Raw genomic sequence first — 55,250 nt, forward strand, 5'->3', positions numbered from 1 at the left:
CCCGGACCCATCCCGAACCCGGAAGCTAAGCCTGCCAGCGCCGATGATACTACCCAACACGGGTGGAAAAGTAGGACACCGCCGAACACAAATTAAAGCCCTCGGCCCTCCAATTTCGATTGGGGGGCCGAGGCATTTCCATTGCAGAATCAATCGAATAGAGCAGGCGCAGTTCGACTTTTCTCCAAAGCCAGCAACGCCCTTTTACGGTCGATTCCGCCGCCATATCCAGTTAGGCCGCCGTTCGATCCAATTACGCGATGGCACGGGACGATGATGCCGATTGGGTTGTGCCCATTCGCCAAGCCGACGGCGCGAAACGCTGCTGGCGTTCCGATCTGACGTGCGATCTCGCCGTACGACCGCGTTTCACCGTAGGGAATGGTCAGCAGCGCCTCCCACACCTTCCGTTGAAATGCTGTGCCGACGAGGTCCAGATCAACGTCGAATTCGGTCAACTCACCGGCGAAGTACGCCTCCAGTTGGTCGACTGCCTCAGAGAACGCGTCGTCGTCGGGTACCCAGCCGTCACGACTCGGCTCGTAGGTTTGGTCGACCATCCGTAGATGCATCAACCTGCCCTGTTTGCCCGCAAGCGTCAGCTTCCCAACCGGACTGTCCATCGACCGAAACAGCACTTGTCCCATTACTTCTCCTTCGGCGGCCACACGTTGACCGCGTGATCTAGGGCCGTCCAAAGATGCTGGGTGGCATACGACCGCCACGGCCGCCACGGCGCACTGCGTCGGTTCAGCAGGCGGACGTCGTCGGGCAGGCCAAGTTGCTTGGCCGCCAACCGGACACCGAGATCGCTCGCCGGGAATGCGTCGGGGTCTCCGAGGCCCCGCATCGCGATCACCTCGGCAGTCCACGGACCGACGCCCGGCAATTCGAGCAGTTGTTCGCGCGCCCGCTCCCAGTCGCAGCCGGCGTCGAGTACCACATCGCCGTTGGCCATTGCCGCGATCAGCGTCACCAGCGACCGTTGTCTGGACCTCGGAAACGCGAGGTGGGCTTGATCGATCTCAGCGAGGTGTTCGACAGCCGGAAAGACAAGTGACAGACCGCCGTTCGGGTCGGCGACCGGTTGCCCGTAGGACAACGCGATGCGACCGGCATGAGTACGCGCGGCTTTGAGCGACACCTGCTGTCCGAGTAGCACGCGGATGGCCAGTTCCTGCTCGTCGACGGTTCGCGGGATTCGCTGACCCGGCGCCTTCGCCACCAGGGCGGTGAGGTCGGGGTCGGCGCTCAATGCGTCGACGACGGCTTCCGGATCGGCGTCGAGGTCGAGCAGGCGGCGGCATCGCGCGATCGCCGTCGACAGATCGCGGAAATCGTCCAACACCAGCTGACATTGCACATGGTCGGGATGCGGTGTGAGACTGGCGATTCCGTTCCCGCTGGGCAGACGCATCGTGCGCCGATACGCGCCGTCGCGCACTTCTTCGACGCCGGGCACCGCGCTGGCGGCAAGGTGGCCGAACAGTCCTTCGTACGCGAACGGCGTGCGTACCGGCAGCCGCAACGACAATGCCCCCCTGGCGCCGGCGTCGTCAGGTCCGAAACGGGTCCGTTGGCGCAGGGTGGTCGGCGTGAGGTCGAACACCATCCGCACCGTGTCGTTGAACTGCCGGATGCTCGAAAAGCCCGCCGCGAAGGCGACATCGCTGAATGGCAGCTCTGTGGTCTCGATGAGCAGCCGAGCCGTCTGGCTGCGTTGTGCTCTTGCGAGCGCGAGCGGATTGGCACCGACCTCGGCCTGCAGCAGCCGCTCGAGTTGACGGGTGGTGTAGCCGACCCGCGCCGCCAGCCCGGTTACGCCCTCACGGTCGACGGTGCCGTCGGCGATCAGCCGCATCGCCCTCGCCACAACGTCTCCGCGAACATTCCACTCCGGCGAACCCGGCGACGCGTCGGGTCGACAACGCTTGCAGGCGCGAAAACCAGCGTGCTGCGCGGCGGCGGCCGTCGGGTAGAACCGCATGTTGCGCGCGAATGGAGGCCGCACGGGGCAACTGGGCCGGCAATAGATTTTCGTGGTCAGCACAGCGGTGACGAACCAACCGTCGAACCGCGCGTCCTTGGACTGGACGGCCCGATAGCAGCGGTCGAAATCATTGTGCATGCATCGACAATTACACGAGCCCACCGACATCACTGGCGGAAAAACGACATCGTCGTGACCTGCTTCCGTCAGCGGGCTATGGGCCAGCCTTTGTTCGGCCTAAAAGCCGGCGGGATCGCGCGCCGGCCTGCCCGCACGGCGCAAGTGCATGACCGCGGCCAGTTCACCGCAGGGTGTTGAGGAAGTTGCGGGTGAGGCTGGCGACCATATCGGGGGCTTCGTCGAGGGCGAAGTGGCCGGCATCAATCACGTGGACCTCGGCACCAGGTACGTCGCGCCGGTAGGCATGCGCCTCGGCTTCCTCAAACGACGGGTCGTAGCGGCCCCAAACGACCAGGAGCGGTGGTTGGGTCTCGCGTAGCCACTGCTGCCAAACCGGATAGCTCGCCACGTTGGTGCGGTAGTCGTAGAAGAGATCGGCCTGGATGTCTTGCTGACCGGGACGGCTGAGGAACGCGAGTTCGTCGGTCCAGAGGTCCGGGTCGTAGCGGTCCGGATGGGGGCTGTTGCCAACGTGTCGTTGCCGCGTCGCGGCAGGGGAGAAGAAGTTCTGCCGAAGCGCTTCTTCGTGGCTCGAGCGGTCGGACCAAAAGGCTCTGCGCGTTTGCCAGAGCGGGCCGAGGCCGTCCTCATGGCACACCGCGTTCTGTACGACGAGCGCCCTCAGTCGATCCGGCCGACGCACCGCAAGCCGCATGCCCACCGGGCCGCCGTAGTCCTGGACGACAAGTGAATAGGAGTCGAAATCCACTGCGTCAGTTAACCGTTCGATGTAGTCCGTGATTCGATCGAACGTGTAGCTGAAACGATGTGCCGGCGGTGCATCACTGTGACCGAATCCGGGATAGTCTGGGGCGACCATACGGTAGCGGTCGGCCAGCCGGTCGATCAGCGGTTGCCACATCCTCGACGATGACGGGAACCCGTGCAGCAGAAGGACGGCCGGCGCATCGGATGGCCCCGCCTCCCGGTAGAACACGTTCAGGCCGTCGATGTCGACAGTCTGGTACCGAGTCGTAGTCATCCCGCTAGAGGTTACCGCTGGACGCCGCCGTCGAGTTCGCAGAAGATTCCCAGCTGGCCCGCAGCACTTGGGGGTCCAAGCGATATCACAATCATTTGTCAGGCGTATTCAGTTTTAGGAGTTTGCAGATGGTTGATCGTCGACGGGTGACTGTGGCTGGCGGTGCCGTATTGATAGCGGTGGCCGCGTTGACCGCGGCCTGCGGCACGAGTGGTAACCAAGCGCCCACTACGACGACGACAACGACGACAACAACCACCACTTCCCCACCGCCGACCAGTGCCCCGGTGGCGCCGACGGAAAAGAGCATCAACCCGACTGGCGGGAACCTGTTCACTCCGCCGGTGGTGGCGCCCCCGGCGCCAACGGAACCTCCTGGTGTTCATCGCAACAAATAGCGGCGTCTGCGCCCGAAATTAGGAGCAATACATGACTTCTCGGCGGATCACGGTAGCGGGCGGCTCCGTGCTGATTGCGGTGGCCGCGTTGACCGCGGCCTGTGGCTCGAGCAGCAACCAGGCGCCCACATCGACCACCACAACGACAACGACCACCACCACGACCCCTGCGACACCGCCTGCTACCGCGCCGGCGGCGCCCACCGAGAAGAGCATCAATCCGACTGGCGGGAACCTCTTCACACCTCCGGTCGTCGCCCCCGGGGCCCCGACGGTTCAACCAGGTCAGCACCCAGGAATCAACGGAATCAGCTAAGACCGACGGGGGAACCTGAATAGCGTCAGGGCGAGAAGGAACGACGTCACGAGGTTATAGGCGCTAAGTGCGCCGTAGAGAAAGCTGTCGCGTGGATCGAAGCCGAGTACTCCCGGTGCGTGGTGCGCGACCTTGAACGCGCAAACCACGGTCAATACCGCCCACCCGAAAGCTGTGAGACCGCTGAACAGAAGAGCCGCCCGCGGACCGAGGCAGGCCAGCAACGCCAGCGTGCCCATCACCAGCAGGAGCGCGGCATGCGACGGCGTCACCTTGAGGCCAAGCATCGGCATGCCGTCGGCTCCAAAACGCGCGTATCCCATCGACGAGGCCAGCGCCACCCCGCCCAACACCCCGATCACCAGCCCCTCGACCGTCAACAAGCCTCGACCGACACCCGAGCGCCTGGCTACTCGCTCGGAGGCGTTCGGTGCTCCTGGCAGCTGTATGCCTAGGGCACGCTCGTGCCGATCGACAGCCGCGGTATGGCGAACAACGCCTCCAACATCGCCCACGGGTCCAAGCGTGCCCCTGCGCGACGAGTTATGGGTTCAACACAAGCGGATTCGCAGCGGATACGGTGCAAGTCCACAACTAGACATGCGGGGGCGGGGTTGCACCCCCGTAGAGCGCCCTAGGTAGGGTCAACGTCGATGCACGCCCGAATCAAGCAAACGGTAGCGGCCGCGATCCTGGCGGCCGTCGCCGCAACCGGCTGCAGCTCGCAGTCACATCCGGAGACGTCGATCACGGTGTTCGCGTCCTCGGCGATGATCAAGAGTTTGACGGCGATCGGCAAACAATTCGAGACCGAAAACCCCGGCACAGAGGTTGAGTTCATCTTCTCGGGTTCGTCGGATCTTTCCGCGGAATTGTCGGGCGGCAATGTGGCAGATGTCTTTGTCTCGGGTGACCACGAGAACATGGCCACCGTGGCAAACGCCGGCCTGATTGCTGCTCCTCCGGTTCCCATTGCGGCGAACAGCTTGGTGATCGCCACAGCGCCGGGCAACCGCTCGCATATCGCCTCCTTCGCGGACCTGCGCCGTCCGGACGTACGTGTGGCGGTGTGTGGCGTTCCAGGCGCCTGCGGAGCGGCCACACGTCAAATCGAAGAGCACAGTGGTGTTCAGCTTCACCCTCAGTACAGCGACACGACAGACATCGACGTACTCAGGGACGTTTCGACAGGGAAGGCCGATGCGGGCCTCGTGTTCCAGCCCGATGCGATGAGTAGCGGGGACAGCGTGTCATGGTTCGCATTTCCGGAGTCTGCGGGTGCGGAGGTCACGTCATGGATTGCGCCCGTCAAGGACTCGCAGCAGGAAACACTTGCCGGCAAGTTCATTCAGGACGTCACAGGGCCAGCTGGCCGAAAAGTCTTCGCAGAAGCGGGATTTACCGAACCCAAAGAGAAATTCGAAGGGTAGTGGATCAACCGCCTCGAGGCGGCCCACCGTAACCAGTGGCCGCCCCGAGTGTTTCTGAGGTTTACAGCGGGATCCACTGGCCGAGGAACCAGAATCCCCAACCGTGTCCGTCGCCTGCAGGCACCGGGTAAACCTGCTGCCCATTCCAGTTGAATGGCTGGTGGTCGAATCGGCCCTGATCGACACCGCGATTGTGCCAGTCGACAGGACCAGGACCGCCACGGTCGTCGCGGTGGTCTCCGCACGATGGTTGGCCTGGATGATCGCAACCCCACGGGTCTGCATTCGCGGTGCCCAGGCCGAGACCCAGCAGACCGGCAGCCCCAATTGCGGCCGCTACGGCCGATGCAGACAACGCTCGCTTGAAAGTCATTCCTCACTCCATTTCTCGTCGAAGTGGCCGAAGTTGCCACACGACATGACGTTAAAGAGCTCACGTTGTGTTGCTCTGTGCTAACCGTGTGTGCGCGCTGTGCAAGCGGTAACAGATCGACAACCGTTTGCTCTCAACGGGATTGAGTGCACAGACAGGCGTAGCCATCGAGGTACTCGACGTCATCGCGGATGAGTCGTGCCATCCAACGCGCGCTATCTGCGAGGCGAATGCTCGGTATGGCCGCAATGCCGACTTCGGCGAGGCGGCGACGAGAGGCGTCGACGATCTGCGGGCAGCGACAGTGTTTACGCCCACAGGCCCGCGAGTAGATCAGTGGGGGGTTCGTGGACACCGTCGAGTTATGTTCCGTCGCGAAGTCGATGCGCCGCAATGGACTCGGGACCAGACGGCGCGTGATCTGCGGCACACACCTTGCGCGGCGTGCACCAGCGACAAGTCGGTGCCCACGTGCGGGCGTGTGGCTGCATCGCCGCGAATGGAAGCGGATTGCCAGCTGTCGTACAACCGTTTTCAAGCACGCGCGCGTCCTGGGGCGGATTAGGGGTGTGTTGTGAATAACACCTTGGGGCGCTGCGTGTTTAGGGACATTGACCGTTGTTCACACACCCGGCCGCCGCCGATGCCTTCAACGTAGGTGAAGCGAACGACGTTGCCTCGGTCGTGGCCGGTGGGGCTGCCGTCGCCGTCGCTCCCATGCTCATCGCGGTCGGATCGAGCTTCATCGCTGGAACCACTGGGGATACGAAGGTTCCCCCAGTAGCTGAATCTCCTGACCCACCAGCGACATTGCTCGGTGTGGGATTGTCAGGGTGGGTGGCGACCAAGACGGTTGCTGTCAGGACCGCGGCCATGCCGAATCCTGCCGAGAACCGGGTAAGTCGTTGACTTTTCATCGATTACCTCCAGAATGAGCTCAAAACCGTTTGTACGTCGGCTCTTGGTGAACATCAATCGAACTGTGCATTTCCCATCCGACGGTCAGCCAACCTCATCCGTAGTCACAGCTGGTTTTAACCGTGCTTAACGTGTTGGGAGGCAGCATTGTTCTATGAGATCGTCAATTGTGATCGTGGCAGTCGTTGGCGCGATGTTCCTCGGAGGCGGTGTGGCTGAGGCGTCGTCGCAGCCCGACGTCGTGGGACAGAAGTACAGCGACGCCTCGTCGGCCCTGTCTTCAGCTGGTCTGTCGGTGGTGGTGTCGACAACGGTCGGGGACACCGTTGACCGGTCTGACTGTGTCGTCACACGGCAGCAAAGCAGGACAGAGCCCGCGCCGGAGAACACCAGCGCGTCACCGACAAACCAGGTGCTCCTTGCGCTGAACTGCGGGGCGCCGGTTGCGTCTGCGACGACGTCCGGCAATTCCCTGGCCAGTCCTGAGGGGAGGGCAGCGGCGGCGGCCGCCTCGAAGTCGTCTGGCGGCTAACCGCTAGACCGGTAGCGCAAGGCGCGTGGGCTCGTCGAGGCCCCGTAGGGTGACGGTTTCTCCGAAAGTCCAGTGCCGACACTCGGTTTCGCCGGCGTTCTGCACCGTATCCGAGGAGGCGAGCAGATGGTCCGGTGTGGACTTGGACAGTTCACAGAGCCTCGCGGCCTCGTTCACCGGCTCCCCGATGACCGTGTACTCGAAACGTTCTTGCGCTCCGACGTTTCCGGCCACCGCCACACCTGACGCGACACCGAGTCCGGCCTCACACTCCGGCACTTCTTGGCGGATCCGTCGGACGATCGCGCGACCGGCGGCGAGCGCTTCGTCTTCAGGGCTGTCGAGCCGGTTTGGAGCGCCGAAGACGGCCAATGCGCCGTCGCCCTCGAATTTGTTCACAAAGCCGTGATGGCGGTCGACTTCCTCGACGATGACCCCGAAGAACCGGTTCAGCAGGTTGACCACCTCGGTCGCGGGTCGGCCCGCGACCAACTCAGTCGAGCCGATGATATCGACGAAAATCACTGCGACATGGCGCTCTTCGCCGCCCAGCTCGAGTCGCTGCTGCTCCGCGGCAGCCGCGACCTCACGCCCAACGTGGCGGCCGAACAAGTCACGAATTCGTTCACGTTCTCTCAGCCCATGGACCATGGTGTTGAATCCGCGCTGCAACTCGCCGAGTTCGGTGCCGTCGAAAACCACCACGTTGCAGTCGAGATCGCCTCGCTCGACGTGTTTGAGTGCCGAGCGGACTACACGCACCGGGGTCGCCGTGAGCCACGACACGATCCACATCAAAGTGAAGCCGACGAGCAGCGCGACGATCGCCAGGATCCATACGGCGAGAGCGAATTGACGCTCGGTCAAATTCTGCAGCGCGACAGCGAAAACGGCGAGCAAGGCGATCCCTACGACTGGTAATGAGGCGAGAAACCACACCAGCATCAGTCGGCCCATGATGCCCGCTGTGAGCCGGCGCGGGGGTGGTCCTGCTTCGAGTGCCTGCGCCGAAACCGGTCGCAACGCGAACTCGGTGAGCAGATATGAGGCGGTGGCGACGACGACGCCCGCGAAACTGGTGGTGAAGAGGAAGCGCGGGATGAATGCCGTGTTCTGCAGTCCGTACAGCGTGGTGAAGAGCACTGTCCCGACACCCCACAGGAACAGGTGGGCCCGTGCCACTCGCCACGCTGCCAGGAAGGTGTTGAGCTGATCTTCGCGCGTCGGTGTGCGATCCTCGATCGCCCAGCGCAATGCGTTGACGGTCCTGTGGGTGATCCACAATGTGCCGATCAGCAGCGCCAGCACGATGTACGCCGGGCACACCACCCACGTGACCCAAAACGGTGCGTCGCCGAAGACGCTTGGCACTGGAAACGCAACGGTGACCAGCAGCAGCGCAGCGCCGATGCCGATGAAATTGGCCACCAGAATGAACACCGTCAGGATCACTTGGATTCGGACCCGTCGGCGCGCCTGGCTTTCACTCGACTTGCCGAGCAGCCAGGAGCCGTAATCGGGCGTATCGGGCAACCGGCCGCTCTGCCGCGTCAGCCTCTCCAGGACCCGACCCAGTCTGCGCGCAACGCTCATCGTGCCTCAGCCTAGATCGGCGGTACCTGTGCTTAAGGTATTCGGGTGCGTCTCGTGATCGCCCAGTGCACCGTTGACTACGTCGGGCGGCTCACCGCCCACCTGCCGTCCGCCCGGCGATTGCTGCTGTTCAAGGCCGACGGGTCGGTCAGCGTGCATGCCGATGACCGGGCCTATAAGCCGCTGAACTGGATGAGCCCGCCCTGCTGGCTGTCGGAGCAGCTCGACGGGCCTGCGCCGGTGTGGGTGGTCGAGAACAAGGCGGGCGAGCAATTGCGGATCACGGTCGAGGACATCGAGCACGACTCCACCCACGAGCTCGGTGTCGACCCGGGGTTGGTGAAGGACGGCGTCGAGGCGCACCTGCAGGCGCTGCTGGCCGAGCACGTCGAACTGCTCGGCAGCGGCTACACGCTGGTGCGCCGCGAGTACATGACCGCCATCGGTCCTGTCGACTTGCTCTGCCGCGACGAAGAGGGCCGCTCGGTCGCGGTGGAGATCAAGCGGCGCGGCGAGATCGACGGTGTCGAACAGCTCACCCGCTACCTCGAGCTGCTCAACCGTGACACGCTGCTGGCACCCGTCGCCGGGGTCTTCGCTGCCCAGCAGATCAAGCCGCAGGCTAGAACGCTCGCCGTTGATCGTGGGATCCGTTGTGTGACTTTAGATTACGACGCGATGCGCGGTATGGACAGCGACGAGTTCCGGCTGTTCTGACACACTGGTGGCATGCCCCGGCGCCGCCCCCTACCTCGCAGGCAACGGCCCTTGGCGCCGCTGCCGCAGAGTCGCCGAATCGAAATCGGGCCGGACGGCTACGAATACGAAGTCAGGCCGATCCCGGCCGCGCGGGCATCAAAGACCTATCGCTGCCCGGGATGCGATCACGAGATACGCTCGGGCACAGCACATTTGGTGGTGTGGCCAGCGGATGGCGGCGAGCACGCGGGCGATGCCCGGCGGCATTGGCATACGCCGTGCTGGACGAACCGGGCCACCCGCAGCCCGACGCGGAGACGGAGCTAGTCGGACGACGATCGAGCGGCCCACGGGGCCGCGTTGAGGAGTCCGACGATTGGAGTTAGTCGGACGACGATCGAGCGGCCCGCGGGGCCGCGTTGAGGAATCCGACGATAGGTGCTAGTCGGACGCGGCAGGCTCGACGAGTTCGACCAGCACGCCGCCGGCATCCTTGGGGTGGATGAAGTTGATCCGGGAATCAGCGGTGCCGCGACGGGGCGCGTCGTACAGCAAGCGGATACCCTGTTCGCGCAGTCGCTCGCTCAACGCATCGATGTCGCTGACGCGGTAGGCCAATTGCTGGATGCCCGGACCGCGCTTGTCGAGAAACTTCGCGATGGGGGACTGCTCGTTCAGCGGCGACATTAGCTGGATCTGCGCGCTGCCGACCGGAGCGCCCCGCACGGACAGCATCGCCTCGCGCACGCCCTGGTCTTCGTTGACCTCTTCGTGCAGGACAATCATGCCGAGGTGGTCGTGGTACCACTTGATCGCGACGTCGAGATCCGCGACCGCGATGCCGACGTGGTCGATTGCTGTGATTAAGGCCGTCGCGACGATCGGTCGCGCATCAACCTGCTCGGCAGTCATAACGTAAAGGTAACCTAACGACCTCGGTTTCGATACTGCGGTCCTGACGGATAGCCTTTTGGGAGCCGCTCGAAACTCGCTTGGAGGATTGATGACGACGTCGGTGATTGTTGCTGGAGCCCGTACGCCGGTTGGCAAGTTGATGGGTTCGCTGCGCGACCTCTCGGGCACCGACCTGGGCGCGATCGCCATCGCCGGCGCGTTGGAGAAGGCCAAGGTGCCTGCCTCGCTCGTCGAGTACGTGATCATGGGCCAGGTGCTGACCGCGGGGGCGGGACAGATGCCCGCGCGGCAGTCCGCCGTCGCCGCGGGCATCGGCTGGGACGTGCCTTCGCTGACCATCAACAAAATGTGCCTGTCCGGGATCGACGCGATCGCGTTGGCCGATCAGCTCATCCGGGCGGGTGAATTCGACGTCGTGGTGGCCGGTGGTCAGGAGTCGATGACCAAGGCTCCACACCTGCTGATGGACAGCCGCGCCGGCTACAAGTACGGCGATGTCACCGTGCTTGACCACATGGCATACGACGGTCTGCATGACGTCTTCACCGATCAGCCGATGGGCGCGCTGACCGAACAGCGTAACGACGTCGATCAGTTCAGCCGTGCCGAGCAGGACGAGTTCGCCGCCCAATCTCACCAAAAGGCCGCTGCCGCATGGAAAGACGGCGTGTTCGCCGACGAGGTGGTGCCGGTGAAGATTCCTCAGCGCAAGGGCGATCCGCTGGAGTTCAGTGACGACGAGGGCATCCGCGCCAACACCACCGCCGAATCGTTGGCTGGTCTCAAGCCTGCGTTCCGCAAGGACGGCACCATCACCGCGGGTTCGGCGTCACAGATCTCCGACGGCGCCGCCGCCGTGGTCGTGATGAACAAGGCCAAGGCGCAGGAACTGGGCCTGACCTGGCTGTGTGAGATCGGCGCGCACGGCGTCGTCGCTGGCCCCGACTCCACCCTGCAGTCGCAGCCCGCGAACGCCATCAAGAAGGCCATCGCCCGCGAAGGCATCTCCGTCGACCAGCTCGACGTCATCGAGATCAACGAGGCGTTCGCGGCGGTCGCGCTGGCGTCGACGAAGGAACTCGGTGTCGATCCGGCGAAGGTCAACGTCAACGGCGGGGCCATCGCGATCGGCCATCCGATCGGCATGTCTGGCGCCCGGATCACCCTGCACGCGGCCCTTGAACTGGCACGACGCGGTTCCGGCTACGCGGTGGCCGCACTGTGCGGTGCCGGCGGGCAGGGCGATGCTTTGATCCTGCGCGCCGGCTAGCTCTCTACGACGCGACGTAGTAGCTGGGGTGTTTCTCCGGCACAATGGCGTCATGACACCCGCATTCGACCTTCGATCCGCGGTCGGTTGGTTCCGGTTGATCGCTTTGGCGGAAGCCGTGAGCTGGGCTGGTCTGCTGGTCGGCATGTATTTCAAGTACCTGGGCACGCCCCGAACCGAAATCGGCGTCAAGGTGTTCGGGATGGCGCACGGGCTGGTCTTCATCGGCTTCGTGGTGGCAGGCTTGCTGGTCGGAATCGCCCACAAATGGGCGGCGCGGACATGGTTGCTGGCGTTGCTGGCGAGCATCGTGCCACTGGGTAGTGTGATCTTCCTCATATGGGCAGATCGGACCGGCCGAATCGGGGTCGCGGAGCCTGCCTCGGCGATCGTGCAACCGGGACGGCGCGCACCGGAAACGACGTGACAAACTTGGGAGCGTGAGTCGTCCACGTCCTCCTATCGCGGCCTCCATGGCCGGTGCAGTTGACCTATCAAGCCTCAAGCAACGACCGGCGCCATCTGGCGAAGGCGGTGCCGGCGCGGCTCAGCCTGCCGGCGTCGAGATCACCGAAGCCAACCTCGAAGCCCAGGTGCTGGTCCGGTCCAGTCAGGTGCCCGTCGTGGTGTTGCTGTGGTCGCCCCGCAGTGAGGCCAGCGCGCAACTCGGCGACATCCTCGGCCAGCTGGCGGCCGCCGACGGCGGCAAGTGGTCCCTGGCCACGGTGAACGTCGACACAGTGCCGCGGGTGGCGCAGATGTTCGGCGTGCAGGCTGTCCCGACTGTGGTGGCATTGGCCGCAGGACAGCCGATTTCGAGCTTCCAGGGCGTGCAGCCACCCGACCAACTGCGGCGGTGGGTCGACTCGCTGCTGAACGCGACGGCGGGCAAGCTCGGCGGCGGCGAGGGCGACGAACCCGAGCAGGTCGACCCCGAACTTGCCAAGGCCCGTGAGCATCTTGACAACGGCGACTTCGATGCGGCGTTGACGGCATATCAGGCCTTGCTCACGGCGAACCCGAACCACGCGGAGGCAAAAGGCGCGGTGCGTCAGATCGGCTTCCTGCAGCGGGCTACGTCACGCGCGCCCGGCGCGGTCGTTGCCGCCGACGCCAAACCCGACGACATCGAATTGGCGTTCGCGGCCGCTGATGTTGACATCCTCCAGCAGAACGTGGCGGCGGCGTTCGATCGCCTGATCGGTTTGGTCAAGCGGACAACCGGTGATGACCGCACCAAGGTCCGAACCCGGCTGATCGAGCTGTTCGACCTGTTCGACCCGGCCGACCCCGAGGTCATCGCGGGCCGGCGCAAGCTCGCGAACGCGCTCTACTAGTCGCGAGCAGACGCAAAACTGACCATTTTTCGCGGAAATAGGGCAGTTTTACGTCCGCTCGTGCTGGAGATCAGACGGGTTCGAACCACAGCGCGGCCAGCGGCGGCAGCACCATCACTGCCGACGCGGGCCGGCCGTGCCATGGCTCGTCGGTGGCCTCCACCGCGCCGTAGTTGCCGATGCCCGTGCCGTTGTAGATGTCGGCGTCGGTGTTGAGCACTTCGCGCCACATACCGGCATGCGGCAGGCCCAGACGGTAGCGGGTGTGCTCGGCGCCGGAGAAATTGAACACGCACGCCAGCATCGAGCCGTCGTCGCCGAAACGCAGGAAACTCAACACATTGTTGGCCGAGTCGTTGGCGTCGATCCACGAATAGCCCTCGGGGCGGGTGTCTTGCGACCACAGCGCACGACGGCTGCGGTAGATACCGTTCATGTCCTGCATCAGCCGCAAAATCCCGCTGGAGAAGCTGCTCTCGTCGAGCTGATACCAGTCGACGCCGCGTTCCTCCGACCACTCGGCACGCTGGCCGAACTCCTGACCCATGAACAGCAGCTGCTTACCCGGATGCGCCCACTGGTAAGCCAACAGGCCACGCAGTCCGGCCGCCTTCACGTGGTCGTTGCCCGGCATCCGGCCCCACAGCGTGCCCTTGCCGTGCACCACCTCGTCGTGGCTGATCGGCAGCACGAAGTTCTCGCTGTACGCATACAGCATCGAGAAGGTGATCTCGTGGTGGTGGTAGCTGCGGTGAATCGGGTCGCGCTTGATGAACTCCAGCGTGTCGTTCATCCAGCCCATGTTCCACTTCATCGAAAAACCAAGGCCGCCGAGGTTGGTCGCTCGAGTAACGCCGGGCCACGACGTTGACTCCTCGGCGACTGTCACGACGCCCGGCGCCACCTTGTGCACGGTGGCGTTCATCTCCTGGAGGAACTGCACGGCTTCAAGGTTCTCGCGTCCGCCGTACACATTCGGCGTCCAGCCGCCCTCCGGGCGCGAGTAGTCAAGGTAGAGCATCGACGCAACGGCATCGACGCGTAGTCCGTCGATGTGGAACTCCTGCAACCAGTACAGCGCGTTCGCGACGAGGAAGTTGCGTACCTCGGCCCTACCGAAGTCGAATACGTAGGTACCCCAGTCCAATTGCTCACCGCGGCGAGGATCGGAGTGTTCGTAGAGGGCGGTTCCGTCGAAGCGGCCGAGCGCCCACGCGTCCTTCGGGAAGTGCGCGGGCACCCAGTCCATGATCACGCCGATGCCTGCCTGATGAAGGCGATCCACCAGATAGCGAAAATCGTCCGGACTCCCAAGGCGCGAAGTCGGCGCGTAGTAGGACGTGACCTGATAGCCCCATGAACCGCCGAAGGGGTGTTCGGCCACAGGCATCATCTCGACATGGGTAAAACCGTGGGACACCACGTATTCGGTGAGCTCGTCGGCCAGCTGCCGGTAGCTCAGCCCCGGCCGCCACGACATCAGGTGCACCTCGTAGGTGCTCATCGGCTCGAACACCGGGTTCTGGCCCGCGCGTCGGGTCATCCAGTCGGAGTCGCTCCACGTGTAGCAACTCTGCGTCACTTTCGACGCCGTGTGCGGCGGCACCTCGGTGGCGAACGCCATCGGGTCGGCCCGCTCGGTCACCGCGCCGTCGGCGCCGTGGATCCGGAACTTGTACAGCCCGCCGACCTCGAAACCGGGCCAGAACACCTCCCACACACCTGTCGACCCGAGTGCCCGCAACTGCGCCTCGTTGCCGTCCCAGTGGTTGAACTCGCCGATCAGGCTGACGCCCTTGGCATTCGGCGCCCACACCGCGAACGATACGCCTTCCACCACACCATCTGGGGTGGTGAAACTGCGCGGGTGCGCTCCCAGAATTTCCCACAGTCGCTCATGACGGCCCTCGGCGAAAAGGTGCAGATCCATTTCCCCGAGCGTCGGCAGGAAGCGATATGCGTCGGCGACGGTGTGCGTGTGCGTCGCGCCGTCGGCGGCGGGGTAGCTGACCTCGAGGCGATAGTCCACCAGGTCGGTGAATGGCACAGCGACCGCGAACAGGCCGGACTCGATGTGTTGAAACACGTAGCGTTCGCCACCGATGAGTGCCACGACTTCCGCCGCATGCGGACGATATGCGCGAAGCACGGTGTGATCGCCGTATTCGTGAGCACCCAGAACTGAATGTGGATCGTGATGCTCACCGGCCAGCAGGCGGTTGAGATCCGCTGTATGGGGTCGAAGGTGCGGGCTCGTGAGTTGGTTGGTCTGTGTCATCTGTCACTCCCTACGCAGCAGATCGAGTCGTTGTTCGGTCGGTACCTGAGGCATGTTCAACACGTGGGCGACCGCGCGTGCCGGATCGATGCGAACGTAATTCGATTGGCCCCACTGATATTCGTCGCCGGTGATCTCGTCACGCACCCAGAACCGGTCGTAGGGCTCCATGCCCAGCGCGCCCATGTCCAGCCAGAGCGTGGCCTCCTCGGGGCCGAACGGGTTGAGCGTCACCACGACCAGCACCTGATCGCCGGTGACCGGGTCGAACTTGCTGTAGGCCAACAGTGCATCGTTGTCGGGGTGGTGGAACTTGATCGTCCGCAGCTCATGCAAGGCCGGATGCACACGACGAATCTCGTTGAGCCGCGTCAAGAATGGCTCCAGTGATTCACCGTCGGCCAGCGCGGCATCGAAGTCGCGTGGCCGAAGTTCGTACTTCTCTGAGTTGAGGTATTCCTCGCTGCCCTCGCGCACCGGCCGGTGTTCGAACAGTTCGTAACCCGAATACACACCCCATGACGAGCCCATGGTCGAGGCCAATACGGCACGGATCGCGAACATGCCCGGTCCGCCATGCTGCAGGCTCTCATGCAGGATGTCGGGTGTGTTGACGAACAAGTTGGGCCGCGCCTCGTCAGCGTGCTCGGCGATCTGCTGGCCGAATTCCGTCAGCTCCCACTTCGCGGTGCGCCACGTGAAATACGTGTAGGACTGCGTGAAACCCAGTTTGGCCAGCCCGTAGAGTCGCGCAGGCCGGGTGAACGCCTCCGAAAGGAACAGCACGTCGGGGTCGGAGTTCTTCACCTCGCCGATCAACCAGGTCCAGAAGTTCGGCGGCTTAGTGTGCGGGTTGTCGACGCGAAACACTTTGACGCCGTGCGAGATCCAGAACCGCATCACCCGAAGTACCTCCTGGTAGAGGCCCGCGGGATCGTTGTCGAAGTTCAGCGGGTAGATGTCTTGGTACTTCTTGGGCGGATTCTCCGCGTACGCGATCGTGCCGTCGGGCAGCACGGTGAACCACTCCGGATGGTCACGCGCCCACGGATGATCAGGTGCACACTGCAGGGCCAGATCGATCGCCACTTCCATGCCGTTGTCATGCGCGGCCGCGACGAAGTCGTCGAAATCCTCGATGGTGCCCAGTTTGGGATGGATCGCGTCGTGGCCGCCCTCATCGCTGCCGATCGCCCACGGTGACCCGACGTCGGTAGGTGCGGCGGTCACACTGTTGTTGCGGCCCTTGCGGTGCACCTTGCCAATCGGATGAATCGGGGGCAGGTAGACGACGTCGAAGCCCATTTTGGCCACGCGGGACAGTTCTTTCGTGGCGGTGGCAAAGGTGCCGTGGACCGGATTGCCCTGCGCGTCCCAGCCACCGGTCGACCGCGGAAAGAACTCGTACCACGAGCTGAACCGCGCCAGTGGGCGGTCCACCCACACGCCGTATTGCTGTCCGCGCGTGACCAATTCGCGCAAGGGATACAGCTCGAGCACCTCGGCCACCTCGGGCGACAGCGCAGCGCCCGCCCGGGTGAACGGATCTCCAGGTGTCTGTAACCGCGCCGCCGCATCGATCAGCGGGTAGCGATGCTGGCGCGGGGCGCCGGTGGCGGCGCGCTCGAGCAGCTTCGCGCCGACCAGCAGGTCGTTGTTCAGCTCGGTTTCGCTCTGACCCGCATCCAGCTTCGCCGTGACGTTCTTACGCCAGGTCGCGATCGGATCGCCCCAGCCGTCGACGCGGAACGTCCACAACCCGACACTGTCGGGACTGAACTGGCCGTGGAACACGTCCGGTGTCCGGCCCATCGTCATCGGCAGCAGCTGCGGCTTTATCCGCGGCGCGGGGCTGACCACCTTTTCGATCGGGACAGCCTCGGCCGGTTTGGCCAAGCCGGGCGGGTCCGCAATCAGCTTGGGATACGCGCTGCCGTGGTATCGCACCACCAGCGTGGCGGCCACCGCATCGTGGCCTTCGCGCCACACTGTCGCCTTGACGGGCACGATCTCGCCCACCACCGCCTTGGCCGGATACCGTCCGTCCGATACGACGGGTTCGACGTCGTCGATGCCGATACGACCGGCCACCCCATCACTCCTTACACTGGCGCGGCCGTGACGCCCATGCGGCCGCTGTGCGTGTCGTCTGGTTTCGAATCGGTGCCTCTTGGATCCTCAGCGCCCTATACCCACCGTAGTGGCCAGCCGAACCCAACGGAGGTGAAGCGATCGCCCGCCGCACTGCGGTCAGCGGATTAGTCAGTAAGGTTGAGTCGCGTGAAAGCACTCCGCCGGTTCACGGTCCGCGCTCATCTACCCGATCGTCTGACTGCGCTCGAACGCCTTTCGATCAACCTGCGTTGGTCCTGGGACAAGCCGGCCCAGGACCTGTTCGCCGCCATTGATCCGGAACTGTGGAAGCAGGTCGGCTGCGATCCGGTCGCGCTGCTGGGGCAGGTCGCCCCGAAGCGCCTCGACGAGCTCGCCGTCGATGAATCCTTCGTGCACCGCCTGGACGCGCTGGCTGCAGACCTGGACAATTACCTGACCAAACCGCTGTGGTACCAGCAGGAGCAGAACCAGGGGGCGCAGCTCCCCCACGGCATCGCGTACTTCTCCATGGAGTTCGGGGTCGCCGAAGTGCTGCCCAACTACTCGGGTGGGTTGGGCATTTTGGCCGGCGACCACCTCAAATCCGCGTCCGATCTCGGGCTGCCTTTGATCGCGGTCGGGTTGCTGTACCGCTCCGGATACTTCCGGCAGTCGCTGACCGCCGACGGCTGGCAGCATGAGAGCTACCCGTCACTGGACCCGCAGGGGTTGCCGCTGCGGCTGCTGACCGACCGCGCGGGCGACCCGGTGTTGGTCGAGCTGGCGATGCCGGACTCCAATCAGCTGCGGGCCCGCGTCTGGGTCGCGCAGGTGGGCCGAATTCCGTTGCTGCTGTTGGACTCCGACATCCCGGAGAACGACCACGAGCTGCGTGGAGTCACCGATCGGCTCTACGGCGGAGACCAGGAACACCGCATCAAGCAGGAGATCCTGGCCGGCATCGGCGGCGTGCGCGCGATCCGGGCCTACGCCGAGCTGGAGGGTCTGCCCGCGCCCGAGGTGTTCCACATGAACGAGGGTCACGCCGGTTTCCTCGGCGCGGAGCGCATCCGTGAACTGATCGACGCCGGCCTCGACTTCGACACCGCGCTGACGGTGGTGCGGTCGTCGACCGTGTTCACCACGCACACCCCGGTACCGGCGGGCATCGACCGGTTCCCGGTGGAAATGGTCAAGCGCTACTTCGGCGGCTCGGCGGACGGTCCGGCCGGGGAGATGTCGCGGTTGTTGCCCGGGGTTCCGCTGGACCGGATCATCGCGTTCGGCGCCGAGGAGGACCCGGCGATGTTCAACATGGCGCACATGGGCCTGCGGCTGGCGCAGCGCGCCAACGGGGTGTCGTCGTTGCATGGACGCGTCAGCCGGTCCATGTTCAACGAGTTGTGGCCGGGCTTCGACCCCGGCGAGGTGCCGATCGGCTCGATCACCAACGGGGTGCACGGTCCGACGTGGGCGGCGCCGCAGTGGCTCGAACTCGGCCGCGAGCTGCTCGGCAGCGAGGATCTGGGACCGCTGACCGAGCCGGACACCTGGCAGCGGCTGCAGCAGGTCGACACCGGTCACATGTGGTGGATCCGCTCACAGTTGCGGGAAGCCCTTGTCAACGACGTACGTGGCCGGCTCCGTCGGTCGTGGCTGGACCGCGGAGCATCAGAGGCCGAACTCGGCTGGATCGCAACGGCTTTCGATCCTGACGTGCTGACCATTGGGTTCGCCCGACGGGTGCCGACGTACAAGCGGCTGACCCTGATGCTTCGCGACCCGGTCCGGCTCGAGCGACTGCTCCTCGACGAAAAACATCCGATTCAGCTGATCGTTGCCGGCAAGTCGCACCCCGCCGACGACGGCGGCAAGGCGCTGATCCAGCAGGTGGTGAAGTTCGCCGATCGTCCGGAGGTGCGCCACCGCATCGCGTTCCTGCCCGACTACGACATGTCGATGGCCCGGCAGCTGTATTACGGCTGCGACGTCTGGCTGAACAATCCGCTGCGTCCGCTGGAGGCCTCGGGAACGTCGGGCATGAAGAGCGCTCTCAACGGTGGCCTCAACCTGTCCATCCGCGACGGCTGGTGGGACGAGTGGTACGACGGCGAGAACGGCTGGGCCATACCGACCGCGGACGGGTTGCTCGACGAAGGCCGTCGCGACGACATCGAGGCCGCGGCGTTGTACGACTTGATCGAGCAGTCGGTGGCGCCGAAGTTCTACGACCGCGACGAGCACGGTATCCCGACGCGCTGGGTGGAGATGGTGCGCCACACGCTGATGGTGCTGGGGCCCAAGGTGCTCGCGTCGCGCATGGTGCGCGACTACACGGAGAAGTACTACGCACCGGCGGCGCAGTCGTTGCGCAGGACCGTCGAACCCGGCGTCGACGGCGAGCCGTTCGGCGCTGCGCGCGAGTTGGCCGCCTATCGGCAGCGGGCACAGGAGGCGTGGCCGAAGATCCAGATCACCGACGTCGACAGTTACGGCCTTCCCGACACGCCGCTGCTGGGCTCGGAGTTGACGCTGACAGCGACGGTGCAGCTGGCCGGCCTGCGGCCCGACGAGGTGGTGGTTCAGGCGGTGCTCGGCCGGGTGGACGCCAGCGACGCGCTGGTGGACCCGGTCACGGTGCCGATGGCCCACACCGGCACGGCCGACGGCGGCAACGAGGTGTTTTCGACGACCACGCCACTGCCGGTGGCAGGTCCGGTCGGATACACGGTGCGGGTGCTGCCGCACCACCCGTTGTTGGCAGGCGACAACGAGCTCGGCCTCGTCACGCTGGCGTGAGTGCCCTCAAGGTCGCCGTGGACGGCGGCCCGTACGCGCTTGCCCTTGGCCCGGATAAGGCGATGTGGGTGACGTTGGTGCACGCGGGCGCGATAGCCCGGGTGGCCAACGACGGCGAGGTCACGGTGTATCCGATCGATCCGCAGTCGCGGCCGTCGCTCATCACTTCAGGACCCGATGGCGCGATGTGGTTCACCCGCACGGGCGACGACCGTATCGGCCGCATCACGATGGCAGGCGAGTCGACGGCGTTCGAGCTGGGGGAGGACACCGGGCCTTACGGCATCACGACGGGCGCGGACGGGGCGCTGTGGTTCACGGCCATGACATCGGGTGAGATCGGCAGGATTTCGGTCGACGGCGAGTTGTCGGGTCAGACGGCGGTCGGCGGCGCACCGGCGATGATCGTGGCCGGTCCCGACAACGCGCTCTGGTTCACGCTCAACCAGGGCAATGCGATCGGCCGGTTCTCGGTCGCGGACGGGCTGACGGTCCGCGAATTGCCAACGGCGGCGGCGGGTCCCGTCGGGATCGCCGCGACTCACGACGACGCGGTGTGGTTCACCGAGATACAAGCCTCCAAGCTCGGCCGTATCCCGATGGACGACGCGATCCAAGAGATGGAGCTCGCAGGCAAGCCGCATGCGGTCCTCGCCGATCCCGACGACGGGGTGTGGGTGAGTCTGTGGGGCGCCGACCAGATCGCGCGCGTCAGCGGCGACGGCTCAGAGGTCGTCACCATCGACCTTCCTGCCGGCAGCGAGCCGCACGGCTTGGCCATCGGCCCCGACGGCGCACCGTGGGTGGCACTCGAATCGGGCTTCGTGTTGCGAATGCCCACCTGAAACGGTCCGATCACGCTCGGATAAAGACTGGCCGACATGCGGCTTGCCTTCCGGGCACGCAATTCGGCAGCCAAGTAATGATCCAAGGCGGAATGTGCTTCGGCCGAGGAGGGCTGAGCTGTGCTGGTTCGTCCGGTGGCCGCGCTGGTCGTCTGTGCGTTGGTGTGCGCATCGGCCGCGCCACCCGCGTCTGCCGACCCCGCGACCGAAGCCGTCGCGGCAGACGCGGCTACGCCGGTCGATGACGGCAGGGTGGACTCGTCGCCGCCGGCGACCACCAACGCACCCGACGGGTGGACGCAGACGGTGTCGGCGAAGGATGAGACCCAACGGGTCATCGCGCCCCTGACAACGGCGGTCTCGTCGCGCGAATACCAGGTCGGTGGCATCTACAGCGGTTCGTTGTCAGGACCCGAGGAGGCCGACCCGCCGGAAGGCACTCTGGAGGTCGGCTACCAGATCGGTTGCGGCATCGACATGAGTACGTCGAACGGTGTCACCTTGACCGGATCTGCCGGCGTCACGCCTTCGCTCGGCCTCGGTGGCGTCGACGTGGCGTCCCTGCTGCCCGAAGGTTTGGTTCCTGTTGTGCTGACACCGGTTACGGGCGGTTTGGCGATCGCGTTGAAACCCGGCATCGTCAACGTTGTTCCGGTGACCAAGAAGCAGTTCCGCGGCTTCGACCCCTGGATACTGATCGACGGGTTCCGCATCAAGATCGACGGCTGCGTCGGCGAATCCTTTATCCGCTCGTACTCGTTCCTGACCCGGTCGACGGATGTGTCGGACGTCGTCACCGCGTGGTACGGCGTGACGAAGAAGGTCTAGTTCGTCGGCGAGATCGGCGTCCGGCGCAATCCGCGTCGCACTGTGCGCCTGAATGTGCGTTTCGGCGTTCAGGGGAAGCGCTTGAAGCAGCGGTCCTCGTCGCCGAGCACGCCGACCCGGAACGCGTCGATCCGCGAAAAGCCAGATGGCACCGACTCGCCGTTGACGTCGCTGGCGGCCAGGCCGTTGGTCAGGATGCCTGACACCGCCTCGTCGACGTCACCGGCGGTGAGCGCGATGGTGTTGCCGTCGGGCGTGGTGATGGTCTTCGACATCTTGACCGTCGCCACACCGGTGAGGCATGCGGTGCGCAGTGCGGCCTCGGCGTTGTCGAGAACGACGCCACCGCGCGCCCGCTGCAACGCCTGCATGTAGCGCGACACGAGCACCGAATAGGCGGTGTTGTCCCCGCTGGCCAAGCCGACGCCGTTCTCGCTGTCGGCTTGCGCGCCCATCGCCTCGAGTTCGTCGAGGTCGACGACGATCGTGTTGGTGGCGGGACAGTACGATGCAGGCGGGCTTGGCCTGGCGTTGGGGCACCCCTTCGCGTCGGCGGCCTTGAAGCTCAGTTTCGGCGGGTTGGCAGGCGCGAACACGATGCCCATAGCATCGACGATCGACCGCGCCGACTCCTCGGTGATCGGCAGTTCCCCGGTCTCATCCTCTGGTAGCAGCACAGGCAGATCGCCGCGGCGCTGGCCGATCTCCCGCATGTCGATCGCGGCGCACGCCGATGGTCCATCGGTGAAGCCGAACTGGAACGCCGAAAGCCTCTCGAACGCCGAACCATGTTCGTCGACACCGGCTTCCGGGTCACCCTCGGCGAAAAGTGGGTCGCGGAACGCGATCACCGCCGCCAGTACGGTGTTCAGTCCCTCGCCGGTGGACAGCGTGAACCGCGGTGACTTGTCCTCGGCCACCCACCGCATGTACCCACCGGCGAAGCAGTCGGCCTGCTGCTCTTTGACCAGGGTCGGGGTGCCCTTCTTGTTGACGGCGGCCTGATGCTGTACGGCGTGACCGTATTCGTGGGCCAGTACCATCGTGACGCCCATGTCTCCGTAAGCCTTTCGCAACGCGGGTAGCAATTCGCCCCGGTCCCAGCCGATCGTGTCGTCGTCATAGCAGAACGCGGCGTTGACAATTCCGTAGGTGTCCTCGCCGCAGAACGATGTACCGTCGAAACCGTTTGCGTCCCAAGAGATCAAGGCCTCGACAGGGGTGAATTCGCCCTTGAAGGTGTCGCCGTACATCTGGCCCCAGTAGTCCTCGATGTCGCTGACGGCGCTGGCGGCCAGCTTGTCGATCTTTCCGTTGTCGGTGCCTTCGACCTCCCGCACGTCGCCCTTCGGATCGGGTCGCAGCCCGGTGGGTCCGTCGGTGGCGGGCATGCCTGCGACGTGGAACGGGTCGTCGAATACCGAGACCGCTTTGCCCTGAAGGGTTGTGGTGCATGCGGGAAGCGCCAGCACGGTGCAGGCCGCGACCACGGCACCCGCGAACCGGCGTCGTCCCATGATCGCAGCTTAATGAAAGCTGTCAGCCTGCGCGCAGACGTTCGAGCGCTTCGCGTACCCGATTCGAGTCGGCCGTGGCCCAGAACGGCGGCAGCGACGCTCGCAAGTAACCGCCGTAGCGGGCGGTCGCCATCCGCGAATCCAGCACCGCGACCACGCCACGGTCGTCGATACGTCGCAGCAGGCGGCCTGCGCCCTGCGCCAGCAGCAACGCCGCGTGGCTGGCGGCGACGGCCATGAAGCCGTTGCCGCCGTGGGCCGCCACGGCGCGCTGGCGCGCTGTCAGCAGTGGGTCGTCAGGGCGGGGGAACGGGATCCGGTCGATGAGCACCAGCGACAGGGACGGGCCCGGCACGTCCACGCCCTGCCACAGCGACAGCGTGCCGAACAAAGACGTTTCGGCATCGTCGGCGAATCGCTGTACCAGTGCCGACGTGGTGTCGTCGCCTTGACACAACACGGGGGTGTCAAGTCGGTCGCGCATGATCTCTGCTGCGGCCTTCGCCGCGCGCATCGACGAGAACAATCCCAGCGTCCGCCCGCCCGCCGCGGTGATCAACGCCTGGATCTCGTCGAGTTGCTCGGCCGACCCGGTGCCGTCGCGACCAGGCGGCGGCAGATGCGCGGCGACGTAGAGGATGCCCGATTTCGCGTGTTCGAACGGGGACCCGACGTCGAGGCCGCGCCATTTGACCTCATCGTCGGCCAGCCCCCACGCCGAGGCCATCGAATCGAATGTGCCACCGATCGTCAGCGTCGCTGAGGTCAGCACAGCGGTGGTGTGCTCAAATAGCCTGCCGCGCAATAGGCCTGCTACCGACAGGGGCGCCACCCGCAGCACGGCGCGCACACTTCCGCGGATATCCTCGTGCTCCAGCCACACCACATCGGTGCGGTCGGCGATCGCGGGCACGAAGGACGACAGAATGCGGGTCGCGGTGTCGCTGATATCGTTCAGCGCGGTCACGGCCTCGGCACGCGCGGAGGCCGCCTTCGGGTCACTGGGCGCGGTGTCGACGGCCGAGCGCGCCTTGTTCGCGGCGTCGCGCAGCGCGGTCAGGTAGGTGGCCATCTCGTCGTCGAGCACGTCGATGCGGCCCGGGGTGGCGTCGTGGATCGCCGAGGACAGCGTCGCCGTCGCGGCCTCGAGTCGCTGAACGAGTTCGGGGTCGATGAGCCTGCTGACCCTGCGGTGCGCGGCCGCCAGTGAGGTGGCGGACAACTCGCCTGTGGCCACGCCGGTCACCCGGTCGACCAGTTCGTGAGCCTCGTCGACGACGAGCAGATGATGTTCGGGAAGCACGGCGGCGTCGGTCATCGCGTCGATTGCCAGCAACGCGTGGTTCGTGACCACGACATCGGCATGGCCGGCCTTGTCGCGGGCCCGCTCGGCGAAGCAGTCGGTGCCGAACGGGCAGCGGGCCACCCCGATGCACTCGCGCGCCGAGACCGAGACCTGCGACCACGACCGATCCGGAACCCCGGGGGTCAGCTCATCGCGGTCACCGGTGTCGGTGTTCGACGACCATGCGATCAATCGCTGCACGTCGCGGCCCAGCGCACTGGCGGCCATCGGCTCGAACAGTTCCTCCTGCGGCCGGTCCTCCGGCTCGCTGGCGGCGCCGTTGTGAATTTTGTTCAGGCACAAGTAGTTTCCGCGCCCCTTCAACAATGCGAACTCCGGCCTGCGGGGCAGCGCATCGGCCAGCGAGTCGGCCAACCGCGGCAGGTCGCGGTCGACGAGCTGACGCTGAAGGGCAATGGTCGCGGTCGACACCACCACCGGATCTTCGGTCTCTACGGCCTTGGCGATCGCAGGCACCAGGTAGGCCAGCGATTTGCCGGTGCCCGTGCCCGCCTGCACGGCGAGGTGCTCGCCGGTGTCGAAAGCGCGCGCGACGGCCTCCGCCATCTCTATCTGGCCGCCTCGCTCGCTGCCGCCTAACGCGGCGACCGCTGTGGCCAGCAGTTCCGTGACGTCCGTGGCTTCTCCTAGTTGGCTGGCGGGATCATCCGGGTCGTGACCGCGGGCTCGCCCTTGGACAACTTCAGGCCGTCCCATGGCAGGCTGTGCAGCCCTTCCTTGACGCGCTTGCGCGCCGAATCGATGCCTAGGTCGCCGACCGGTTCACCGTCACGCACCAAATCGACGGTCAGCGCGCGTCCCGAGTCGTCGCGGGGAGGGTGTGCGTACGGATAGACGATCTCCTCGAGGATGGTTCCGGTTGGCTTACATGTCCGCAGCGCCTGCTTGCGTCCGCCGTGGGATTCCTTGAGGCTGCTGCGTTTCTCGACAGGCATGCCGTCGACCTCCACCAGCTTGTAGACCATGCTGGCGGTCGGCGCCCCGGACCCGGTGACCACCGAAGTGCCGACACCGTAGATGTCGACGGGTTCGGCGCGCAGTGCGGCAATCGCGAACTCGTCCAGATCGCCGGACACCACGATCCGGGTCTTGGTCGCGCCGAGCGTGTCCAGCTGCTCACGCACCTGACGAGCCATCACGCCCAGATCTCCTGAGTCGATTCGCACCGCGCCCAGTGCAGTGCCGGCCACCTCGACGGCGTTGGCCACGCCCTGCGTGATGTCGTAGGTGTCGACCAGCAGCGTGGTGCCGACACCGAGGGCGTCGACCTGGGCTCTGAAAGCAGACTTCTCGTCGGGACCCTGCGCGGTGGTGTGGAGCAGCGTGAACGCGTGCGCGCTGGTGCCCAACGCGGGTACTCCGTAGCGGTGTTGCGCCTCGAGGTTCGACGACCCCGCGAATCCGGCGATGTAGGCCGCGCGTGCCGAGGCGACCGCGGCCTGCTCATGTGTGCGTCGTGAGCCCATTTCGATGAGTGGACGTTCGACGGCCGCGCTGACCATGCGGGCGGCGGCCGAGGCGATCGCGGTGTCGTGGTTGAAGATCGACAGCGCCAGTGTTTCCAGCAATACGCATTCGCCGAACGTCCCGTGCACCGACAACACGGGGGAGCCCGGGAAGTACAGCTCGCCCTCGGCGTAGCCGTCGACGTCACCGGAGAACCGGTAGTCGGCGAGGTACGTGAGCGTTTCACGGTCCAGCGAGCTCTCGAGCGAGGCCAGCGCGGTGTCGTCGAACGTGAACTGCGCCAATGCTTCCACGAACCGCGCGGTGCCCGCGACGACGCCGTAGCGCCTGCCCTCGGGTAGCCGGCGGGCGAAGATCTCGAAGCTGGCACGGCGGTGCGCGGTGCCGTCCCGCAGTGCGGCCGCAAGCATCGTCAACTCGTATTTGTCGGTCAGCAACGCCGAAGACGAGGTAGCCACACCGCAACGGTAACGGTTGAGCGGCCTCGGTATCCTGATCCACATGGTGACTCCGGCGAAGACCCGACCGGGAACTCGCGAGGAACGGGATGTCAAGACTATTGATGCGACGGACACCCCTTGGGTGACCGTCGTCTGGGACGATCCCGTGAACCTGATGACATACGTGACATACGTCTTCCAGAAGCTGTTCGGCTACAGCGAACCGCAGGCCACCAAGCTGATGCTGCAGGTGCACAACGAAGGCAAGGCAGTGGTGTCCGCGGGCAGCCGCGAATCCATGGAGGTCGACGTGTCCAAGCTCCATGCCGCGGGCTTGTGGGCGACCATGCAGCAGGACCGCTGATCCGGCTGTGCGTAAGTGGAAGCGGGTCGACACCGCCAACGGCCCGCGATTTCGATCCGCCCTCGCCGCGCACGAGGCAGGCCTGCTCAGCAGTTTGGTGACCTCGATGCTGGGCATGCTTGACGACCGTGAATCATCGGCTCCTGCAGACGAACTCGAACAGATCACCGGGATGAAGACCGGCAACTCGACGCCGCCGCAGGACGAGACGATGAAGCGCCTGCTACCTGACTTCCACCGACCGCAGAACGATCATCCCGCAGGCTCGGGCACCATGGAAAGCCTGAACAGTGCGCTGCGCAGTCTGCACGAACCGCAGATCATCGATGCGAAACGCCAAGCCGCGCAACGGTTACTGGACACCTGCCCGCGGGGCGGCGGGAAGTTCGAACTGACCGAAGACGACGCACACGCGTGGGCGGCCGCGGTCAACGATGTGCGACTGGCCCTCGGCACCATGCTGGACATCGGTCCGAACGGGCCCGATGCACTGCCGACGGATCACCCGATGGCAGGACACCTCGACGTATACCAGTGGTTGACGGTGTTGCAGGAGTACCTCGTCCTTGGCCTGATGGACAAGAAATGAGTTCGATAACCGATGTCGGCGGCATCCGCGTCGGCCAGCATCATCGCCTCGATCCGGATGTCACGCTCGGCAACGGCTGGGCCACTGGCACCACCGTCGTGCTGACACCGCCAGGCACCGTCGGTGCCGTTGACGGCCGCGGCGGCGCGCCGGGCACCCGGGAAACCGACCTGCTCGACCCGATCAACTCGGTGCAGCACGTCGACGCCGTCGTGTTGACCGGCGGCAGCGCCTACGGCCTGGCCGCCGCCGACGGCGTGATGACCTTCCTCGAGGAGCAAGGCCGCGGCGTGACGTTGGACGGCGGCGTGGTGCCGATCGTGCCCGCTGCAGTGGTGTTCGATCTGCCGGTCGGCGGTTGGCAGTGCAGGCCGACCGCCGAGTTCGGCTACGCGGCGGCCGAGAGGGCGGGCGCCGAAGTCGCCATCGGAACCGTCGGTGCAGGCACCGGCGCACGCGTTGGTGTGCTCAAGGGTGGAGTGGGGACGGCCTCCGTGACGCTGAACCTCGGGGTCACGGTCGGCGCGATCGTGGTGGTCAACGCCGCCGGTGATGCCGTCGACCCCGACACCGGGTTGCCGTGGCAGGCCGACCACATCGAGGAGTTCGGTCTGGTCGCGCCGCCGGCGGACCAGATCGCCGCCTACGCCGACCGCCACGCCGAGTTCAGTCCGCTGAACACCACGATCGCAGTGGTCGCCACCGACGCCGCCCTGAGCCCGGCGGGCTGCCGTCGGGTGGCCGTAGCGGCGCATGACGGCCTGGCCCGTACCATCCGGCCGTGTCACACCCCGCTGGACGGCGATACGGTGTTCGCGCTGGCCACCGGTGCCGTCGAGGTGCCGCCGGAGCCGACCACGCCCGCGTCGATGTCGCCGGAGGTGCCGCTGATCACGGCGGTCGGCGCCGCGGCGGCGGACTGCTTGGCCCGTGCCGTGCTGGTGGGCGTATTGGCCGCCGAGTCGGTCGCCGGAATACCGTCGTATCGGGACATGTTGCCCGGAGCGTTCGAATGAGGCCGCCGAAACTGGGGGTACCTCCCGCTTGCGGGGGAGATTCCGACAGGCTTGTACTCGACATTTTGCTGCTGGAATACAGTTTCACCGCAGGAAGGAAGCAGACGTGTTGGTGATCCGCGCCGACTTGGTCGACGCCATGGTCGCGCATGCCCGCGCCGACCATCCCGACGAGGCGTGCGGGGTGATCGCGGGGCCCGAAGGTTCCGATCGGCCCGAGCGGTTCATCGCGATGGTCAACGCTGAGCGCTCGCCCACGTTCTACCGGTTCGACTCCGGTGAGCAACTCAAGGTGTGGCGGGCGATGGACCAAGCCGACGAGGTGCCCGTTGTGATCTACCACTCGCATACCGCGACCGAGGCCTATCCGAGTCGCACCGACATCTCATATGCGTCCGAACCCGACGCGCACTACGTGCTGGTTTCCACACGCGATCCCGACGAACACGAGTTGCGCAGCTATCGCATTCTCGACGGTGTCGTCACCGAGGAACCCGTCAAAATCGTTGAGCAGTACTAGAAAGGCTTAGTCATGTCCGTTGAGGTTTCCATCCCGACCATCCTGCGTACCCACACGGGCGGCGAGAAGCGAGTGTCCGCATCCGGCGCCACGCTGCAGGACGTCATCAGCGACCTGGAGGCCAACTACTCCGGCATCTCCGATCGTCTCGTCGATAACGGCAAGCTGCACCGCTTCGTCAACATCTATGTCAACGACGAGGACGTGCGGTTCTCGGGCGGGCTGGACACCGCGATCTCCGACGGCGACTCGGTGACGATTCTGCCCGCCGTCGCAGGCGGCTAGCTTGACCCGCTACGACTCGCTGCTGCAGGCGCTCGGCGACACGCCTCTGGTTGCGCTGCACAGACTTTCGCCAAAGTGGGACAGCGACCCGCATGTGCGGCTGTGGGCCAAGCTCGAGGACCGCAATCCGACCGGATCCATCAAGGACCGGCCCGCGCTGCGGATGATCGAGGATGCCGAACGCAGAGGCATCCTGCAGCCCGGCGCGACGATCCTGGAGCCGACGAGCGGCAACACCGGCATCTCGCTGGCGGTGGCCGCGCTGCTCAAGGGCTACCGGATGATCTGTGTGATGCCCGAGAACACCTCGATCGAGCGCAGACAGTTGCTCGAACTGTATGGCGCGAAGATCATCTACTCGCCAGCCGAGGGCGGTTCCAACACCGCGGTGGCGCACGCGAAAGAGCTTGCCGCTCAGAACCCTTCGTGGGTGATGCTGTATCAGTACGGCAACGAGTCCAACACGCTGGCGCACTACGAGGGCACCGGACCCGAGTTGCTCGCCGACCTCCCCGAAATCACGCACTTCGTCGCGGGCCTCGGCACTACCGGCACGCTGATGGGAACCGGACGGTATCTGCGTGAGCAGGTGCCCGACGTGCAGATCGTCGCCGCCGAACCCCGTTACGGCGAAGGCGTTTACGCGTTGCGCAACATCGACGAGGGCTTCATCCCCGAGCTGTACGACCCGGATGTGCTGACCACGCGCTACTCCGTCGGGTCCTACGACGCGATCAAGCGCACCCGGGAGCTGGTTCAGGTCGAAGGCATCTTCGCGGGCATCTCGACCGGTGCTGTGCTGCACGCCGCACTGGGCATGGCGGCCAAGGCGGTGAAGGCGGGCGAGCGGGCCGATATCGCGTTCGTCGTTGCGGACGCCGGGTGGAAGTACCTGTCGACCGGTGCGTACGCCGGTAGCCTTGATGATGCTGAAGACGCATTGGAAGGACAGCTCTGGGCGTGAGCGCACCTGGCTATACCACCCCACCGCAGCCGAAGAAGCGGCCTGCGTGGGTGGTCGGCGGGGTCACCGTCGTCACATTCGTGGCGCTGCTCTGGATCGTCGAACTGTTCGACTCGCTGTCCAACCATCGCCTCGACGACAACGGCATCCGGCCGCTGGAGACCGACGGACTGCTTGGCATCCTGTTCGCGCCGCTGCTGCATGCGAACTGGGATCACCTCATCGCCAACACCATTCCCGCGCTCATCCTGGGCTTCCTGATGACCCTGGCGGGGATGTCGCGGTTCATCTTCGCCACTGTGCTCATCTGGCTGCTCGGAGGGTTCGGCACCTGGCTGATCGGCAATGTCGGAGCGCACTGCCCGTACGTCGGCGTCCGCTGCGAGGCCAACCACATCGGGGCCTCCGGCCTGATCTTCGGCTGGCTGGCGTTTCTGATCGTGTTCGGTTTCTTCACGCGCAAGATCTGGGAGATCGTCGTCGGCATCATCGTGTTGTTCGTCTACGGCAGCGTGCTGCTCGGGGTGCTGCCGGGCACTCCTGGAGTGTCGTGGCAAGGCCACCTGTGCGGCGCGGTTGCGGGAGTGTTCGCGGCGTACCTGTTGTCCGGTCCTGAACGCAAGGCACGCGAGCAACGCAATCGCAAAGCGGCCAACCCATATCTGACGACGTGAACTCCGCAATGGCACCCGTCGGGATCTTCGATTCCGGCGTCGGCGGGCTGACGGTGGCGCGGGCCATCATCGACCAGCTACCCGACGAGGACATCATCTACGTCGGCGATACCGGCAACGGCCCCTACGGCCCGCTGACCATCCCCGAGATCCGGGCCCATGCGCTGGCGATCGGCGACGACCTGGTGTCACGGGGAGTCAAGGCATTGGTGATCGCATGCAACACCGCATCCTCGGCGATGCTGCGCGATGCCCGTGAGCGATACGCGCCCGTCCCGGTCGTCGAAGTGATCCTGCCCGCGGTGCGGCGTGCGGTGGCCGCGACCAGAACCGGCCGCATCGGGGTGATCGGCACCGCGGCGACGATTGCGTCGGGTGCATACCAGGACGCGTTCGCGGCGGCCCGCGACACGGAGGTGATCGGCGTGGCATGCCCGCGGTTCGTCGACTTCGTCGAGCGCGGCGTGACCAGCGGCCGACAGGTGCTCGGCCTCGCGGAGGGGTACCTCGAGCCGCTGCAGCGCGCGGAGGTCGACACACTGGTGCTTGGCTGCACGCACTACCCGATGCTGTCCGGGCTGATTCAGTTGGCGATGGGCGATTCGGTGACGCTGGTGTCCAGTGCCGAGGAGACAGCTAAGGACTTGCTGAGAGTGCTGACCGAACTGGATTTGCTGAGGCCGCACGACGCACCGCAGGCGCGACGGCTGTTCGAATCGACGGGCGATCCGGAGGCCTTCACCACGCTCGCGGCCCGGTTTCTCGGCCCCACGCTGGACGGTGTTCGCCCTGTTCAGCGTCACGTTGCGGCCCAAAGGTGATTTCTGTCGTGCAAACGGGCGATGTTTTCGTCAACCGGACAACGGGCATGGCAAGCTAGTGAGCGTGCGAATCACCGTACTCGGTTGCTCCGGCAGTGTTGTCGGGCCGGATTCGCCAGCATCGGGCTACCTGCTCACCGCCCCCGACACCCCGCCGATGGTCATCGACTTCGGCGGCGGCGTGCTCGGCGCCTTGCAGCGGCACGCCGACCCCAACTCCGTGCACGTGCTGCTTTCGCATCTCCACGCCGACCACTGCCTGGACTTACCCGGCTTATTCGTGTGGCGTCGTTACCACCCGACGCCCGCCGCGCAGCGCGGGATGATGTACGGCCCGGCCAACACATGGGCGCGACTAGGCGCCGCGTCGTCACCAGAAGGCGGGGAGATCGACGATTTCTCCGACATCTTCGACATCCGGCACTGGGTGGACAACCAATCAGTGCAAATCGGCACGCTGTCCGTCGTGCCCAAGTTGGTGTGTCATCCGACGGAGTCCTATGGCCTGCGCATCACCGACCCGACGGGCGCGACGCTGGTGTACAGCGGCGACACCGGCTACTGCGATCAACTGATCGACCTGGCCCGCGATGCGGACGTGTTCCTGTGCGAGGCGTCGTGGACGCATTCGCACGAGCGGCCGCCGAAGTTGCATCTCTCCGGCACCGAGGCCGGCCGGGCCGCCGCGCTGGCGGGGGTGCGGGAACTGTTGTTGACTCACATTCCGCCGTGGACGTCACGCGAGGATGTGATCAGCGAGGCAAAGGCCGAATTCGACGGTCCGGTGCACGCGGTGGTGTGCAACGAGACGTTTGATATCGCGCGGGCCTGAGCGCAATTGAATTCAGCGCGGGCCTGAGCGCAATTAGGTCAGCGCGGGCCTGAGCGCAGTTAGGTCCAGCGGTTAGGGTTGGCTCGTGTCCAGACGAGAAGACGGCCGCCTCGACGACGAGCTTCGGCCGGTTCGTATCACCCGCGGCTTCACCTCCCATCCCGCTGGTTCGGTGTTGGTGGAGTTCGGCGAGACCAGGGTGATGTGCACGGCGAGTGTGACCGAGGGCGTGCCGCGCTGGCGTAAAGGTTCCGGACTGGGCTGGTTGACGGCCGAATACGCGATGCTGCCGGCCGCCACCCACGAGCGGTCGGACCGCGAGTCGGTCAAAGGCCGGATCGGCGGGCGCACGCAGGAGATCAGCCGACTGGTCGGCAGGTCGCTTCGCGCATGCATAGATCTTGCGGCGCTGGGCGAGAACACCATCGCGCTCGACTGCGATGTGCTGCAGGCCGACGGCGGCACCCGGACCGCGGCGATCACCGGCGCGTACGTCGCGTTGGCCGATGCGGTGACGTATCTCGGCGCGGCGGGCAAGCTGTCGGATCCGCGGCCGCTGTCGTGTGCGATCGCGGCCGTCAGCGTCGGTGTCGTCGACGGCCGAGTCCGCGTCGACTTGCCGTATTCGGAAGACTCGCGCGCCGAGGTGGACATGAACGTTGTCGCGACCGACACCGGCACGCTCGTCGAGATTCAGGGCACGGGTGAAGGCGCGACGTTCCCGCGCTCGACTCTGGACAAGATGCTCGATGCCGCGATGGCCGCGTGCGAGCAGTTGTTCGCCGTCCAGCTCGAAGCACTCGAACTGCCGTATCCCGGCACATTGCCCGAGACGACCGAGCCCACGAAGAAGGCGTTCGGCAGCTAGCCGGGTCGGCGCCAAGAATCTTCCAAGAGGGCTGCCGCATGGTGTTGCAATGTCTCGATCTCTTGTCGCTGCGGTTGCGGCCGCGGCTCTCGTGTCTGGTGGCCTGAGCGCCGCGGTATTTCCACTGGCCGTGGGTACTGCCCAGGCCGCACCCCTGTGTTCGCCGTCGAACGCAAATGTTGCACCGTGCGCCCCGCCTGAGGGCGCCCCGGCGTGCAACGCCTTTGGCGACTGTGGGCAGCTGTGGTGCCCGGGTTCCGGGATGAGCGCGGTACCCGGCTGGGACGTGAACGTCTGCCACACCTTCCATTTCGACCCGAACGCTCCGTTGACCAAGCCGATCATGATCTCGGGCAACCCTCCTGGTCCGCCGGCGCCTCCTCCGCCGCCGTGCATACTTTTCATCAATTGCCTGCCGGGATTGACGCATCCCTGACCGATCGGCGCCGCTGCCAGGCTGCTCCAGAATGGCGTCTTTAGTGTGGGAGCGAGGGACGACCACTTAGGAGCACTTCTTGACCGACTTGTTGGTGGCCAGCCGAAACCCGAAGAAGCTGGCCGAGTTGCGGCGGGTGCTCGACAGCGCAGGAGTGGCGTTGACGCTGCTGTCGTTGGACGACGTCGCGCCGTTCGAGGAGGCGCCAGAGACCGGTGCGACGTTCGAGGAGAACGCGCTGGCCAAGGCGCGCGATGCGTTTCGCGCCTCGGGCTTGCCGTCCGTGGCCGACGATTCAGGGTTGGAAGTCGATGCGCTGAACGGGATGCCGGGTGTGCTGTCGGCCAGGTGGTCGGGGCGGCACGGCGACGACTCGGCGAACACCCGACTGCTGTTGGCGCAACTGCTCGATGTGCCCGACGAGCGGCGGGGCGCGTCGTTCGTCTCGGCGTGTGCGCTGGTGTCCGCGACCCGCGAGGTCGTCGTGCGCGGGCGGTGGCCGGGCAGCATTGTCCACGAGCCGCGGGGCAGCGGCGGGTTCGGTTACGACCCGGTGTTCCTGCCGCAGGGTTGGTATCGCACCGCCGCCGAACTCAGCCCGGAGCAGAAGGACTCGGTCTCACATCGCGGCCGCGCACTGTCGGCGCTGCTGCCGGCGCTGCGGCAGTTGGCCTCCGGCTGACTGTGCGCCGGTGCAGCGCCCATGCGGCCGGGATCGTCAGCGCGACTGTCACCGCGATCAGTCCCGGCAGTGAGCCGGTGAACAACGGCCAGTGCAGCACGAGGCTCATCGTCACGGCCATGATCGGCACGTGCAGCAGGAAGATCTCGTAGGAGATCTCGCCAAGCCACACCAGCGGCCGAGTGCTCAGCAACCGGTCGTACCAACCCTTGGAGCCGAGTGCGATAGGCGCCACCACGAGCGTCGCGATCGCCGTGTACATCAGCGACTTGGTGACCGGACCGGACGTGGCGGCGACGGCGAGGTAGAGAACGGTCGCGAGGCCGATCGCCGCGGTGGCGTGGCACCTAGCACCGGTGGCTTCGAGGACGGCGAGCGCCATGCCGCCTGCGAACCATGCGAGGTGTGCGGGCAGCCACATCCCTGCCGAGTTCGGCAACATGTCCGTGGTCGAGACGACGGCGAGCCAGAGGGGCGAGATCGCGGCCAGCGCGGTGAGCGCCAACAGGGCACGTCGCGGCCGCCAACGGCCTCGCAGCACCAGGTAGGCGAGTGCGGGCAGCGCGGCGTAGAAGGACACCTCGACGGCCAGGCTCCACACCTGCGACAGGCCGGTGTGCAGCAGGGTGATCAGGTAGTCGTTGACGTAGATCTGCGTGAATGTGAGGTAGCGCAGCAGCCCGTACCATGTCTGCCCGGGGTTCGGGCCTGGGGTGAAGACGGTGTACAACGCGAAGACCGCCAACACCGTCACGACGTAACCGGGCAGAATCCGACGGGCCCGATGCCATGCATAGCGGCTCAGATCGGGGCGCGCGGAGCGTCCTGCGGTCGCGCCCACCCAGGGGCGGAACAGCAGGAAGCCGGTGAGGACAAAGAAGATCGCGACGCCGATTTCGAGGCGGGCGTAGATCTGGCCGACGTAGCCATGACTGAGCTTCCCGGTGGCGAAGGCGGCGTGAGTGCCGACGACGAGCAGGGCCGCGACGGCACGAAGGCCCGTCAGGGCGGAGGTACGTGATGGGTGTGATGGTGTAGTGGCCGTTGTCACACCGCTCGCCGGGGTGCGGCTACAGCACACCCCGAGGCTGGCTGACACTGCATCGAGTGTACCGAGCCTAGAAACCGAACTGCGTCTTGATGTTTCGGGTCTGAATATTCTCGACGATGATGCCGACGAGCGGGATGGTGCCCGCCAGCAGCACGCCGATGGTCTTGGCGATCGGCCAGCGCACCTTGACCGCGAGGTTCGCCGTGGCGATCAGGTAGATGAAGTACACCCAGCCGTGTACGACGCCGATCCAGGTCGGTGGGTTGTCGACTTTGACGACGTACCTGACCACGATCTCGTAGCACAGGGCGATCAACCAGACGCCGGTCGTCCACGCCATGACGCGATACGCCAGCAGCGCCTTGCGAATGGTCTCGACGGGAGTGGTCGGGGCTTCGGTCATGGCGTCTTGTGTTCCTTGTCTTGGTCGGCGAGCTCGGCAAGGTAGGCGTTGTATTCGCGGAGTGTGGGATCGTCGTCGGAAAGCGCTGCGGCCTTTGGCCGTTCGGGCAACAGGCCGGTGGGGATCTCGGTCGCGGAGTCGTGTCGTCGAGGTTCGGGCGGGGCGTCCTCGTAGCGCACGAACTTGTAGTAGCCGTAGACGCAGAACCCCGCGAACAGCGGCCACTGCAGGGCGTAGCCGAGGTTCTGGAATGTGCCGGACGCGGACTCGAAGCGGGTCCACTGCCACCAGGCCAGGGCCAGGCAACCGGCGGCGGCGACGATCACCAACGCGATCAGCGCTGGTCTCCTACGCCGTGTAGTGGACACCATTCAACGGTACCGCGCGGTCCTGGGCCCGACGAATTCGTCCAGGCGGGCCGTGGCGGCTTTGCGGTTCGCCCGAAATGCACGTTTTGTTCGGCGTCACTCGCACTTTCCCTACAAAACGTGCATTTCGGACGGAGACGATCTTCTTGCTCGACCGCGTCCAGGGAATTTCGAAGGCGTCGAGTGCGGCGGTGAACAGCCCCGTTCGCTGTCCTGGCATCAAGATTTCGATCGCCTGCCGACAGTACATGCCGACCGCATGGCCTCACGCTATGCAGCGCTGGTGACAATTTGCGACGCGTCCGGGCGGTACGATCGGCACTCACGCGCGAGTGGCGAAATGGCAGACGCGATGGCTTTAGGTGCCATTGTCCTATGGACGTGGGGGTTCGAGTCCCCCCTCGCGCACCAGATCGTGGTCCGACCCTCAGCCGCGTTTGGCGAAGTAGCGCTGGCCGCCGGCAGGCACCTGGCCGAGGCCGGCCTTCAGCAGCGGCGCAAGCACCTTCACGGGCAGCCGGAATCTGTCCTTGGGTTCGATTGCGACCACCCAGGTGAACAGGGTCTGGTCCCCGTCGGGTTCGACGATGTAATTCTCGGCGAAGCGCCGCAGAATCGGCAGCGTCGACTCGTATACATAGAACGCGTGGCTCGTGCCCCCGTCCCACCGGAAGTAGCGCTCGCGCATCGTCGATCCGCCAGGAGCCTCGACCTCGCGGGTGGTACCGACGCCGAACGGCCGTGGCGTCGTCCAGGTCACCTTCTTGATCGACGGTCCCCACGCGGCCAGCGACACGTCCGACGTCAGCTGCTCCCAGACCTCCGCGGGCGTCGCCGCGAACCGCTTCTGATAGCGGAACACATGCGGGGCCGAAGAGAAGAACTCGTCGTCAGCGGACTCGAGCGGATGCCAGCGCGTCATGCTGACCATCTTGGCGGTAGTTCACGCCCTCCGGACCGGAAACCCGTTGTGCTCCGCCAGCGACCTCAACTGCTTCAGCGCGAACCGACGCCCCCGCCCCGCATGCGGTATCAGCACGCCCGCCCACACGCCCTGCGCTCCCGGCGTCTCACAGGCTTCCTGAGCACACCGCCACCGCCGGGGGCACGCGCGGCACAGTTGCTTGGCACCTTCGTCGGCGACGGTCGTCCATCGATCTGGATCGCGCGTGCACACAAGGTCTTGCACCCAAGCTCGCCTTTCTTTCGCGACCGACAATATGACTGTATTGTATGAGCGATACGGACATATTGTCGAACGCGCCGAATCTGCGCGCATATCACATAGGTGTATGAATGAAGGCCGTGCTGCCCGAGCGGAACCGAGTCACCGTCGACGAAACCCCACCGACGGAGCGGATCCGCAGTGCGGCGCTGAAGAGCTTCGCGGCACATGGCACCGCGGCGACGTCTCTGCGGACCGTGGCCGACGCCGCTGGGGTGTCTGTCGGCCTGGTGCAGCACCACTTCACCAACAAGGCCGGCCTCATTCAGGCCGTCGACGACTACGTGATGGCGATCGTCGTCGCCACGATCTCTCAGCCGATTCCGCCGCCGCCCGCCGACTCAGTCGCCGAGATGAGCAGCCGCGTCACCACCATCATGGCCGAGTACCCCGAGATCGCCGACTACGTCGGCCGTGCCCTGCTCGACGGCAGCCCGTTGGGCACCGCGATCTTCGACACCTTGACCGCATTTGGCATCGCCAGGTGGAACCAGCGGAGCGAACGCGGTGAAATGCGTCCCGAAATCGACGTGACGTGGGGCGCGCTCAACTCGTTGGTGCTGGCCCTCGGCAGCCTCATCCTGCGTAAGCATGTCGAGCGTCAACTTCCGGAGCCGCTCACCGCGCCGAATCAACTGGCGCGGTGGGAGCGGTCGGTCAACATGTTGTTGCGCGACGGGCTTTTTCGGCGTCTCGGCTGAGCCCTAGCTTCCGACCTTTATCTCGCCCATCTCGCCCCAGCCCGTCGCCTCGATCTCTGAGCTGATGATCATCGGTGTCGATGACAGCAGGGCGGGCGCCTCGGCGACGAACTTCTTGAAGTGCTCGCTGGTGACGTGCTCCTTGCCCGCATCCCCGTCGCGAAAGCCCTCCACCAGAACGTATTCCGATGGATCCGCCACGCTGCGCGACCAGTCGAAGAACAGGTTGCCGGGTTCGTTGCGGGTGGCCGCGGTGAACTCCTCCACCTCATCGGTGAAGTTCTCGACATACTCCGCCTTCGGTCGCCACTTGACCACGATGAAGATCATTCTGACTGCTCCTTACGGGGTGAGGATGGCTCGGCCGCGGACGTTGCCGTTGTCGAGATCGGTGATCGCGGATTGGAAGTCGTCGAGCGCGTACTTCTGGGTGTGCAGGTTGACCGCGCCGCTCGCCGCGAGCGCCATCAAATCGCACAGGTCGTTGTACGACCCGACGAGGTTACCGACGAAGTTGATTTCCGTGGAGATGATGTCGATCGTCGGTACGTTGATGTTCTCGCCATAGCCGACGACGTGATAATCGCCCGCCCGCCGCAACATCGCCACCCCTTCTGCCGTCGCTCCGCCTTCGCCGACGAAGTCGACGACTACCTCCGCGCCATGGCCGCCCGTCAGTGACAGCACCTGGTCCACTTGACTGCCGTCGGCTACCACGCCGTGGTCGGCCCCGATCGCTTCGGCGAGTTTGAGAGCCTCCGAATTGCGATCCACGACGATCAACGTGGCCGGCGAAAGCGCCTTGAGCACCTGAATTCCGATGTGGCCCAGACCGCCTGCGCCGATGATGACGCACTTGTCGCGCGGGGTCAGTCGCTTCGAGGCCTTGGCCGCCGCGTGATATGCGGTCAGACCCGCATCGGCCAGCGCGGCGACGTCCGACGGCTCGAGCGAGTCGTCGATCTTCACGACGCTGCGCGCCGATGTCTTCAGGTAATCGGCGTAGCCGCCGTTGGTGTCGATTCCCGGGAAGGCGTTTGACTCGCAATGCACGTCGTCACCCGACCGACACGCGCGGCACAGCCCGCAGGTGATCAACGGGTGAACTATCACTTTGTCGCCTTCGCGGACATTGCTGACAGCCGAGCCAACTGCATGCACCCAACCGGCGTTCTCGTGGCCGATCGTGTACGGCAGCTGCACCTGTGACTTGTCCGCCCACTGGCCTTCCAGGATGTGCAGGTCGGTGCGGCACACCCCGGCGCCGCCGATTCTCACGATGACGTCGAACGGATCGGTAGGCGTCGGGATTGGAAGTTCCTTCATCTCCAAGTTCTGGTGATAGCCGACAACTTGTACGGCCCGCATGGTCTCGCTCATCGAAATGCTCCTTCTTTTGCGACGATCGGGAGTTCGTCTTGATATCGGGTGCGCAACAACGCGCGGCAGAAGTGCGCGTTGCCCTCGATCGAAATTCGTGTTGAGCGTGCGCGACGCAACGCCATCGGGACGTCATCTGCGGAGTAGGTGCGGCCCTCGTGGTTCACCACCACGAAGGCATCTGGTGCCGTCGATAATCCGAGCGCCTGGCGACGTCGCAACAAGGCCGCGGTGTTGTCGCCGTCCGGTAGATCGCGCAGCCGTACATCGCCCAATGACTGTTCGCGCCATTGTGGCTCGGCCCGCAACAGCGCCGTGACGCATCGCTCCATCGCCGCCGTGTGGGCTTTGCGCCGAAATGTTTCCCGCAGACCGTCGAGGCTGTGCTCTGCCTCGTGGCCGAAGGTGCCGCGGTATCCGGCGTCTGCAGCCAAGCCCGCGTTGATGATGTCCGAATCGTGGTGGTCGTCAAGCTCGACCACCACCCGTCGTGTCCAATCCAGGTTGCTCAGCACGTCTTTGGCGTCCGAGGCCATCAGATAGGCGAAGTTGGGCGAGCAGAACGACGTCGGCAGCCGCAGGTGCACCTTCACGTTTCCACTCGGCGACACCGTCAGTGAGCGGACGAAGCCCAGCGCGGTGATCGGTTCGTCGAGTTCAGGGTCCATCACCGCTGCCAGTGCGGCGCAGGCCATTTCGTGTCTGCCCATGTCAGGCACCCACGAGATTGTCGGCGCCGCGCGGGCCGACGGCGGGCTCACCGGCCGACGGCAACTGCAGTTCGGCGGGCACCGGGATGTCGTACATCTTCGCGGCGTTGAGCCCAAGGATCTTCTTCTTCTGGTCGGTGGTGATCGGCGCGTATTCACTGAGGTCGTCGGGAATCTGGAAGTCGACGAACGCCTCGATCAACCACCGCGGCGTCCACAGTGCGTAGTCCGATGAGAATTGGATGCGGTCCTCGCCGACCCAGTACAGCAGTTCCCCGATGATCTGAGCGAAATACCGCGGCCTGGTGTGGATGAACGGCATCGCCACCGCGAGGCCGGCGTGCACATTCGGTTCCTGCGTCGCGATCCAGCAGAAGTCCTCGAGTCGGGGCAGTCCGCAGTGTTCGACAACGAAGTTCAAGTCGGTGAAGTCGGAAGCCACGTGGTCGACGTCGGCCACGTCGAACGCGTCACGGTCGAGCGGGCGGATGGTGGGCCCCTTGTGGACGTGGATGTTGCGGATGCCGAGGTCGCGGCAGGCTTCGAAATAGCGGTAAGCCCACGGGTCGTCGAGTCGCCAACCGCGCGAGTCGCCATGCCACTCGGCGGTGTAGAGCTTGACGCCCTTGAGGCCGAACGTCGCCGCGTCCTCGCGCAGACGGTCGAGTCCCGCTTCGCCGTTGCGCGGGTCGAAGTTGTGGTTGTACGTCAGCTGGTCGGGGTGTGCGGCCGCGAGTTCCGATGCCTCGTCGGTCTGCCCGAAGCCTTTGTAGTAGAACTCGCCGAGGTAGGCGGGCTGGAAGATGGCGTGGTCGACGTAGCCGTCGGTGAACAGGTCCTTCATCAGCCGGTCGGCGCCCTGATAGAGGTACTCCTCGTAGCTCCACACCTCGGATTCCGGCGACAGGTTGCGGTGGTAGTCATAGAAGCAATCGATGAACTGCTTGCCGTGGATGTTGCGCTGGTTCTCCGGACGCGCATCCCACAGGGCGACGTGGGCGTCGACGATGAAGTAACTCGTGTCGTCTTTGCGGTACATGGGCGGGGTCCCCCTCCGAGAGGCAGATAAGCGGCGGGGTGTGACAGCTGTCACATCCTGTGGCCGACTTTATGGCCCCCGAGCGATTCGGCCGAGGCGTCCCGCGTCTCAATCTGAGACAACGGACCGCCGGTTCGTGCCCCGCCAGGTTGGCAGGGTTTGTAACGTGGACCACAGTGAGGTAGGTAGGTGTCCGAGGACTTCGTAGACCGCGTTCGACTGCATGAACTGGCACACCGCGAGGCCAGTGGTCTGTCGCAACGATTGCTGGCGTCCTGGCAGCGCAGCGAGGACTACGGCGTTCCTCTCGAAGCGATCGAGCCCGTCTTCACCGGCACGGAGAACCTCGGTTCGTTGTTCTTCCAATGCGGTAACGAGGTGCTTGCCGACCTGCACAGCACTCTGGCCAATGAACCGGTCAGCATGATGCTGACCGACGCCGACGGTGTGGTGTTGTCGCGACTGTCCGGTGACCGCAGCCTGCTCGAGGCACTCGACGATGTTCATCTCGCTCCGGGGTTCGGATACGCGGAACGCGACGTGGGCACCAACGGCCTTGGCTTGGCGCTCGCCGACCGCGTACCGACCCTTGTCCGCGCCGACCAGCACTACGCGTTGAGCCTGTGCACTTTCACGTGTGCCGCGGTTCCGGTGCTCGACCCGGTGTCGGGCCGTCTTGAGGGCAGCGTGAACCTCACGACGTGGTCGCAGGCATCCAACGACCTGTTGCTCGCGCTGGCCCGATCTGCGGCAAGCAACACCACGGCGCTCATGCTGGCCCGCGGCACAGGGCGGCAGGCGCGACGTATCCCCCGCGGTCAGGTATTTCGGGTCGAGGTTCCGCGTCCCGAACCGGGATCCGGTAGCCTGCAACGGCTTTCGGCCGCGTGGAACAGTGCGGTCGCCCGGGCAGAACAAGCGATGATCGCCGGCTCGATCGTGGCGGCGGTCGGTGAGGCCGGTTCTGGCCGCGCGACGCTGCTCGCGCAGGCGGCGCGGCACACCTATCCGCGGGACCGCATCCTGTCCGCGAGCGCTCCTGGCCCCTCCGACATCCAGACCTGGCTCGGATTGTGGGCGCCGGAGCTGGGCAAGGCCCATACGGCCGTGATCGTCCGCGACGTCGACATGCTGCCCGCATGGGTGGCCGAGCGTCTGCGAAGTCTGGTGCTGCGAGGGGGAGGAGCCACATCGGTGCCCTTCGCGGTCACGGCGGAGAAATTCGGCGACATCCCCGCGGCACTGGCTGAGCTGGTGGACAGGGTGGTCCCGGTGCCTGCGCTCCGTGACCGGCCCGATGACGTGGTGCCGTTGGCGCTGCACGTCGCGGCGCGTGTTCGGGGTCGCGAGATCGACATCAGCCCGTCGGCAGCGCGGGCGCTGACAAATTACGACTGGCCGGGAAACGTCGACGAGTTGACTCGGGTGGTGTCACAAGCCGCAGTCCATGCAGAGGTCATCGACCTCAATCAGCTGCCGTCTCAGATCTTGGCCGGCAAGACCCGCCGTTTGTCTCGTATCGAAGCGTTCGAGCGAGGCGAGATCGTCCGTGTTCTCAACGACGACGCCTTGACGATGGCCGAGGCCGCCGCCGAACTCGGCATGAGCCGCGCGACGCTTTACCGCAAGATGGCCCAGTACGACATCCACGTTCCACGCGAGTCCCGTTGATCAGCCGACGGGAACCTCGTGCTGGTCCGCTTCGTCAGCCTGGGCGCGGAAGCAGGCGATACTGCCCGCGAAGCTCAGGAGGGCAACTGCACCGGCCATGGCCGCCGTCGCAGCATGTGCCGCGCTCCAACTCGCCAGGCACACCGCGACCGCGATGACCGCAATGAAGTTCAGAAACAGTCCTGTCGTCGCGATGGCCTCGGCCGTCCCCTCGTCGCTCATGACGGGCAGATTGCCCACTACAGCCGTCGTTGAAACCCAAGCCTCTTGCGGTAAGTCGTAGGTGTCTCGCCGCTGAACTGTGTGAAGGCTCGCGTGAACGAACTCAGGCTGTCGAAGCCCACCGCCGACGAGGTCTCCTGCACCGACTGCCTCGGACCGGCGAGCAGGGCCATTGCGCGCAGCATGCGCGCATGCAAAAGATATGTCCGCCAAGATAATCCGAGCGTGTCTTGAAACAACCGTCGTAAAGTTCGTTCCGATACCGACACAGCGCGGCCCACCTCGGCCGCCGTCACCGAGGCCAGGTGCTCCTTGGTGTACGCCATCGCCGCCGCCACGATCGGATGGTCCGACGTCGGCAGGCTCAGCGGTGCCTCGTGGTCGAGCGCCTCGGCCACCAGATTGGCCAATGTGCGGAAGAACGCGTCGGAAACGGCGTCGCCCTCGGCTCGGTCGATCGGCCAGCGCAGCGCGTAGATCATCATTTCGCGGATCAACGGCGACACCGCGAGGATGCGAGCCCGGTCGCCGCCATCGGTGACGAGCTCGCGGTCGAACATCACCGCCACGGTTCTGACATCGGGGTTCATGGTGGCCTGGTGATCGAGTCCGGCGGGGATCCACGCCGCCTGCTGCGGCGGAAGCAGGTAATGCGCCGACGCCGTCTCGACCTCGACCACCCCGCCGATCGCGTACTCGATCTGATGAACTTCGTGCGAGTGCCATCCCGTGATCAGCGCGTCACCCTCATAGAGGTAACTACCACCGAGCGCGTGCCCGCCGCGGCGCAACTCAATGACCGGTTTGACCGTTGAAGCCAAATCTCTGTCCGAAAGCGCAGAGACGGTCACACCGCTACACGGTACTAGTTGGGGTATGCAGACGGACGACCTGATCCTGGTGAGCATCGACGACCACGTGGTCGAACCCCCCGACATGTTCCTGCGCCACGTGCCCGCGAAGTACAAGGCCGAGGCCCCGGTCGTGGTCACCGACGACAAGGGCGTCGACCAGTGGATGTATCAGGGCCGACCGCAGGGCGTCAGCGGGCTGAACGCGGTGGTGTCCTGGCCCGCCGAGGAGTGGGGTCGCGACCCGGCAGGCTTCGCCGAGATGCGCCCGGGCGTGTACGACGTACACGAACGCGTGCGCGACATGAACCGCAACGGCATCCTCGCCTCGATGTGCTTTCCGACGTTCACCGGGTTTTCCGCGCGGCATCTCAACATGCACCGCGAACACGTCACGCTGGTGATGGTGTCGGCCTACAACGACTGGCACATCGACGAATGGGCGGGCAGCTATCCGGACCGCTTCATTCCGATCGCGGTGCTGCCGACATGGAATCCCGAGGCGATGGTCGCCGAGATCCGCCGCGTCGCCGCCAAGGGCTGCCGCGCGGTCACGATGCCGGAACTGCCTCACCTGGAAGGTCTTCCGAGTTATCACGACGACGAGTACTGGGGCCCGGTGTTCCGCACGCTCTCGGAGGAGAACGTGGTGATGTGCCTGCACATCGGCACGGGTTTCGGGGCGATCAGCATGGCGCCCAACGCGCCGATCGACAACATGATCATTCTGGCGACCCAGGTTTCGGCGATGTGCGCGCAGGATCTGCTGTGGGGACCCGCGATGCGCAGCTATCCCGATCTGAAGTTCGCGTTCTCCGAAGGCGGCATCGGGTGGATCCCGTTCTATCTCGATCGCAGCGACCGCCACTACACCAACCAGAAGTGGCTGCGCCGCGACTTCGGCGACAAACTGCCCAGCGACGTGTTCCGTGAGCACTCGCTGGCCTGCTACGTCACCGACAAGACGTCGCTCAAACTGCGCCATGAGATCGGCATCGACAACATCGCGTGGGAGTGCGACTACCCGCACTCCGACTGCTTCTGGCCCGACGCCCCCGAACAGGTGCTGGCCGAACTGAATGCCGCGGGCGCCGACGACAGCGATATCAACAAGATCACCTGGCAGAACGCCTGCACGTTCTTCAACTGGGATCCGTTCGCGCGGACGCCGAGAGACCAGGCGAACGTGGGGGCGCTGCGCGCCAAGGGGGCCGACGTCGACGTGTCGATCCGGCCGCGCAAGGAGTGGGCGCGGCTGTACGCCGAGAAGCACCTCACCAAAGCCTAGGAGCCAGCGATCCGCATCTGCGGATGAAAACAGGGGATTTGCCCGCATCTGCGGCTAGACTGCTGCGGTGGCATCAATTCGGGTCCGTGAGGCGGCCGAACTGCTGGGCGTCAGCGACGACACCGTCCGGCGCTGGATCGACGACGGCAGCCTGCCCGCAAGCCAGGACGAAGCGGGCCGCAAGGTCATCGCGGGCGACGTGCTTGCGACCTTTGCGAGCGCGAACGCCGCTGCAGCGCCGAAAGATCCGCTGAGCATCGCCAGCTCGGCGCGCAATCGTTTCGCCGGGTTGGTCACCAAGGTGGTGACCGACAAGGTGATGGCGAAGGTCGAAATGCAGTGCGGCCCTTCCACCGTCGTCTCGTTGATGAGCGCGGACGCGGTCCGTGAGCTCGGGCTGGAGCCGGGCAGTGTCGCTGTCGCCGTCGTGAAGGCCACTACCGTGATCGTCGAGACCGCGACGGGGCAGTCGTGAAACGACTGGTGATTGCCGCGTTGACGCTGGTGTTGGTCAGCGCATGCGGCTCGAAGGAAGAGGCCGCGCAGGCCAATACGGAGATCATCGTCTTCGCCGCGGCCTCGCTGAAGCAGACCTTCACCGACATCGGCAATCGGTTCAAAGCCGAAAACCCGGGCGCCTCAGTGGAGTTCTCATTCGCGGGCTCCTCGGATCTGGTGACCCAGTTGACGCAGGGCGCGCCGGCCGACGTGTTCGCGTCGGCCGACACCAGGAACATGGACAAGGCTGCACAGGCCGGACTGCTGGCAGGCGACCCGGTGAACTTCGCGTCCAACACGCTCACGATCGTCGTCGGGCCAGGCAACCCGAAGAAGATCGCTTCGTTCAAAGACCTGACGCGGCAAGGGCTCAATGTGGTTGCCTGTGCCCGCCAGGTGCCGTGCGGGTCGGCCACGCAGAAGGTCGAGCAGAGCACGGGCGTGAAGTTGAACCCCGTCAGTGAAGAGTCCGCCGTCACCGACGTGCTCAACAAAGTGGAAACCGGTCAGGCCGACGCCGGTCTGGTCTATGTCACCGATGCGATCGGCGCGGGCGACAAGGTCACCTCGGTGCCGTTGCCCGAGTCAGCGCGCGTGGTGAACACCTACCCGATCGCGGTGCTGAAGGAATCCAAGAATCCCGATTCGGCCCGCAAGTTCGTCGACCTCGTCACGGGCGAGGCGGGCCACAAAGTGCTCACCGCAGCGGGTTTCGCGAAGCCCTAGATCATGTCCTTCTCGGTGAGCCAGCGCATGATCGGCCATCCGACGAACACCGGCAGCCAGCACGTCAGTACCCGGTAGAGCAGCACCGACGGGACCGCGATCGCCGTCGGCACCCCGAACGCGGCGAGCCCACCGATCAATGCGGCCTCCACCGCGCCGACACCGCCAGGCGTCGGGGCCGCCGCCGCGAGGGTTCCGCCGACCATCGTCACCACCGTCACCGTGACGAACGACGTGTTGCCGCCGAATGCCTCGATGCTGGCCCACAGCGCCAGTGCCATCCCGAGAGTTGTTGCCGCACAGCCAAGTACGATCACGAGTAGGCGTTTGGGTTCGCGGGCCAACTCTGCGAGGTCGCCGAGCACCTCCTTCAGGCGTGGCCGCACTGCCGTCGCAAGCCACCGCCGCAGCGTCGGCACGAACAGGAAGGCGCCGACGAGTCCGAGCAGCACTCCGCCGATCAGGTACAGCAGGGTCGCGGACGGGACGAAGTGTGTCAGGTCGGCGGAGGCGCCCGCAGCGGCACTGAAGAAGATCAGCAACGCAAGGTGTGTGATGACCTGCACGGTCTGTTGCAATGCGACGGCCGCGGTGGCGCGCAGTGCACCGAGACCACCCTTCTGCAGAAAACGCGTCGACAGGGCCAAGCCGCCCACACCGGCGGGAGTGGTGGTCGCCGCGAACGTGTTGGCCACCTGCATGATCGTCAGGTTCCCGAAGCTGACCAGCCCGTCGGCGCATGCCCACAACGCCGCTGCCGCACCGATGTATGTGAGCCCCGACACCGCGAGTCCCATCAGAGCCCACCACCAGTTCGCCGTCCGCAGCTCTGCGAAGAATGCGGGCACCGTGCTGATGAACGGGTAGGCGACGTAGACCAGAGCTACGAGCAGTACGAGCTGGATCACCTGCTTACGGGTGAACCGGGTGATGGTCTCCGTCTTGATTCGATCGGCGCCGGTGCACCGCTTCACTTCGTCGCGGGCCGAGGACATCGCGGCTGCGGGGTCGGTCACCGATTTGCGGATCCGTGACGGCATCGCCGACCTCGTCAATCGGCGGGATGCTTTCAACACCGCCTCTTTGCCGAAGACATCGATCGCTGCGCCGACTGCGGCCGCCGCACCGTACAGATCCGTCGTTGTCACGAGCAGTTGGGCGACGTCGGCCTCTAGTTGCTCGTCGGTGGCGCCGTACTCGGCACTGCCGAAGCCGCCGAAACACGCAGTGCCGTCGACGATCGTGATCTCGTCGGCGCGAAGGTCGCCGTGCGAGATCTGGCAATCATGCAGCGTGCCCAGCGATTCCCACACCCAGTCGACGCAGCCCTCCTCGGTGCAGTCCTTGATCGGCGTACCGGCTGGCGGCGTGTGCGCGTAGAGGGTCCATCCGCGGTCGAGTGGTGTCATCACCATCGTCGAGGAGTTGGCAACTCCTAGTTCGCCGACCGCGATCGCCATCAACGCGCGATGCTCGACGGCGCGCTGCATGGAGGCCTGCAGCGGTGACGTTTCGCTGTTGCGCAGTCGCAGCCACCGCCAGAACTGGCGCATGATGCCGCCGCTGCGTTGATTGGGGCCATACATCTCGACGACCGCAACCGCCTCAGGATCGGCGGACTTGGCCGACAGCACCAGCGGCCCCGCGCCGGCGGGCCGCACTACCGTCAACGTCGATGCCAGGAACCCACGGCGCGCAAGGGCACGGACGGCGCCGTCGAGCGGAACCTCCAGAGCCGGCGTGCCGACCGCGAGGACCACCAGCGCGCCGACGAACCATCCGACGGCGAGCCCGAGCAGCGACCGGGCGGGCACCACCGCACTGACGACGAGATGGATTGGCACGAAGGCGAGTAGCAACGCCCACCACCACCGCCGCCACCGTGCAGGCAGCCATGGCCCGGACACGGTCAGCACCGCGGCGAGCATGGCGATCCAGCGCGGGTCGTCGAGGAACTGCGACAGCAGCGTGTCGAGCCGATCGGACAAGTCGAGATGCCATCGCGGCGCCGCGATGCCGTTGCCGGTGATGGACAGGGAGATGAATGCCAGGACCGCCGCCGCGGCGTATGCGCCCAGCAGCTTCCACTGGCGCGCGACGATCAAACCGATCAGGATCGCGAACGGCAGCGCCAAGATTGCGAGGCCGTAGATGAGGTACACCAGGTTGGACTGGGTGGGCGTCAGCACCCCGACGATCTCGGAGATCGATTTCTCCAGTGCGACCCATTCGTTGCGGGTGATCAGCGAGCTCGTCACCACTGCCGCCAAGAACACCGTGGCCAGAGTGAGCCGCAGGATGTCGTTGGTCCGGCGGGTCAGTGGTTGCAGCAAGCTGCCCGAAACGGTGATGTCGCGCCCGTCGACTCGCATGTCCCTGAATCTTTGCACGCGTCCCACGCGTGGAGGCGTTAACGCGCGCCGACGGACACCAGCTGACGCAACGGCCGTCCTGCCGTTTCACGCATGGTGAGCAGTGTGAGGAGGGTGACGACCGCCGCGGCGATCACGTAAAACGCGGGGGCCACGTCATTGCCGGTGCGGGCCACCAGCCATGTCGCGACATACGGTGCCGTCCCTCCGAACACCGCGACCGAAAGGTTGTAGCCGACGGAGTAGCCGCTGGAGCGCACGCGCGTGGCGAACAGCTCCGCGCCGGCCGCCAGCGATGCGCTGACGAACACCGACTCGATCGCCGAGAGCGCCGCATGAGCAGTGATCGCCGCAGCCAGGTCGCCGGAGTTCAACAGCAGGAACAACGGATAGGTCAGCACCGCGAAGCCGATTGCTCCCGCGAAGAGCAGTGGCCTGCGGCCGATCCGGTCCGACAGCGCACCCAGCGGTGGGATGAGCACGATCGCGACGACGCTCGCGACGGCGATGGAGACGAACGCGTCGAGCTTCGTGAAGTGCAGCGTCTTCGTGAAGTAGCTTGGCAGGAAGGTGAATACGACGTAGAAGCCGACGTTGTGGATCACTACCAGGCCGGCGATCTGAAGGATCTGCCGCCAGGACGAACGGAACGCCTCCCTCAGCGGCGACGTGGCCACGTCGCCCTCCTCACGCAGCGCCTCGAATTCCGGTGTGTCCTGCAGACGCAGCCGGATGTACAGGCCGACAACGCCGATCACCCCGGCAATCAGGAAGGGGATGCGCCAGCCGTATTGGCTCATCGCGGTGTCACCCAGCACCGCTTCCAGACCGGTCACCGTGAGCGAGCCCAACAGAAAGCCGACGATCACCGACCAAACCAGGAACGACACCACGAAGCCGCGGTGCTTGTCGCGTGCATACTCGGCCAGGAAGCATGCACCACTGCCGTATTCGCCGCCCGCCGAGAAGCCTTGCACGCAACGCAGCAGCAGCAACAACAGCGGTGCGGCGATGCCGATGACGGCGTAGCTGGGCACCAGGCCGATGATGAATGTCGAACCCGACATGAGCAGGATGACAAGGGCGAGAACCCGCTGGCGACCGATCCGGTCAGCGAGTGGACCGAAGAAGAATCCACCCAGCGGGCGCATGAAGAACGCGGCGGCGAAGATGGCGAAGGTGTTGAGCAGCGCCGTCGTCTCGTTGCCGGTGGGGAAGAACTTCTCCGCGATGTACGTCGCAAGGAACCCGTAGACCGCGAAGTCATACCACTCGACAAGATTGCCGATGGACGCGCCGCGGACAGCCCTTCTGACCGCCCGTGGGTCCGCGTCTGTGCGGATGTCCGACGACATACCCCTGCATTCCCACTGCGCCGGACGCGTAACCACGCCACTACACGGGCGCGGAAACTTGTGTGAGTTTCGAACGCCCGCGCAGCATCTCCGAGCCTTGCACGGCCCAGCATCGGCGCTCGGCTTCACCGGCGCGATCGATTGCCGCGCTCGAACACAGCACCCGGCCCTGGAAATCCTTGGCCCGGTCGGCCAACCGGGCTGCTTCGTTGACGGCATCGCCGACGACCGTGTATTCGTAACGGTTTTCCGCGCCGATGTTGCCTGCGAAGACGGGTCCGGCGGACACTCCGATGCCGAAGTCCAGCATTAGTCGCCGCAACTCGTCGCCCAGCGCGCGTGCGGTGGCCAACGCGGCGGTCGCAGGATCATCGATGCGCAGCGGTGCGCCGAAGACGGCCAGCGCCGCGTCACCCTGGAACTTGTTGATCAGGCCGTCGCGCTTGTCGACTTCCGCGACAACGATTCGAAAGAAGTCGTTGAGCACCGCGGCGACCTCGTGCGGTTCGCGCGTCGCCGCCAACTGTGTCGAGCCCACCAAGTCGACGAACAGGATCGCGGCGTCGCGCTCATCGCCTGCCACCGATTCGTGTTCGTCGACAGCGCGCCGAACCACTTCTTCACCGACGTGTCGGCCGAATAGATCTCGCAACCGGTCGCGTTCGCGCAACCCGGCGACCATGCGATTGAATCCGCTTTGTAACTGCCCGATTTCGGATCGCTCGTAGACGTCGATCCGTTGGCCGAGTTGGCCGCGCTCAACCTCCGCCATACCGTTGACGACCTCGTGTATCGGAGTAGAGATCGACGACGACACCAGGATCATCGCACGTAGACCCAGCACCACCGCGACGAGTGCGAGCACCAGCACCGGCACCTCGATGGCAGCGTCGGGCTGGATGATCCAGCCGTTGGCCCGCAGCATCACCAGCACCACGATGCCCGCGCCCGGCAGGGCGGAACAGATGATCCACATCAGGACCATCCGCGCCCGCACCCCTGGCGCTCGTTCGGCGTGTTCGAGATCGACTGTGGTGGCGACCATCAGGGCGCGTAGCGCTCGCTGGGTGAACAGGAAGCCGGTGCACACGGTGGCGGCCGCACCGAACATGGCCGCGGACACGATCAGGATCCAGACGCGGGGGCCGCCGCCGATGTTCAACGGAATAGTGACAGCGGCAGCAGCGACCCACGGAGTGAGCAGGATCGCGGTTTGCCGCCTGCTGATGTTCGGCGTCTTGCGAGAGGTCCTGGCCCGACGAAGCGCGCGTGCGACCAATGCGACGCTGCCCAGCGCGACGCAGATCGTTGCGGCGATGACGATTGCGACGGACGCGATCAGATTCTCGACGCGTAGGACTGACTGCGCCTCCAACACCGTCTCTCGGCTGACCGAGATGACGATCGCGACCACCTCGACCGCCGTCAGCAGATAGGCGAACGCAAGGCCTGCCGCGTATCGAACGACCAGGCTGCGGGGCCTCATCGGCCCATAGTGTCAGTCGCTGGCAGGCAGCGGCTTGGCTTCCTTCAGATTCAGTGCGGTCGTACCGATGCTGAGCGTGCCTGCGCCCGCCTTGGTCACGAGCACCTCGGCGCCGTTCTCGTCGACATAACGCTTGCCCATCACGTTGCCCTCAGAGAACGCCGGATCGATCGTGGCGTCCGCGGACTTTTCGGCGTCCAGCGGCACCATCGGTACCCCGCCTGCCCGCAGGTCGTCGAGGCTGTCGGCGCTGCGCACGACGATCACCTGGGTATCGCAGACCTGGCTCTGTAGCCGGGTGCCGTTCTTGATCATGTTCGACTCCTTTGGAATTCGTCGACCAGTTCGCGGCGCAGCACCTTGCCGGTCGCGTTCGTCGGCAGCTCGTCACGGAACACCACGCGATCGGGCGTGCGTGACCCGCGCAGATGGGCCCGCACGTGCGCACGCAGCTCATCGGGATCGGGCTCTGCACCGTCGGTGGGCACCACCACCGCGACGATGATCTGCCCCCATTCGGGGTCCTCCGGGCCGACGACCGCACAATCGCGTACGGAGGGATGCTCGACCAGCACGTCCTCGATCTCGGCAGGGGCGATGTTCTCGCCGCCGCGGATGATGGTGTCGTCGGAGCGGCCGCCAATGAACAGGTAGCCGCCCTCGTCAAGCATCGCAATGTCTTTGGTGGGGAACCAGCCATCCGCGTCGAGCACCGAGCCGATGTCGGTGTAACGACCCGAAACCTGTTCGCCACGTACGAACAGCTCACCGGTCTGGCCAGGCCCGAGCACGGTGCCGTCCTCGGCGCGGACCTGCACTTCGATGCTCGGCACCGGCTGCCCGACGGACCCCAGTCGCCGGGCGACGGCTTCGTCGTCGGCTGCCAACGCCGCTCGGTGGTCGTCGGGCGTGAGCACCGCGATCGTCGAGCTGGTCTCGGTGAGGCCGTATGCGTTGACGAAGCCGACTTCGGGCAACAAGCCAAGAGCCTTGCGCACCAACGGAAGAGCGACTTTTGAACCGCCATACGCCAAGTTACGCAGGGTGGGCAGTTCGGTGGGCTGGGTCTGCAACGCGGATACGATGCGGTCCAGCATGGTCGGCACCACCGTGGCTGAGGTGACGCCTTCGTCGCGGACCAGACGAACCCACTCGGAAGCGTCGAACTGCGGCAGGTACACCATCTTTCGACCGGCGTACAGGTTCGACAGTGCGGCGCTGACCCCGGCGATGTGGTACGGCGGCACGCAGATCAGTGCGGCGTCGCCGGGTTCGGCCGAGCCGAATTCGACAGTCCCCGTGATGTAGCTGGTCAGGTTGTTGTGGGTCAGCTCAACGGCTTTGGGGCGCGATGTGGTGCCCGACGTGAACAACACCACGCCGACGGCATCGGGATCGGCGAACTCCGCGGCGGGCTCCGCCGTGCTCGCGGCCGCAATGAATTCGTCCGACGTGATCACCTGCTTGCCCGAGCCATCGACCACAGCGCGATATTCGGCGTCGGCGATCACCAGCGGGGTGGGCAAGCGGTCGATCAATTGCCGCAGGCCGTCCTCGCTGAGCCGGTAGTTCAGCGGCGTGAACGCCACCGCCGCGCGGGCGGACGAGAACAGCAGCAGCGGCAGCATCGCGCCGCCGGTCCCGACGTACGCAACATGCTGCGCACCGCATGCCGCGATGACGCCCGCCCCGCCGTCGGCGAGTTCGCTCAGTTGGGTTGTGGTGAGCCGGATCTCGCCGGACACCACCGCAGTGCGGTCCGGATTCGACGACGCCGCCATTTCCAGCAGCAACGAGACACTCATGGTTTGTCGACGAAGATATCAAGGATGGGATCGTCACCACCGCCGTAGCTGGAAAGGTCGGTGACACCGGCCTCGGTCAGCACGGCCGAGTCGATGAAGCATTTGCCGTTCACCGAGGCGGGAGGGCGGGACAGGATCTCGACCGCAGCGTCGGCCATGATGTCGGGGCTGCGCGAGGAGGACATCAGGGTGCCGTCGGCCAGGTTGGCCACCGCCGACGTCGCGATGTACGTCTCCGGCCACAGGCAGGAGAACCCGATGCCCGCACCGGAATACTCTTCGGCCCAGCCCAACGACAGCAGCGTCATGCCGTACTTCGACAGCGTGTACGCCGGATGGGCGCCCAGCCAGCGCGGGTTCATGTTCAGCGGCGGCGCCAGGGTGATCACATGAGCATTGGCCGACTTCTGGAGGAACGGCAGCGCCGTCTTCGTCAACAGGAACGTGCCCCGGACGTTGATGTCCATCATCAGATCGAACTTCTTGGCGGACAGTTCCACTGTCGGTTCGGTCGCGATCGCGCTGGCGTTGTTGATCACGACATCGACGCCGCCGGAGTGCTCGACCGCGGTGTCGATTGCGCGCTGCACGTCCTGTGCCTCACGCACGTCACCGACGACGGCCACGCCCTTGCCGCCCGCGGCCTCGACGTCGGCGACGGCGGTGTGGACGGTGCCCGGCAGCTTGGGGTGCGGTTCGGCGGTCTTGGCCAACAAGACGACATTGGCGCCCCGCTTGGCGGCACCCAGCGCGATCGCCAACCCGATGCCGCGACTGCCGCCCGAGACGACGAGCGTGCGGTCAGTGAACGTGGACATCGGCCTCCTCGGCGAGAGCTACCCGGATGCTACCCGATTGAAATTGGCATTCTCATTCTAGGGGAGTCTCATAATCGCTGTGTACCGGCCTATCCATCGCCGAGGAGTCTATCCGGCACGTCCGACTCGGTGCATGTTTCCGCGGAGCGGTATTGGCATTCTCATTTTCTGCAAGTACGTTATCCAGTGATGAGCGACCATGACGTTCCCAGGGTGGAGACCCCCTCCGGAATCCCCCTCGAGCCGGTCTACGGACCGGGTGATCGGGCCGGCGATCCGCCTGCGCCGGGCACCTACCCGTTCACCCGCGGCAACTTCGCCAGCGGGTACCGAGGGAAGACGTGGACGTTCCGCCAGTACTCGGGCTTCGGCACCGCCGAGGAGTCCAACCGCCGCTACCGCTACCTGCTGGACCAGGGCGGAACCGGCCTCTCCGTGGCGCTCGATCTGCCCACCCAGTGCGGGTACGACTCCGACGATCCCGAGTACGGCGAGGAAGTGGGCAGGGTTGGCGTTGCGGTCGACACGCTGGCCGACGCCGAGATCCTGTTCGACGGCATCCCGCTGGACACGATCAGCACCAGCTTCACGATCAACGGCACGGCCGCGATTCTGCTGGCGTTCTACGTGGCCGCCGCGGAGAAGAAGGGGGTACCGCGGTCC

59 protein-coding genes, 1 tRNA gene and 1 rRNA gene (1 of these 61 running past the window's edge) are annotated in these 55,250 nt (G+C 65.4%); 31 read left to right on the forward strand and 30 right to left on the reverse strand.

Annotated elements, in window-relative coordinates:
• Window positions 1-87 (forward strand): 5S ribosomal RNA (gene rrf, locus ACGFK1_RS16995); the annotation flags it as partial.
• A 62-nt stretch (window positions 88-149) separates the two neighbouring features.
• Here the strand turns inward: rrf and ACGFK1_RS17000 are convergent.
• The 3 genes from ACGFK1_RS17000 to ACGFK1_RS17010 all read right to left on the reverse strand — a co-directional run bounded on the left by ACGFK1_RS17000 (window position 150) and on the right by ACGFK1_RS17010 (window position 3,152).
• Complete coding sequence (locus tag ACGFK1_RS17000) at window positions 150-647, reverse strand: methylated-DNA--[protein]-cysteine S-methyltransferase (protein ID WP_393431285.1); 498 nt, start codon at window positions 645-647, stop codon at window positions 150-152.
• Complete coding sequence (locus ACGFK1_RS17005; protein WP_393431287.1) at window positions 647-2,128, reverse strand: AlkA N-terminal domain-containing protein; 1,482 nt, start codon at window positions 2,126-2,128, stop codon at window positions 647-649. The genes ACGFK1_RS17000 and ACGFK1_RS17005 overlap by 1 nt, the downstream gene beginning before the upstream one ends.
• Window positions 2,129-2,291: 163 nt before the next feature.
• Window positions 2,292-3,152 carry an alpha/beta fold hydrolase gene (locus tag ACGFK1_RS17010; protein ID WP_393431290.1) on the reverse strand — a complete coding sequence of 287 codons (861 nt, stop codon included), beginning with the start codon at window positions 3,150-3,152 and terminating at the stop codon, window positions 2,292-2,294.
• A gap of 128 nt (window positions 3,153-3,280) precedes the next feature.
• Between ACGFK1_RS17010 and ACGFK1_RS17015 the strand changes: the two genes are divergently transcribed.
• Window positions 3,281-3,550 carry a hypothetical protein gene (locus ACGFK1_RS17015; protein ID WP_393431293.1) on the forward strand — a complete coding sequence of 90 codons (270 nt, stop codon included), beginning with the start codon at window positions 3,281-3,283 and terminating at the stop codon, window positions 3,548-3,550.
• Between the two features lie 18 nt (window positions 3,551-3,568).
• Here ACGFK1_RS17015 and ACGFK1_RS17020 read toward each other — a convergent pair whose 3' ends face one another.
• Complete coding sequence (locus ACGFK1_RS17020) at window positions 3,569-3,793, reverse strand: hypothetical protein (protein WP_393431295.1); 225 nt, start codon at window positions 3,791-3,793, stop codon at window positions 3,569-3,571.
• 69 nt (window positions 3,794-3,862) lie between these two features.
• On the reverse strand, window positions 3,863-4,246 hold the full coding sequence (locus ACGFK1_RS17025) for a hypothetical protein (RefSeq protein WP_393431298.1): 384 nt from the start codon (window positions 4,244-4,246) through the stop codon (window positions 3,863-3,865).
• A gap of 273 nt (window positions 4,247-4,519) precedes the next feature.
• On the opposite strand from ACGFK1_RS17025, the gene modA (ACGFK1_RS17030) reads away from it, so the two are divergent.
• Window positions 4,520-5,296 carry a molybdate ABC transporter substrate-binding protein gene (gene modA, locus ACGFK1_RS17030; RefSeq protein ID WP_393431301.1) on the forward strand — a complete coding sequence of 259 codons (777 nt, stop codon included), beginning with the start codon at window positions 4,520-4,522 and terminating at the stop codon, window positions 5,294-5,296.
• 61 nt (window positions 5,297-5,357) lie between these two features.
• On the opposite strand, the gene ACGFK1_RS17035 is transcribed toward modA (ACGFK1_RS17030), so the two are convergent.
• Complete coding sequence (locus tag ACGFK1_RS17035) at window positions 5,358-5,669, reverse strand: hypothetical protein (protein WP_393431304.1); 312 nt, start codon at window positions 5,667-5,669, stop codon at window positions 5,358-5,360.
• Between the two features lie 1,072 nt (window positions 5,670-6,741).
• Here ACGFK1_RS17035 and ACGFK1_RS17040 point away from each other — a divergent pair.
• Entirely contained in the window at window positions 6,742-7,119 is a 378-nt protein-coding gene (locus ACGFK1_RS17040; protein ID WP_393431306.1) for a PASTA domain-containing protein, read from the forward strand.
• 3 nt (window positions 7,120-7,122) lie between these two features.
• Here the strand turns inward: ACGFK1_RS17040 and ACGFK1_RS17045 are convergent, their stop codons facing one another.
• The gene (locus ACGFK1_RS17045) at window positions 7,123-8,712 is read right to left on the reverse strand and encodes an adenylate/guanylate cyclase domain-containing protein (RefSeq protein WP_393431309.1); all 1,590 of its coding nucleotides are present in this window, start codon (window positions 8,710-8,712) and stop codon (window positions 7,123-7,125) included.
• A 45-nt stretch (window positions 8,713-8,757) separates the two neighbouring features.
• Between ACGFK1_RS17045 and nucS the strand changes: the two genes are divergently transcribed.
• Both nucS and ACGFK1_RS17055 read left to right on the forward strand, forming a co-directional pair.
• Window positions 8,758-9,429 carry an endonuclease NucS gene (gene nucS, locus ACGFK1_RS17050; protein ID WP_393431311.1) on the forward strand — a complete coding sequence of 224 codons (672 nt, stop codon included), beginning with the start codon at window positions 8,758-8,760 and terminating at the stop codon, window positions 9,427-9,429.
• 12 nt (window positions 9,430-9,441) lie between these two features.
• Entirely contained in the window at window positions 9,442-9,738 is a 297-nt protein-coding gene (locus tag ACGFK1_RS17055; RefSeq protein ID WP_393431314.1) for a hypothetical protein, read from the forward strand.
• Between the two features lie 114 nt (window positions 9,739-9,852).
• Here the strand turns inward: ACGFK1_RS17055 and mce are convergent, their stop codons facing one another.
• Window positions 9,853-10,323, reverse strand: a complete 471-nt coding sequence (gene mce, locus ACGFK1_RS17060) for a methylmalonyl-CoA epimerase (protein WP_393431316.1) — start codon at window positions 10,321-10,323, stop codon at window positions 9,853-9,855.
• 91 nt (window positions 10,324-10,414) lie between these two features.
• Between mce and ACGFK1_RS17065 the strand changes: the two genes are divergently transcribed.
• From ACGFK1_RS17065 to ACGFK1_RS17075, 3 genes are read left to right on the forward strand one after another with little or no spacing between them, the layout of a single operon-like run.
• Window positions 10,415-11,596, forward strand: coding sequence for an acetyl-CoA C-acetyltransferase (locus ACGFK1_RS17065; protein ID WP_393431318.1), 1,182 nt, complete (start codon window positions 10,415-10,417; stop codon window positions 11,594-11,596).
• Window positions 11,597-11,648: 52 nt separating this feature from the next.
• The gene (locus ACGFK1_RS17070) at window positions 11,649-12,023 is read left to right on the forward strand and encodes a DUF3817 domain-containing protein (protein ID WP_393431321.1); all 375 of its coding nucleotides are present in this window, start codon (window positions 11,649-11,651) and stop codon (window positions 12,021-12,023) included.
• 13 nt (window positions 12,024-12,036) lie between these two features.
• Window positions 12,037-12,933 carry a tetratricopeptide repeat protein gene (locus tag ACGFK1_RS17075; RefSeq protein WP_393431324.1) on the forward strand — a complete coding sequence of 299 codons (897 nt, stop codon included), beginning with the start codon at window positions 12,037-12,039 and terminating at the stop codon, window positions 12,931-12,933.
• A gap of 70 nt (window positions 12,934-13,003) precedes the next feature.
• On the opposite strand, the gene glgB is transcribed toward ACGFK1_RS17075, so the two are convergent.
• Window positions 13,004-15,211 (reverse strand): 1,4-alpha-glucan branching protein GlgB, encoded by a 2,208-nt coding sequence (gene glgB, locus ACGFK1_RS17080; protein ID WP_393431327.1) that lies wholly within the window; start codon window positions 15,209-15,211, stop codon window positions 13,004-13,006.
• 3 nt (window positions 15,212-15,214) lie between these two features.
• Complete coding sequence (locus ACGFK1_RS17085; protein WP_393431331.1) at window positions 15,215-17,302, reverse strand: alpha-1,4-glucan--maltose-1-phosphate maltosyltransferase; 2,088 nt, start codon at window positions 17,300-17,302, stop codon at window positions 15,215-15,217.
• A gap of 189 nt (window positions 17,303-17,491) precedes the next feature.
• On the opposite strand from ACGFK1_RS17085, the gene ACGFK1_RS17090 reads away from it, so the two are divergent.
• The 3 genes from ACGFK1_RS17090 to ACGFK1_RS17100 all read left to right on the forward strand — a co-directional run bounded on the left by ACGFK1_RS17090 (window position 17,492) and on the right by ACGFK1_RS17100 (window position 21,777).
• A complete protein-coding gene (locus ACGFK1_RS17090) occupies window positions 17,492-20,104 on the forward strand; it encodes a glycosyltransferase family 1 protein (protein WP_393431334.1) in 2,613 nt (870 codons plus the stop codon).
• A 62-nt stretch (window positions 20,105-20,166) separates the two neighbouring features.
• The gene (locus ACGFK1_RS17095; protein WP_393432327.1) at window positions 20,167-20,949 is read left to right on the forward strand and encodes a virginiamycin B lyase; all 783 of its coding nucleotides are present in this window, start codon (window positions 20,167-20,169) and stop codon (window positions 20,947-20,949) included.
• A gap of 120 nt (window positions 20,950-21,069) precedes the next feature.
• Entirely contained in the window at window positions 21,070-21,777 is a 708-nt protein-coding gene (locus ACGFK1_RS17100) for an MspA family porin (RefSeq protein WP_393431336.1), read from the forward strand.
• Window positions 21,778-21,845: 68 nt separating this feature from the next.
• Here the strand turns inward: ACGFK1_RS17100 and ACGFK1_RS17105 are convergent, their stop codons facing one another.
• The 3 genes from ACGFK1_RS17105 to ACGFK1_RS17115 are packed head-to-tail and all read right to left on the reverse strand — an operon-like array spanning window position 21,846 to window position 26,630.
• Window positions 21,846-23,294 (reverse strand): neutral zinc metallopeptidase, encoded by a 1,449-nt coding sequence (locus ACGFK1_RS17105; RefSeq protein WP_393431339.1) that lies wholly within the window; start codon window positions 23,292-23,294, stop codon window positions 21,846-21,848.
• Between the two features lie 22 nt (window positions 23,295-23,316).
• Complete coding sequence (locus tag ACGFK1_RS17110) at window positions 23,317-25,356, reverse strand: ATP-dependent DNA helicase (RefSeq protein ID WP_393431341.1); 2,040 nt, start codon at window positions 25,354-25,356, stop codon at window positions 23,317-23,319.
• Complete coding sequence (locus ACGFK1_RS17115; protein ID WP_393431344.1) at window positions 25,287-26,630, reverse strand: nicotinate phosphoribosyltransferase; 1,344 nt, start codon at window positions 26,628-26,630, stop codon at window positions 25,287-25,289. The genes ACGFK1_RS17110 and ACGFK1_RS17115 overlap by 70 nt, the downstream gene beginning before the upstream one ends.
• Between ACGFK1_RS17115 and clpS the strand changes: the two genes are divergently transcribed.
• The 12 genes from clpS to rdgB all read left to right on the forward strand — a co-directional run bounded on the left by clpS (window position 26,629) and on the right by rdgB (window position 34,618).
• Window positions 26,629-26,931, forward strand: a complete 303-nt coding sequence (gene clpS / locus ACGFK1_RS17120) for an ATP-dependent Clp protease adapter ClpS (RefSeq protein WP_393431347.1) — start codon at window positions 26,629-26,631, stop codon at window positions 26,929-26,931. The two genes, ACGFK1_RS17115 and clpS, sit on opposite strands and share 2 nt — an antisense overlap.
• 7 nt (window positions 26,932-26,938) lie before the next feature.
• Window positions 26,939-27,520, forward strand: coding sequence for a DUF2017 domain-containing protein (locus ACGFK1_RS17125; RefSeq protein WP_393431350.1), 582 nt, complete (start codon window positions 26,939-26,941; stop codon window positions 27,518-27,520).
• Window positions 27,517-28,536, forward strand: a complete 1,020-nt coding sequence (locus ACGFK1_RS17130) for a P1 family peptidase (RefSeq protein WP_393431353.1) — start codon at window positions 27,517-27,519, stop codon at window positions 28,534-28,536. Before ACGFK1_RS17125 ends, ACGFK1_RS17130 begins: the two co-directional genes overlap by 4 nt.
• A 76-nt stretch (window positions 28,537-28,612) precedes the next feature.
• Window positions 28,613-29,056, forward strand: a complete 444-nt coding sequence (locus tag ACGFK1_RS17135) for a Mov34/MPN/PAD-1 family protein (protein WP_393432330.1) — start codon at window positions 28,613-28,615, stop codon at window positions 29,054-29,056.
• Between the two features lie 12 nt (window positions 29,057-29,068).
• Entirely contained in the window at window positions 29,069-29,341 is a 273-nt protein-coding gene (locus tag ACGFK1_RS17140) for a MoaD/ThiS family protein (RefSeq protein WP_393431356.1), read from the forward strand.
• A 1-nt stretch (window position 29,342) separates the two neighbouring features.
• Window positions 29,343-30,305 (forward strand): cysteine synthase, encoded by a 963-nt coding sequence (locus ACGFK1_RS17145; protein ID WP_393431358.1) that lies wholly within the window; start codon window positions 29,343-29,345, stop codon window positions 30,303-30,305.
• Complete coding sequence (locus ACGFK1_RS17150) at window positions 30,296-30,979, forward strand: rhomboid family intramembrane serine protease (RefSeq protein ID WP_393432333.1); 684 nt, start codon at window positions 30,296-30,298, stop codon at window positions 30,977-30,979. Before ACGFK1_RS17145 ends, ACGFK1_RS17150 begins: the two co-directional genes overlap by 10 nt.
• Window positions 30,976-31,800, forward strand: coding sequence for a glutamate racemase (gene murI, locus ACGFK1_RS17155; RefSeq protein WP_393431361.1), 825 nt, complete (start codon window positions 30,976-30,978; stop codon window positions 31,798-31,800). Before ACGFK1_RS17150 ends, murI begins: the two co-directional genes overlap by 4 nt.
• Window positions 31,801-31,858: 58 nt before the next feature.
• Window positions 31,859-32,632, forward strand: a complete 774-nt coding sequence (locus ACGFK1_RS17160; RefSeq protein WP_393431363.1) for a cyclic nucleotide-degrading phosphodiesterase — start codon at window positions 31,859-31,861, stop codon at window positions 32,630-32,632.
• An 85-nt stretch (window positions 32,633-32,717) separates the two neighbouring features.
• Window positions 32,718-33,500 (forward strand): ribonuclease PH, encoded by a 783-nt coding sequence (gene rph / locus ACGFK1_RS17165; RefSeq protein WP_393431366.1) that lies wholly within the window; start codon window positions 32,718-32,720, stop codon window positions 33,498-33,500.
• Between the two features lie 262 nt (window positions 33,501-33,762).
• On the forward strand, window positions 33,763-33,936 hold the full coding sequence (locus tag ACGFK1_RS17170) for a hypothetical protein (protein ID WP_393431369.1): 174 nt from the start codon (window positions 33,763-33,765) through the stop codon (window positions 33,934-33,936).
• A gap of 79 nt (window positions 33,937-34,015) precedes the next feature.
• Window positions 34,016-34,618 carry an RdgB/HAM1 family non-canonical purine NTP pyrophosphatase gene (rdgB, locus tag ACGFK1_RS17175; protein ID WP_393431372.1) on the forward strand — a complete coding sequence of 201 codons (603 nt, stop codon included), beginning with the start codon at window positions 34,016-34,018 and terminating at the stop codon, window positions 34,616-34,618.
• Here the strand turns inward: rdgB and ACGFK1_RS17180 are convergent.
• From ACGFK1_RS17180 to ACGFK1_RS17190, 3 genes are all read right to left on the reverse strand, one after another.
• Window positions 34,530-35,669, reverse strand: coding sequence for an acyltransferase family protein (locus ACGFK1_RS17180; RefSeq protein ID WP_393432336.1), 1,140 nt, complete (start codon window positions 35,667-35,669; stop codon window positions 34,530-34,532). The two genes, rdgB and ACGFK1_RS17180, sit on opposite strands and share 89 nt — an antisense overlap.
• Window positions 35,670-35,736: 67 nt before the next feature.
• Complete coding sequence (locus ACGFK1_RS17185) at window positions 35,737-36,072, reverse strand: DUF3817 domain-containing protein (protein WP_393431375.1); 336 nt, start codon at window positions 36,070-36,072, stop codon at window positions 35,737-35,739.
• Window positions 36,069-36,440 carry a hypothetical protein gene (locus ACGFK1_RS17190; RefSeq protein WP_393431378.1) on the reverse strand — a complete coding sequence of 124 codons (372 nt, stop codon included), beginning with the start codon at window positions 36,438-36,440 and terminating at the stop codon, window positions 36,069-36,071. The genes ACGFK1_RS17185 and ACGFK1_RS17190 overlap by 4 nt, the downstream gene beginning before the upstream one ends.
• 326 nt (window positions 36,441-36,766) lie before the next feature.
• Here ACGFK1_RS17190 and ACGFK1_RS17195 point away from each other — a divergent pair.
• A tRNA-Leu gene (locus ACGFK1_RS17195) sits at window positions 36,767-36,851 on the forward strand.
• Between the two features lie 16 nt (window positions 36,852-36,867).
• On the opposite strand, the gene ACGFK1_RS17200 is transcribed toward ACGFK1_RS17195, so the two are convergent.
• Both ACGFK1_RS17200 and ACGFK1_RS17205 read right to left on the reverse strand, forming a co-directional pair.
• Window positions 36,868-37,362, reverse strand: a complete 495-nt coding sequence (locus tag ACGFK1_RS17200) for an SRPBCC family protein (protein ID WP_393431381.1) — start codon at window positions 37,360-37,362, stop codon at window positions 36,868-36,870.
• Between the two features lie 21 nt (window positions 37,363-37,383).
• On the reverse strand, window positions 37,384-37,629 hold the full coding sequence (locus tag ACGFK1_RS17205; RefSeq protein WP_393431383.1) for a WhiB family transcriptional regulator: 246 nt from the start codon (window positions 37,627-37,629) through the stop codon (window positions 37,384-37,386).
• 107 nt (window positions 37,630-37,736) lie between these two features.
• Between ACGFK1_RS17205 and ACGFK1_RS17210 the strand changes: the two genes are divergently transcribed.
• Entirely contained in the window at window positions 37,737-38,366 is a 630-nt protein-coding gene (locus ACGFK1_RS17210; protein ID WP_393431386.1) for a TetR/AcrR family transcriptional regulator, read from the forward strand.
• A 3-nt stretch (window positions 38,367-38,369) separates the two neighbouring features.
• On the opposite strand, the gene ACGFK1_RS17215 is transcribed toward ACGFK1_RS17210, so the two are convergent.
• The 4 genes from ACGFK1_RS17215 to ACGFK1_RS17230 are packed head-to-tail and all read right to left on the reverse strand — an operon-like array spanning window position 38,370 to window position 41,495.
• Window positions 38,370-38,696, reverse strand: coding sequence for a putative quinol monooxygenase (locus ACGFK1_RS17215; protein ID WP_393431388.1), 327 nt, complete (start codon window positions 38,694-38,696; stop codon window positions 38,370-38,372).
• Window positions 38,697-38,708: 12 nt separating this feature from the next.
• On the reverse strand, window positions 38,709-39,734 hold the full coding sequence (locus tag ACGFK1_RS17220) for an NAD(P)-dependent alcohol dehydrogenase (protein ID WP_393432339.1): 1,026 nt from the start codon (window positions 39,732-39,734) through the stop codon (window positions 38,709-38,711).
• Window positions 39,735-39,742: 8 nt separating this feature from the next.
• A complete protein-coding gene (locus tag ACGFK1_RS17225; RefSeq protein WP_393431391.1) occupies window positions 39,743-40,456 on the reverse strand; it encodes an iron-sulfur cluster assembly protein in 714 nt (237 codons plus the stop codon).
• Window position 40,457: 1 nt separating this feature from the next.
• On the reverse strand, window positions 40,458-41,495 hold the full coding sequence (locus tag ACGFK1_RS17230) for an amidohydrolase family protein (protein WP_393431393.1): 1,038 nt from the start codon (window positions 41,493-41,495) through the stop codon (window positions 40,458-40,460).
• A 189-nt stretch (window positions 41,496-41,684) separates the two neighbouring features.
• Here ACGFK1_RS17230 and ACGFK1_RS17235 point away from each other — a divergent pair, with 189 nt between their 5' ends.
• Window positions 41,685-43,166 carry a helix-turn-helix domain-containing protein gene (locus tag ACGFK1_RS17235; RefSeq protein ID WP_393431395.1) on the forward strand — a complete coding sequence of 494 codons (1,482 nt, stop codon included), beginning with the start codon at window positions 41,685-41,687 and terminating at the stop codon, window positions 43,164-43,166.
• Here the strand turns inward: ACGFK1_RS17235 and ACGFK1_RS17240 are convergent, their stop codons facing one another.
• The gene (locus tag ACGFK1_RS17240; RefSeq protein ID WP_393431398.1) at window positions 43,167-43,388 is read right to left on the reverse strand and encodes a hypothetical protein; all 222 of its coding nucleotides are present in this window, start codon (window positions 43,386-43,388) and stop codon (window positions 43,167-43,169) included. It abuts the gene before it with no gap.
• Between the two features lie 17 nt (window positions 43,389-43,405).
• A complete protein-coding gene (locus ACGFK1_RS17245) occupies window positions 43,406-44,239 on the reverse strand; it encodes an AraC family transcriptional regulator (RefSeq protein WP_393431400.1) in 834 nt (277 codons plus the stop codon).
• A 25-nt stretch (window positions 44,240-44,264) separates the two neighbouring features.
• On the opposite strand from ACGFK1_RS17245, the gene ACGFK1_RS17250 reads away from it, so the two are divergent.
• The 3 genes from ACGFK1_RS17250 (at window position 44,265) to modA (ACGFK1_RS17260) (ending at window position 46,751) form a co-directional block, all read left to right on the forward strand.
• Entirely contained in the window at window positions 44,265-45,527 is a 1,263-nt protein-coding gene (locus tag ACGFK1_RS17250; protein ID WP_393431403.1) for an amidohydrolase family protein, read from the forward strand.
• Window positions 45,528-45,594: 67 nt separating this feature from the next.
• Window positions 45,595-46,002 (forward strand): molybdopterin-binding protein, encoded by a 408-nt coding sequence (locus ACGFK1_RS17255; protein ID WP_393431405.1) that lies wholly within the window; start codon window positions 45,595-45,597, stop codon window positions 46,000-46,002.
• Window positions 45,999-46,751 (forward strand): molybdate ABC transporter substrate-binding protein, encoded by a 753-nt coding sequence (gene modA / locus ACGFK1_RS17260; RefSeq protein WP_393431408.1) that lies wholly within the window; start codon window positions 45,999-46,001, stop codon window positions 46,749-46,751. Before ACGFK1_RS17255 ends, modA (ACGFK1_RS17260) begins: the two co-directional genes overlap by 4 nt.
• On the opposite strand, the gene ACGFK1_RS17265 is transcribed toward modA (ACGFK1_RS17260), so the two are convergent.
• From ACGFK1_RS17265 to ACGFK1_RS17290, 6 genes are read right to left on the reverse strand one after another with little or no spacing between them, the layout of a single operon-like run.
• Entirely contained in the window at window positions 46,748-49,123 is a 2,376-nt protein-coding gene (locus ACGFK1_RS17265) for a lysylphosphatidylglycerol synthase domain-containing protein (RefSeq protein ID WP_393431410.1), read from the reverse strand. The two genes, modA (ACGFK1_RS17260) and ACGFK1_RS17265, sit on opposite strands and share 4 nt — an antisense overlap.
• A 38-nt stretch (window positions 49,124-49,161) precedes the next feature.
• Entirely contained in the window at window positions 49,162-50,478 is a 1,317-nt protein-coding gene (locus tag ACGFK1_RS17270) for an MFS transporter (RefSeq protein WP_393431413.1), read from the reverse strand.
• Window positions 50,479-50,518: 40 nt separating this feature from the next.
• Window positions 50,519-51,964 carry an adenylate/guanylate cyclase domain-containing protein gene (locus tag ACGFK1_RS17275; protein ID WP_393431416.1) on the reverse strand — a complete coding sequence of 482 codons (1,446 nt, stop codon included), beginning with the start codon at window positions 51,962-51,964 and terminating at the stop codon, window positions 50,519-50,521.
• Window positions 51,965-51,976: 12 nt separating this feature from the next.
• On the reverse strand, window positions 51,977-52,279 hold the full coding sequence (locus ACGFK1_RS17280) for a hypothetical protein (protein ID WP_393431419.1): 303 nt from the start codon (window positions 52,277-52,279) through the stop codon (window positions 51,977-51,979).
• A complete protein-coding gene (locus tag ACGFK1_RS17285; protein ID WP_393431422.1) occupies window positions 52,276-53,769 on the reverse strand; it encodes a class I adenylate-forming enzyme family protein in 1,494 nt (497 codons plus the stop codon). Before ACGFK1_RS17285 ends, ACGFK1_RS17280 begins: the two co-directional genes overlap by 4 nt.
• Window positions 53,766-54,587, reverse strand: coding sequence for an SDR family oxidoreductase (locus ACGFK1_RS17290; protein WP_393431425.1), 822 nt, complete (start codon window positions 54,585-54,587; stop codon window positions 53,766-53,768). Before ACGFK1_RS17290 ends, ACGFK1_RS17285 begins: the two co-directional genes overlap by 4 nt.
• Window positions 54,588-54,776: 189 nt before the next feature.
• Between ACGFK1_RS17290 and ACGFK1_RS17295 the strand changes: the two genes are divergently transcribed.
• On the forward strand, window positions 54,777-55,250 hold the 5' end (the start) of the coding sequence (locus ACGFK1_RS17295; protein WP_393431428.1) for a methylmalonyl-CoA mutase family protein. It continues 1,116 nt past the right edge of the window; 474 of the gene's 1,590 nt are visible here — the first part of the coding sequence; its start codon is at window positions 54,777-54,779; its stop codon lies beyond the right edge, outside the window.

This window comes from Mycobacterium sp. NPDC048908, assembly GCF_043197955.1.
GTDB lineage: Bacteria > Actinomycetota > Actinomycetes > Mycobacteriales > Mycobacteriaceae > Mycobacterium.

Coding starts and splice junctions, on each gene's coding strand:
- ACGFK1_RS17000 (WP_393431285.1), bottom strand. CDS start 647: ATGGGACAAGTGCTGTTTCGGTCGATGGACAGTCCGGTTGGGAAGCTG.
- ACGFK1_RS17005 (WP_393431287.1), bottom strand. CDS start 2,128: ATGCACAATGATTTCGACCGCTGCTATCGGGCCGTCCAGTCCAAGGAC.
- ACGFK1_RS17010 (WP_393431290.1), bottom strand. CDS start 3,152: ATGACTACGACTCGGTACCAGACTGTCGACATCGACGGCCTGAACGTG.
- ACGFK1_RS17015 (WP_393431293.1), top strand. CDS start 3,281: ATGGTTGATCGTCGACGGGTGACTGTGGCTGGCGGTGCCGTATTGATA.
- modA (WP_393431301.1), top strand. CDS start 4,520: ATGCACGCCCGAATCAAGCAAACGGTAGCGGCCGCGATCCTGGCGGCC.
- ACGFK1_RS17035 (WP_393431304.1), bottom strand. CDS start 5,669: ATGACTTTCAAGCGAGCGTTGTCTGCATCGGCCGTAGCGGCCGCAATT.
- ACGFK1_RS17040 (WP_393431306.1), top strand. CDS start 6,742: ATGAGATCGTCAATTGTGATCGTGGCAGTCGTTGGCGCGATGTTCCTC.
- ACGFK1_RS17045 (WP_393431309.1), bottom strand. CDS start 8,712: ATGAGCGTTGCGCGCAGACTGGGTCGGGTCCTGGAGAGGCTGACGCGG.
- ACGFK1_RS17055 (WP_393431314.1), top strand. CDS start 9,442: ATGCCCCGGCGCCGCCCCCTACCTCGCAGGCAACGGCCCTTGGCGCCG.
- mce (WP_393431316.1), bottom strand. CDS start 10,323: ATGACTGCCGAGCAGGTTGATGCGCGACCGATCGTCGCGACGGCCTTA.
- ACGFK1_RS17065 (WP_393431318.1), top strand. CDS start 10,415: ATGACGACGTCGGTGATTGTTGCTGGAGCCCGTACGCCGGTTGGCAAG.
- ACGFK1_RS17070 (WP_393431321.1), top strand. CDS start 11,649: ATGACACCCGCATTCGACCTTCGATCCGCGGTCGGTTGGTTCCGGTTG.
- glgB (WP_393431327.1), bottom strand. CDS start 15,211: ATGACACAGACCAACCAACTCACGAGCCCGCACCTTCGACCCCATACA.
- ACGFK1_RS17095 (WP_393432327.1), top strand. CDS start 20,167: ATGTGGGTGACGTTGGTGCACGCGGGCGCGATAGCCCGGGTGGCCAAC.
- ACGFK1_RS17105 (WP_393431339.1), bottom strand. CDS start 23,294: ATGGGACGACGCCGGTTCGCGGGTGCCGTGGTCGCGGCCTGCACCGTG.
- ACGFK1_RS17110 (WP_393431341.1), bottom strand. CDS start 25,356: ATGGGACGGCCTGAAGTTGTCCAAGGGCGAGCCCGCGGTCACGACCCG.
- clpS (WP_393431347.1), top strand. CDS start 26,629: ATGGTGACTCCGGCGAAGACCCGACCGGGAACTCGCGAGGAACGGGAT.
- ACGFK1_RS17115 (WP_393431344.1), bottom strand. CDS start 26,630: ATGTGGATCAGGATACCGAGGCCGCTCAACCGTTACCGTTGCGGTGTG.
- ACGFK1_RS17130 (WP_393431353.1), top strand. CDS start 27,517: ATGAGTTCGATAACCGATGTCGGCGGCATCCGCGTCGGCCAGCATCAT.
- ACGFK1_RS17140 (WP_393431356.1), top strand. CDS start 29,069: ATGTCCGTTGAGGTTTCCATCCCGACCATCCTGCGTACCCACACGGGC.
- ACGFK1_RS17170 (WP_393431369.1), top strand. CDS start 33,763: ATGAGCGCGGTACCCGGCTGGGACGTGAACGTCTGCCACACCTTCCAT.
- ACGFK1_RS17185 (WP_393431375.1), bottom strand. CDS start 36,072: ATGACCGAAGCCCCGACCACTCCCGTCGAGACCATTCGCAAGGCGCTG.
- ACGFK1_RS17200 (WP_393431381.1), bottom strand. CDS start 37,362: ATGACGCGCTGGCATCCGCTCGAGTCCGCTGACGACGAGTTCTTCTCT.
- ACGFK1_RS17210 (WP_393431386.1), top strand. CDS start 37,737: ATGAAGGCCGTGCTGCCCGAGCGGAACCGAGTCACCGTCGACGAAACC.
- ACGFK1_RS17215 (WP_393431388.1), bottom strand. CDS start 38,696: ATGATCTTCATCGTGGTCAAGTGGCGACCGAAGGCGGAGTATGTCGAG.
- ACGFK1_RS17220 (WP_393432339.1), bottom strand. CDS start 39,734: ATGCGGGCCGTACAAGTTGTCGGCTATCACCAGAACTTGGAGATGAAG.
- ACGFK1_RS17225 (WP_393431391.1), bottom strand. CDS start 40,456: ATGGGCAGACACGAAATGGCCTGCGCCGCACTGGCAGCGGTGATGGAC.
- ACGFK1_RS17230 (WP_393431393.1), bottom strand. CDS start 41,495: ATGTACCGCAAAGACGACACGAGTTACTTCATCGTCGACGCCCACGTC.
- ACGFK1_RS17240 (WP_393431398.1), bottom strand. CDS start 43,388: ATGAGCGACGAGGGGACGGCCGAGGCCATCGCGACGACAGGACTGTTT.
- ACGFK1_RS17250 (WP_393431403.1), top strand. CDS start 44,265: ATGCAGACGGACGACCTGATCCTGGTGAGCATCGACGACCACGTGGTC.
- ACGFK1_RS17265 (WP_393431410.1), bottom strand. CDS start 49,123: ATGCGAGTCGACGGGCGCGACATCACCGTTTCGGGCAGCTTGCTGCAA.
- ACGFK1_RS17270 (WP_393431413.1), bottom strand. CDS start 50,478: ATGTCGTCGGACATCCGCACAGACGCGGACCCACGGGCGGTCAGAAGG.
- ACGFK1_RS17275 (WP_393431416.1), bottom strand. CDS start 51,964: ATGAGGCCCCGCAGCCTGGTCGTTCGATACGCGGCAGGCCTTGCGTTC.
- ACGFK1_RS17280 (WP_393431419.1), bottom strand. CDS start 52,279: ATGATCAAGAACGGCACCCGGCTACAGAGCCAGGTCTGCGATACCCAG.
- ACGFK1_RS17285 (WP_393431422.1), bottom strand. CDS start 53,769: ATGAGTGTCTCGTTGCTGCTGGAAATGGCGGCGTCGTCGAATCCGGAC.
- ACGFK1_RS17290 (WP_393431425.1), bottom strand. CDS start 54,587: ATGTCCACGTTCACTGACCGCACGCTCGTCGTCTCGGGCGGCAGTCGC.